Origin of the sequence: Algoriphagus sp., from assembly GCF_029254265.1 — a bacterium.
Lineage (GTDB): Bacteria > Bacteroidota > Bacteroidia > Cytophagales > Cyclobacteriaceae > Algoriphagus.
Genome location: NZ_JAQWXX010000110.1, coordinates 1 through 57,216 on the forward strand (window position 1 = coordinate 1; position 57,216 = coordinate 57,216).

At 39.6% G+C, this 57,216-nt stretch carries 60 protein-coding genes and 4 tRNA genes (1 of these 64 only partly in view); 7 read left to right on the forward strand and 57 right to left on the reverse strand.

Annotation, left to right across the window (positions count from 1 at the left end):
• Positions 1 to 112: 112 nt before the first annotated feature.
• On the reverse strand, positions 113 to 1,804 hold the full coding sequence (locus P8O16_RS16655) for a hypothetical protein (RefSeq protein WP_300316567.1): 1,692 nt from the start codon (positions 1,802 to 1,804) through the stop codon (positions 113 to 115).
• 310 nt (positions 1,805 to 2,114) lie between these two features.
• Here P8O16_RS16655 and P8O16_RS16660 point away from each other — a divergent pair, with 310 nt between their 5' ends.
• Entirely contained in the window at positions 2,115 to 3,227 is a 1,113-nt protein-coding gene (locus tag P8O16_RS16660; protein ID WP_300316568.1) for a type I restriction enzyme HsdR N-terminal domain-containing protein, read from the forward strand.
• 530 nt (positions 3,228 to 3,757) lie between these two features.
• Here the strand turns inward: P8O16_RS16660 and P8O16_RS16665 are convergent.
• The 55 genes from P8O16_RS16665 to P8O16_RS16935 all read right to left on the reverse strand — a co-directional run bounded on the left by P8O16_RS16665 (position 3,758) and on the right by P8O16_RS16935 (position 44,556).
• The gene (locus P8O16_RS16665; RefSeq protein WP_300316569.1) at positions 3,758 to 4,237 is read right to left on the reverse strand and encodes a hypothetical protein; all 480 of its coding nucleotides are present in this window, start codon (positions 4,235 to 4,237) and stop codon (positions 3,758 to 3,760) included.
• A 944-nt stretch (positions 4,238 to 5,181) separates the two neighbouring features.
• Positions 5,182 to 6,060, reverse strand: a complete 879-nt coding sequence (gene cysM / locus P8O16_RS16670) for a cysteine synthase CysM (RefSeq protein WP_300316683.1) — start codon at positions 6,058 to 6,060, stop codon at positions 5,182 to 5,184.
• Entirely contained in the window at positions 6,047 to 6,892 is an 846-nt protein-coding gene (gene epsC / locus P8O16_RS16675; RefSeq protein ID WP_300316570.1) for a serine O-acetyltransferase EpsC, read from the reverse strand. Before epsC ends, cysM begins: the two co-directional genes overlap by 14 nt.
• Positions 6,893 to 6,912: 20 nt before the next feature.
• A complete protein-coding gene (locus P8O16_RS16680) occupies positions 6,913 to 7,464 on the reverse strand; it encodes a hypothetical protein (protein WP_300316571.1) in 552 nt (183 codons plus the stop codon).
• The gene (locus P8O16_RS16685) at positions 7,445 to 7,732 is read right to left on the reverse strand and encodes a septum formation initiator family protein (RefSeq protein WP_300316572.1); all 288 of its coding nucleotides are present in this window, start codon (positions 7,730 to 7,732) and stop codon (positions 7,445 to 7,447) included. The genes P8O16_RS16680 and P8O16_RS16685 overlap by 20 nt, the downstream gene beginning before the upstream one ends.
• Positions 7,733 to 7,826: 94 nt before the next feature.
• Positions 7,827 to 9,110, reverse strand: a complete 1,284-nt coding sequence (eno, locus tag P8O16_RS16690; protein ID WP_300316573.1) for a phosphopyruvate hydratase — start codon at positions 9,108 to 9,110, stop codon at positions 7,827 to 7,829.
• A gap of 22 nt (positions 9,111 to 9,132) precedes the next feature.
• Complete coding sequence (carA, locus tag P8O16_RS16695) at positions 9,133 to 10,230, reverse strand: glutamine-hydrolyzing carbamoyl-phosphate synthase small subunit (RefSeq protein ID WP_300316574.1); 1,098 nt, start codon at positions 10,228 to 10,230, stop codon at positions 9,133 to 9,135.
• Between the two features lie 119 nt (positions 10,231 to 10,349).
• Positions 10,350 to 10,892 (reverse strand): 50S ribosomal protein L17, encoded by a 543-nt coding sequence (rplQ, locus tag P8O16_RS16700; protein WP_300316575.1) that lies wholly within the window; start codon positions 10,890 to 10,892, stop codon positions 10,350 to 10,352.
• 5 nt (positions 10,893 to 10,897) lie between these two features.
• On the reverse strand, positions 10,898 to 11,887 hold the full coding sequence (locus P8O16_RS16705) for a DNA-directed RNA polymerase subunit alpha (RefSeq protein ID WP_300316576.1): 990 nt from the start codon (positions 11,885 to 11,887) through the stop codon (positions 10,898 to 10,900).
• 37 nt (positions 11,888 to 11,924) lie between these two features.
• The gene (gene rpsD, locus P8O16_RS16710) at positions 11,925 to 12,530 is read right to left on the reverse strand and encodes a 30S ribosomal protein S4 (protein ID WP_075349345.1); all 606 of its coding nucleotides are present in this window, start codon (positions 12,528 to 12,530) and stop codon (positions 11,925 to 11,927) included.
• An 18-nt stretch (positions 12,531 to 12,548) separates the two neighbouring features.
• Positions 12,549 to 12,947: a 30S ribosomal protein S11 gene (gene rpsK / locus P8O16_RS16715; protein ID WP_075349344.1), complete on the reverse strand. Its 399-nt coding sequence runs from the start codon at positions 12,945 to 12,947 to the stop codon at positions 12,549 to 12,551.
• 14 nt (positions 12,948 to 12,961) lie between these two features.
• Entirely contained in the window at positions 12,962 to 13,339 is a 378-nt protein-coding gene (rpsM, locus tag P8O16_RS16720) for a 30S ribosomal protein S13 (protein ID WP_075349343.1), read from the reverse strand.
• A 4-nt stretch (positions 13,340 to 13,343) separates the two neighbouring features.
• Entirely contained in the window at positions 13,344 to 13,460 is a 117-nt protein-coding gene (gene rpmJ, locus P8O16_RS16725; RefSeq protein WP_082632371.1) for a 50S ribosomal protein L36, read from the reverse strand.
• A 6-nt stretch (positions 13,461 to 13,466) separates the two neighbouring features.
• A complete protein-coding gene (gene infA, locus P8O16_RS16730) occupies positions 13,467 to 13,685 on the reverse strand; it encodes a translation initiation factor IF-1 (protein WP_009034195.1) in 219 nt (72 codons plus the stop codon).
• Position 13,686: 1 nt separating this feature from the next.
• Complete coding sequence (map, locus tag P8O16_RS16735; protein ID WP_300316577.1) at positions 13,687 to 14,460, reverse strand: type I methionyl aminopeptidase; 774 nt, start codon at positions 14,458 to 14,460, stop codon at positions 13,687 to 13,689.
• Position 14,461: 1 nt separating this feature from the next.
• On the reverse strand, positions 14,462 to 15,781 hold the full coding sequence (gene secY / locus P8O16_RS16740) for a preprotein translocase subunit SecY (protein ID WP_075349340.1): 1,320 nt from the start codon (positions 15,779 to 15,781) through the stop codon (positions 14,462 to 14,464).
• Positions 15,782 to 15,785: 4 nt separating this feature from the next.
• A complete protein-coding gene (gene rplO, locus P8O16_RS16745) occupies positions 15,786 to 16,232 on the reverse strand; it encodes a 50S ribosomal protein L15 (protein ID WP_300316578.1) in 447 nt (148 codons plus the stop codon).
• Between the two features lie 2 nt (positions 16,233 to 16,234).
• Positions 16,235 to 16,414: a 50S ribosomal protein L30 gene (gene rpmD, locus P8O16_RS16750; RefSeq protein ID WP_075349338.1), complete on the reverse strand. Its 180-nt coding sequence runs from the start codon at positions 16,412 to 16,414 to the stop codon at positions 16,235 to 16,237.
• 5 nt (positions 16,415 to 16,419) lie between these two features.
• A complete protein-coding gene (rpsE, locus tag P8O16_RS16755; protein WP_075349337.1) occupies positions 16,420 to 16,938 on the reverse strand; it encodes a 30S ribosomal protein S5 in 519 nt (172 codons plus the stop codon).
• 6 nt (positions 16,939 to 16,944) lie between these two features.
• Complete coding sequence (gene rplR, locus P8O16_RS16760; RefSeq protein ID WP_075349336.1) at positions 16,945 to 17,295, reverse strand: 50S ribosomal protein L18; 351 nt, start codon at positions 17,293 to 17,295, stop codon at positions 16,945 to 16,947.
• 6 nt (positions 17,296 to 17,301) lie between these two features.
• A complete protein-coding gene (gene rplF / locus P8O16_RS16765; RefSeq protein ID WP_075349335.1) occupies positions 17,302 to 17,859 on the reverse strand; it encodes a 50S ribosomal protein L6 in 558 nt (185 codons plus the stop codon).
• Positions 17,860 to 17,868: 9 nt separating this feature from the next.
• Positions 17,869 to 18,264, reverse strand: coding sequence for a 30S ribosomal protein S8 (gene rpsH / locus P8O16_RS16770; protein ID WP_075349334.1), 396 nt, complete (start codon positions 18,262 to 18,264; stop codon positions 17,869 to 17,871).
• Between the two features lie 84 nt (positions 18,265 to 18,348).
• The gene (gene rpsN / locus P8O16_RS16775; RefSeq protein WP_300316579.1) at positions 18,349 to 18,618 is read right to left on the reverse strand and encodes a 30S ribosomal protein S14; all 270 of its coding nucleotides are present in this window, start codon (positions 18,616 to 18,618) and stop codon (positions 18,349 to 18,351) included.
• Positions 18,619 to 18,621: 3 nt separating this feature from the next.
• Positions 18,622 to 19,182 (reverse strand): 50S ribosomal protein L5, encoded by a 561-nt coding sequence (gene rplE / locus P8O16_RS16780; protein WP_300316580.1) that lies wholly within the window; start codon positions 19,180 to 19,182, stop codon positions 18,622 to 18,624.
• Entirely contained in the window at positions 19,175 to 19,519 is a 345-nt protein-coding gene (gene rplX / locus P8O16_RS16785) for a 50S ribosomal protein L24 (RefSeq protein WP_300316581.1), read from the reverse strand. Before rplX ends, rplE begins: the two co-directional genes overlap by 8 nt.
• Positions 19,520 to 19,521: 2 nt before the next feature.
• Positions 19,522 to 19,890, reverse strand: a complete 369-nt coding sequence (rplN, locus tag P8O16_RS16790; protein WP_075349330.1) for a 50S ribosomal protein L14 — start codon at positions 19,888 to 19,890, stop codon at positions 19,522 to 19,524.
• 2 nt (positions 19,891 to 19,892) lie between these two features.
• Positions 19,893 to 20,156: a 30S ribosomal protein S17 gene (gene rpsQ / locus P8O16_RS16795; protein ID WP_075349329.1), complete on the reverse strand. Its 264-nt coding sequence runs from the start codon at positions 20,154 to 20,156 to the stop codon at positions 19,893 to 19,895.
• A gap of 19 nt (positions 20,157 to 20,175) precedes the next feature.
• The gene (rpmC, locus tag P8O16_RS16800) at positions 20,176 to 20,358 is read right to left on the reverse strand and encodes a 50S ribosomal protein L29 (RefSeq protein ID WP_075349328.1); all 183 of its coding nucleotides are present in this window, start codon (positions 20,356 to 20,358) and stop codon (positions 20,176 to 20,178) included.
• Between the two features lie 9 nt (positions 20,359 to 20,367).
• Positions 20,368 to 20,787, reverse strand: coding sequence for a 50S ribosomal protein L16 (gene rplP, locus P8O16_RS16805; RefSeq protein ID WP_075349327.1), 420 nt, complete (start codon positions 20,785 to 20,787; stop codon positions 20,368 to 20,370).
• A 23-nt stretch (positions 20,788 to 20,810) separates the two neighbouring features.
• Positions 20,811 to 21,542: a 30S ribosomal protein S3 gene (rpsC, locus tag P8O16_RS16810; RefSeq protein ID WP_075349326.1), complete on the reverse strand. Its 732-nt coding sequence runs from the start codon at positions 21,540 to 21,542 to the stop codon at positions 20,811 to 20,813.
• A 9-nt stretch (positions 21,543 to 21,551) separates the two neighbouring features.
• Entirely contained in the window at positions 21,552 to 21,944 is a 393-nt protein-coding gene (rplV, locus tag P8O16_RS16815; RefSeq protein ID WP_075349325.1) for a 50S ribosomal protein L22, read from the reverse strand.
• A gap of 2 nt (positions 21,945 to 21,946) precedes the next feature.
• Positions 21,947 to 22,225 (reverse strand): 30S ribosomal protein S19, encoded by a 279-nt coding sequence (gene rpsS / locus P8O16_RS16820; protein ID WP_075349324.1) that lies wholly within the window; start codon positions 22,223 to 22,225, stop codon positions 21,947 to 21,949.
• 2 nt (positions 22,226 to 22,227) lie between these two features.
• The gene (gene rplB / locus P8O16_RS16825) at positions 22,228 to 23,052 is read right to left on the reverse strand and encodes a 50S ribosomal protein L2 (RefSeq protein ID WP_075349323.1); all 825 of its coding nucleotides are present in this window, start codon (positions 23,050 to 23,052) and stop codon (positions 22,228 to 22,230) included.
• Positions 23,053 to 23,065: 13 nt separating this feature from the next.
• Positions 23,066 to 23,353 (reverse strand): 50S ribosomal protein L23, encoded by a 288-nt coding sequence (gene rplW, locus P8O16_RS16830; RefSeq protein WP_300316582.1) that lies wholly within the window; start codon positions 23,351 to 23,353, stop codon positions 23,066 to 23,068.
• A 4-nt stretch (positions 23,354 to 23,357) separates the two neighbouring features.
• Positions 23,358 to 23,987, reverse strand: a complete 630-nt coding sequence (gene rplD / locus P8O16_RS16835) for a 50S ribosomal protein L4 (protein WP_300316583.1) — start codon at positions 23,985 to 23,987, stop codon at positions 23,358 to 23,360.
• 3 nt (positions 23,988 to 23,990) lie between these two features.
• Positions 23,991 to 24,623: a 50S ribosomal protein L3 gene (rplC, locus tag P8O16_RS16840; protein ID WP_075349320.1), complete on the reverse strand. Its 633-nt coding sequence runs from the start codon at positions 24,621 to 24,623 to the stop codon at positions 23,991 to 23,993.
• A gap of 244 nt (positions 24,624 to 24,867) precedes the next feature.
• Positions 24,868 to 25,173, reverse strand: coding sequence for a 30S ribosomal protein S10 (rpsJ, locus tag P8O16_RS16845; protein ID WP_024284766.1), 306 nt, complete (start codon positions 25,171 to 25,173; stop codon positions 24,868 to 24,870).
• A 12-nt stretch (positions 25,174 to 25,185) separates the two neighbouring features.
• Positions 25,186 to 27,306 carry an elongation factor G gene (gene fusA / locus P8O16_RS16850; RefSeq protein WP_300316584.1) on the reverse strand — a complete coding sequence of 707 codons (2,121 nt, stop codon included), beginning with the start codon at positions 27,304 to 27,306 and terminating at the stop codon, positions 25,186 to 25,188.
• Positions 27,307 to 27,311: 5 nt separating this feature from the next.
• On the reverse strand, positions 27,312 to 27,779 hold the full coding sequence (rpsG, locus tag P8O16_RS16855; RefSeq protein ID WP_075349318.1) for a 30S ribosomal protein S7: 468 nt from the start codon (positions 27,777 to 27,779) through the stop codon (positions 27,312 to 27,314).
• A gap of 18 nt (positions 27,780 to 27,797) precedes the next feature.
• On the reverse strand, positions 27,798 to 28,208 hold the full coding sequence (gene rpsL / locus P8O16_RS16860; RefSeq protein WP_075349317.1) for a 30S ribosomal protein S12: 411 nt from the start codon (positions 28,206 to 28,208) through the stop codon (positions 27,798 to 27,800).
• Positions 28,209 to 28,306: 98 nt separating this feature from the next.
• Entirely contained in the window at positions 28,307 to 28,630 is a 324-nt protein-coding gene (locus P8O16_RS16865; protein WP_300316585.1) for a DUF3467 domain-containing protein, read from the reverse strand.
• Between the two features lie 60 nt (positions 28,631 to 28,690).
• Positions 28,691 to 33,004 (reverse strand): DNA-directed RNA polymerase subunit beta', encoded by a 4,314-nt coding sequence (rpoC, locus tag P8O16_RS16870; RefSeq protein WP_300316586.1) that lies wholly within the window; start codon positions 33,002 to 33,004, stop codon positions 28,691 to 28,693.
• Between the two features lie 49 nt (positions 33,005 to 33,053).
• The gene (gene rpoB, locus P8O16_RS16875; protein ID WP_300316587.1) at positions 33,054 to 36,929 is read right to left on the reverse strand and encodes a DNA-directed RNA polymerase subunit beta; all 3,876 of its coding nucleotides are present in this window, start codon (positions 36,927 to 36,929) and stop codon (positions 33,054 to 33,056) included.
• Between the two features lie 156 nt (positions 36,930 to 37,085).
• Positions 37,086 to 37,469: a 50S ribosomal protein L7/L12 gene (gene rplL / locus P8O16_RS16880; protein WP_300316588.1), complete on the reverse strand. Its 384-nt coding sequence runs from the start codon at positions 37,467 to 37,469 to the stop codon at positions 37,086 to 37,088.
• A 43-nt stretch (positions 37,470 to 37,512) separates the two neighbouring features.
• Positions 37,513 to 38,055 (reverse strand): 50S ribosomal protein L10, encoded by a 543-nt coding sequence (rplJ, locus tag P8O16_RS16885; protein ID WP_300316589.1) that lies wholly within the window; start codon positions 38,053 to 38,055, stop codon positions 37,513 to 37,515.
• Between the two features lie 2 nt (positions 38,056 to 38,057).
• The gene (gene rplA / locus P8O16_RS16890; RefSeq protein WP_075349311.1) at positions 38,058 to 38,756 is read right to left on the reverse strand and encodes a 50S ribosomal protein L1; all 699 of its coding nucleotides are present in this window, start codon (positions 38,754 to 38,756) and stop codon (positions 38,058 to 38,060) included.
• A gap of 10 nt (positions 38,757 to 38,766) precedes the next feature.
• Positions 38,767 to 39,210, reverse strand: coding sequence for a 50S ribosomal protein L11 (gene rplK / locus P8O16_RS16895; RefSeq protein WP_075349310.1), 444 nt, complete (start codon positions 39,208 to 39,210; stop codon positions 38,767 to 38,769).
• A gap of 3 nt (positions 39,211 to 39,213) precedes the next feature.
• Positions 39,214 to 39,771 carry a transcription termination/antitermination protein NusG gene (nusG, locus tag P8O16_RS16900; RefSeq protein ID WP_075349309.1) on the reverse strand — a complete coding sequence of 186 codons (558 nt, stop codon included), beginning with the start codon at positions 39,769 to 39,771 and terminating at the stop codon, positions 39,214 to 39,216.
• 18 nt (positions 39,772 to 39,789) lie between these two features.
• Positions 39,790 to 39,978 carry a preprotein translocase subunit SecE gene (gene secE / locus P8O16_RS16905; protein WP_075349308.1) on the reverse strand — a complete coding sequence of 63 codons (189 nt, stop codon included), beginning with the start codon at positions 39,976 to 39,978 and terminating at the stop codon, positions 39,790 to 39,792.
• Positions 39,979 to 39,993: 15 nt separating this feature from the next.
• Positions 39,994 to 40,067, reverse strand: a tRNA-Trp gene (locus tag P8O16_RS16910).
• Between the two features lie 112 nt (positions 40,068 to 40,179).
• The gene (gene tuf, locus P8O16_RS16915; RefSeq protein ID WP_075349307.1) at positions 40,180 to 41,367 is read right to left on the reverse strand and encodes an elongation factor Tu; all 1,188 of its coding nucleotides are present in this window, start codon (positions 41,365 to 41,367) and stop codon (positions 40,180 to 40,182) included.
• A 60-nt stretch (positions 41,368 to 41,427) separates the two neighbouring features.
• Positions 41,428 to 41,499, reverse strand: a tRNA-Thr gene (locus P8O16_RS16920).
• 40 nt (positions 41,500 to 41,539) lie between these two features.
• A tRNA-Gly gene (locus P8O16_RS16925) sits at positions 41,540 to 41,612 on the reverse strand.
• 71 nt (positions 41,613 to 41,683) lie between these two features.
• A tRNA-Tyr gene (locus tag P8O16_RS16930) sits at positions 41,684 to 41,766 on the reverse strand.
• 150 nt (positions 41,767 to 41,916) lie between these two features.
• Positions 41,917 to 44,556 (reverse strand): M1 family metallopeptidase, encoded by a 2,640-nt coding sequence (locus P8O16_RS16935; RefSeq protein ID WP_300316590.1) that lies wholly within the window; start codon positions 44,554 to 44,556, stop codon positions 41,917 to 41,919.
• 190 nt (positions 44,557 to 44,746) lie between these two features.
• Here P8O16_RS16935 and P8O16_RS16940 point away from each other — a divergent pair, with 190 nt between their 5' ends.
• The 3 genes from P8O16_RS16940 to frr all read left to right on the forward strand — a co-directional run bounded on the left by P8O16_RS16940 (position 44,747) and on the right by frr (position 46,761).
• Positions 44,747 to 45,241, forward strand: a complete 495-nt coding sequence (locus P8O16_RS16940) for a biotin/lipoyl-containing protein (protein WP_300316591.1) — start codon at positions 44,747 to 44,749, stop codon at positions 45,239 to 45,241.
• Positions 45,242 to 45,482: 241 nt separating this feature from the next.
• On the forward strand, positions 45,483 to 46,190 hold the full coding sequence (gene pyrH, locus P8O16_RS16945; RefSeq protein ID WP_300316592.1) for a UMP kinase: 708 nt from the start codon (positions 45,483 to 45,485) through the stop codon (positions 46,188 to 46,190).
• Positions 46,191 to 46,200: 10 nt separating this feature from the next.
• The gene (frr, locus tag P8O16_RS16950; RefSeq protein ID WP_300316593.1) at positions 46,201 to 46,761 is read left to right on the forward strand and encodes a ribosome recycling factor; all 561 of its coding nucleotides are present in this window, start codon (positions 46,201 to 46,203) and stop codon (positions 46,759 to 46,761) included.
• A 53-nt stretch (positions 46,762 to 46,814) separates the two neighbouring features.
• Here frr and P8O16_RS16955 read toward each other — a convergent pair whose 3' ends face one another.
• On the reverse strand, positions 46,815 to 49,469 hold the full coding sequence (locus P8O16_RS16955; protein ID WP_300316594.1) for a DUF5686 and carboxypeptidase regulatory-like domain-containing protein: 2,655 nt from the start codon (positions 49,467 to 49,469) through the stop codon (positions 46,815 to 46,817).
• Between the two features lie 505 nt (positions 49,470 to 49,974).
• On the opposite strand from P8O16_RS16955, the gene P8O16_RS16960 reads away from it, so the two are divergent.
• The 3 genes from P8O16_RS16960 to P8O16_RS16970 form a co-directional block, all read left to right on the forward strand.
• Positions 49,975 to 52,968 (forward strand): SusC/RagA family TonB-linked outer membrane protein, encoded by a 2,994-nt coding sequence (locus P8O16_RS16960; RefSeq protein WP_300316595.1) that lies wholly within the window; start codon positions 49,975 to 49,977, stop codon positions 52,966 to 52,968.
• A gap of 19 nt (positions 52,969 to 52,987) precedes the next feature.
• Entirely contained in the window at positions 52,988 to 54,475 is a 1,488-nt protein-coding gene (locus tag P8O16_RS16965) for a RagB/SusD family nutrient uptake outer membrane protein (RefSeq protein ID WP_300316596.1), read from the forward strand.
• Between the two features lie 66 nt (positions 54,476 to 54,541).
• Positions 54,542 to 57,216, forward strand: partial view of a VCBS repeat-containing protein gene (locus P8O16_RS16970; protein WP_300316597.1) — the 5' portion only. It continues 613 nt past the right edge of the window; only the first 2,675 of its 3,288 coding nucleotides appear in the window; its start codon is at positions 54,542 to 54,544; its stop codon lies beyond the right edge, outside the window.

The following is a 57,216-nucleotide window of genomic DNA, read 5'->3' on the forward strand; positions in this document are numbered from 1 at the left end:
CAGTCAAGTTCAGTTTGGAAGCTTTTACTGAACTCTATGACTCCTTGACCTTTAAATATATCCATTTTGAGCGTTTGAAAAGCTATAAATATATGCAATTAAAAGGACACCTCTAAAAAGTTAAATCATGAAGTTTTATTTCATTTCTCCTATTTGGAGAAAAATTATACTGCCAAATGGTGAATGCTAATGGCCATTTACCATCTAGCTTAAAAAACTCATTACTTGTTATCAGGTAACCAGATTTAAACTCAAAATTTTTATCCCAAGTTTTCCTGAAATTAACAAAGTTTTTCCTAGGTATTAACCATGAAGTTGGAGTGAAAATCAAAACTAATGGACTGAAATCAATATTTTTATCTGCCTGTAATTTTGAAATATTTATTATTTGACCCAGAAATGCTAAATACCTTTCCTTAGATGCTTCTTTACCCGTTACATCAAGAATGGATCTCTCAATTTCATAATTATTATCTTTTTCATCTCTTTTCCCTTTATTTTCTTTCGTGTTTTTATAGGGAGGATTGAGTAGAAAAGCTAAGGGCTTATTCAATTCAAGATTTTTCGAATTCAGCTCTTTTTCTAACCTATTTAGATAATCCTCAGCGGATATATCCAAAAAATTCAATCCCTTATTGTCAGAGGTTTTGGGGATTATTGTAAACCCAGTATCAAGGTGATAAGGATCTATTTTCATTCTTTTCTCGATGGTTCTAAGTAAATCTGGCTGAAGCTCGGAAACGATCTTATGTTTTAATTTACCTCTCCAGCTAGTCACTAAGTTCCCAGAGCCCCCTGCAGGGTCAAATACTATGTAATTCTCTCCAAGGTCTTCTTTGAAATAGTTTTGAACAAACCACATGGCAAACTTGCTGAGATTCCCATCCGTGAAGAAAATCCCGTGTTGCTTGGCATATTCAGGATCAAGTGCTGACAAAACCTCATCAAATCGAGAAAAGTAATAATCGGCTGTTAGGCCAGAACCTTCATTGGTAAAGACATAATGATTTTCAATCAAATTTTTGAATTCCTTTTTATGTTTTGGGTGAATGTGTACTGGTTCACTATTTTTCTGATTTTTGAAACCTACCACTTGTACGTCATCTGAATAATCATTTTCCGTCACTACAGAGGTTATATCCCAATAATTTACCACAGTATAAAAGGCATGTATAGCATCTATGGGATGCTCAAACATTTTTTTCATCAATTCTATTGTATGGATGAAGTTGTGGGTGTTGATTAGGATTCGAGAAGAATCTAGGTTTTTAAGGACTTTAAGAATCTCATAAGTCTCCGTAGTAAGATTTTTGGCCCCCTTAAAGATATCACCTTGCAAAGATTTTGGATCAAGCCAATAAATCGCTGATTCTTTAATCAGATTGAGTTGAGCCTTTTGGGTTTTCCGGTCATTTATCTCTCCCATTTTACTAGGAGAGATAGTGGCATCAGCGGTATTTATTAGAATAGCAGCAAATTCTGGAATTTTGTTTGTCTTCCAAATGCCCACAAATTCTTGCGCAATAACCATAACAGTATTAAAAGCAAGACCTTTGGCTTTGCTGTAATGAAAGGCTTGGTAAAACCCTTTTGACCAATCTGAGAATATGGATTTGGACTCTACAATTATTTGCCCAGGAATATAGATGTCAGCGCCAAAAGCTCCAGATTCCGCGCGGAAATTATCTTTGAAAAGTTTCTTAAAAAGAGGAAAAAGTAATTGACGCTTTGCATCTTCATTTTCATTACTTTTTAAATATCTCTTGAGATCCTCAAGCTCTAAACCGTATGATGTTGTTGCCACAAATGAAAAATTAAAATTCTTAAAGCTCTAAGATATTTAGTTTTGTTATAATACAGGTAGTTAAAAAAAACTTTTTTAACAGCAGTACTCCACCTAGATAAAGAGTGATTCTTTAATCGGAGTCTCGTTTGACTCCGTAGAATTTCAACCCACCTCGGCGTGGTTTATTTCCTTTAAGTTTTGAGGTTCGCTTGACGCTGGGTGTAATTTGCAATTCCGCTTGAATCGAAAGATATTGATGATGTCATCAGCCTTCTAAAACAAGCATTGCCAAGAAAGATTAGATTTTTGGACTTAAATCATCCCTAGTATGAACATGGAAAAATGGAATAAACTCTGCTACCACCTCTCTGAGAAGATAGTTGGTGATATCTCCGAAAGGGAATTTGAAGTATTGGTTGACAGGGCATTGGGCATATTGGGCTGGGAGGAGTATTCAGGAGATTTTGAAATCCGACCAAGTTTTCAACTTGGGTCCACTAAAAACAGCCTAAAACCTGACTTTCTGATCAAATCAAATTCGACGGGGCAAAAACTGTTTGTAGTAGAGATTAAAAGGCCAAAAGTTCCCTTGTCGGCACAGAATCAAATCCAACTTTCCACCTATATGCGCCAATTCAAGTTGCCTTTTGGTATTTTGATTGGTCCAGAAATCCAAGTATTCTACGATGGGTCATCGAATGAGCAAGAAAACGCTATTCTGATTGGGAGAATTAAATTTGAAAAAGATTCAAAAGACGGTGAAGAATTTGTCTCCTTATTTTCAAAGGATAGCTTTAGTCATGAAGCACTTCACGGACTCGCGGCAGAATTCCTCAAAAAAACCAAACAGAAAACCAAAATAGAAGAACTTGTCAAAAGAATAACATCGGATGATTTCCAAGATCCGACTAAAGAACTTATCAAACAGTATTTGACTCAGGAATACGAAAGTGAAATTTTAGATGCGGTTCTGAATAAGGTGAAGATTGAGATACGTAGTCTGGACATTTTGCCAGAGGTAATTTCAAGTTCCAAAAATGAAAAATCATCCAGTAACTTTTTGAAAACAAGAAATCCAGGTGAAAAGGATAAAACAAAAATCATCATTAATGGAAATGGAGTAAAGCTTCCTAAAAACAGGTTTGTATTGGAATTTATCAGGCTATTCAATAATAAAAGGCAGAGAACTTTTAGTCAGCTCAAGAATATTTTTCGAGATGAATTGCAAGGTTCGACGGGTGTGATTAATGAACTTGAATTCGTGCTTCAAAAGTATGGTCACACGGACAGAAAAAGGCATTTTGTCCGAGAGGATGAGATATTAAAAAGTTCAGATAATATCCAATTTGTAGTCTCTACTGAATGGTCAATTGACAATGTTCAAGAAATTGTAAAAATAGCGGAGAAAGAGGGATACAAAATAGATCAAGTAAATGGGTGATAGGTTTCGTTTCCAAATGAGTTAGAAGGTCAAACTGGCCGTTTTGAAGACCCTTGACTAAGCTTAGATTGCATCTACGCTTTCATATCCTTAGGAATTTGAAATTCCATTTCTCAAAATGGCTAAAGCCATTCTCTAGAACTTTCCCCCTTCTTATCCAGCGTTCATTTGATAGCTCAGGATTCAAGGTAATGTGTTCAACACCCAACCCTGACTGGTAAACACCTTAATTCAAGTCCTAAAGACTCAAATTTGAGTGTTCAACACCTTAATTCAAGTCCTAAAGACTCAAATTTGAGTGTTCAATACCTTAATTCGAGTGGTAAAGACTCAAACTTAAGTGGTAATCACTTAAAATCGAGTGGTAAAGACTCAAAATTGAGTGGTAAACACTTTAATTTGAGTGGTAAACACCTTATCTCGAATCATCATAACTCAAGCTTGAGTCTTCATGACTTACCGGAAGGATTCCGGACTGCACATAAAAAAACCCGAAGCGATTGCCTCGGGCTTTAGGATGATTATTCAACTTATACTCCTGCAGGATCTCCTCCTCTACGCTTGGATCGGCGCTCGTAGCGCACGGCGAGATCCTCATACACTTTTTTGGAATTAGGCATTCCGTCTTTGGCTGCGATCTGTACCGAGCCATAGTACTTGTTGGCTTGATCGAGTACCTCTGCACCAGCTTCCAACAGGGTATCATCCAGATTGGAACAAATCTGATTGAGAATGTTGAAGACGGATCCTAATTGGTTGATCAATGTCCAATCCTTGTTCATCTCTTCTACATTGTTGTAGGGAGATTTGAATTCGGGATTGATCTCTACATACTCCATGACCTTCTCTACAAAAGGTCTGGATACCTCTCCCATCTTGTTGAGGTTCTTGCGCTCCTCTACGATAAGGGAAATCAAATTAGGCTCTAATTTGGCCTGTAACACTGCGATCGCTTCTTTGATCTGCTTCAGATCCCCTGCTGGGATCATGTAGGAAATTTTATTCTCCATCGTAAAAATTGGTTAAGTGAAGATTGTTTAAAAACTTACGATTAAGTTAAATCCTTTTATTATAAAACCAAACACCTAGGTTAAATTATTTTTTCAGTTCGATAAGGGGGTTCTAGGGAACCAGAATATCGCATGGACACAGCCTAAGCAGTTTTGTAACACCTCCTTGCGTTTGGTGGAGACAGGCCCCTTGGGAAAAGCGCAGAAACTTTAGGAACTGCATACTATTGCTGGGAATGGCTAAAAAAATCCGTATCCATCCTCCCGCATATTCTTTTGTTTTCCAGAAGGAGATCCTGCGCGGGAGTGGGAATGATTGTTATTTCTTTTGCCATGGGTTCCGCAAGCTCCACCCATGGTCATGAATGGTTTTGTGCCTACGGCACTAGCGCAAGACTAGGTGAATTTCTTGCGTTTCGTGGAGATAAGAACCGCGGCAAGAGATGGCAGGGTTAACCTTTGAGGTTTTTTTCTAACCTCGAAGGTTTGGATTAAAATAGTTGTTAGAAGCAGTAGCAGATGGCAGTAGACAGCCGGCAGTCGGCAGTTGGCAGTAGACAGTTGGCAGTCGGCAGTTGGCAGTCGGCAGTCGGCAGTAGGCAGGATTAATTTTTGCAAACTTGGTGTACTTTGCCGTAAAATAAAATCTCCTCTGTTAAAACCTCTGAGTTCTTCGTGGTTAAAAAAAACCTTAGTGGCTGAAAAGTAAAATGCCAACTCAATTGCGTTTCGTGAAGACACGAACCGCGGTGAAGGTAGCAGATGGCAGTAGACAGTCGGCAGTTGGCAGGATTAATTTTTGCGAACTTGGCGTCCTTAGCGGTAAAATAAAATCTCCTCTGTGAATACCTCTGTGTCCTTCGTGGTTAAAATACCCTTTGCGTCCTTCGTGAATACCTCTGCGTCCTTCGTGGTTAAAAAAACCTTAGTGGTTAAAAAAACCACTACCCAAACAGATCCGAACTTAAATAGCGATCACCCCGATCACAGGTGATGCAAACTATGAGTCCGGAGTCCAGTGTTTTTGCAAGTTCGAGCGCAGCAAATAATGCTCCCCCACTGCTCATTCCGGCGAGGATTCCCTCCTCTTTGGCCATGCGTCGAGTCATCGCTGTCGCTTGCTCCTGACTCACGTCAATCACCTGATCAACGCGAGAAGGGTCAAAAATCTTGGGTAAAAACTCTTTGGACCACCTTCGGATTCCCGGAATACTGGATCCATCGGTAGGTTGGGTGCCGACGATTTGAATAGCAGGATTTTTCTCTTTGAGAAATTTGGAAACACCCATAATGGTACCTGTTGTTCCCATGGCAGAAACGAAGTGAGTTACTTTTCCGGCCGTATCATTCCAGATTTCAGGACCTGTCGTCTTATAATGCGCCAGGTAATTATCCGGATTGGCAAACTGATTAAGCATGAAAAAACCTTCTTTTTCATTCATCTCTTCGGCAAGCGTTCGGGAATATTCAATGGTTTTGGCAGCTGGAGTGAGGATGACTTTTGCTCCATAGGCTTCCATAGAATGGACACGCTCCTTGGTAGAATTATCAGGCATAATCAGGGTCATTTCCAACCCAAGGACTTTGGCCACCATCGCTAAAGCGATTCCGGTATTTCCACTCGTAGCTTCGACTAGTTTATCTCCTCTTTTGATTTCGCCCCGATCCAATGCTGCTCGAAGCATATTATAGGCTGCACGATCTTTGACGCTACCCCCGGGATTTTGACCTTCCAGCTTACAAAGAATTTTTACATTCGGATTGGTAGGAATATGTTCCAATTCGATCAAAGGTGTATTTCCTATTAATTCAACTAGTCGCATCTTCTTCATTTTTAAAAATATATAAATCTGTCATAGTGGAATCCGCATGGTGCATTTGAGCTTGATAGTATACTTTACTACCTGCTGGAATACTTTTGGTCAACCAGACATTTCCACCGATCACGCTGTTTTTACCAATCGTAGTTTTTCCTCCCAAAATCGTAGCCCCAGCATAAATAACCACATGATCTTCGATGGTAGGATGCCTCTTTAAGTTAGCTGCTGCTTTGTCCACACTAAGTGCCCCAAGCGTGACCCCTTGATAGATTTTCACATGATCACCAATCACCGTAGTCTCGCCGATTACCACTCCTGTACCATGATCAATACAAAAATATTGCCCGATGGTTGCTCCCGGATGAATGTCAATTCCTGTACGGCTATGTGCCAATTCAGTAATCATTCGTGGGATCAGCTGAATTCCTTGGCGATGCATTTGATTGGCAATTCGGTAGGCTGCAATCGCGTAAAAACCGGGATAACTCCGAAGAATCTCTGTTTTGGATTTTGCAGCAGGATCCCCGGCATACATGGCATCAATATCCTGATGTACCCAGTCGTAAATACGTTCTAGATTTTGGAAAAATTCCTGTGCAATCAATTCTGACTTACCTTCGTACAAATGCTTATTTCTACTCAGAATTGAAGTAAACCTATTTTGAAGTTGATCCAGTTTAGAGGACAACTCTTCCATTTCACTGATTTTTTCTACCCTATACTCGGGGAAAAGCAATCCCAATAATTCTTCAAAAAACTGCTTAATTACTTTTGGGGAAGGACAATCCGAGCATTCTTGGTGGGCAAGAAAGAGTTTTGAAATAAATGAATCCATGAAGGTTTGACTAGGTTTGATTACAGTACAAAACCCACTCGAATCACATAAGGTTCACCATAAGGTGAACGAAGATTGTCATGTAGGACATTATACAAAAAAGTAAAATTAGCCCCGCCTCTAGGGCCGAAAGGGGCAAAATATCCACCTCCTAAAAAAAGTGCATTAGACCAGATGCGTTCAAAGCGCTCCGATAGGAAATTATAATTATCAAAATTGATGGATTCGTATTCTGCGTGAAGGAAGATATTCGGCAGGACGTTGTATCTGCTAAACAGCCTTCCACCGTAAGAAGAGGTCTCTCCACCAATATATCTTTGATCATTGAAGTACTGATAGGTGATCCCGACTCCAGAGGAGAATTTTGGGGTAATCATCACTCCTACTAAAGGTGAAAAATCGATTAGGGTCACTGTACCAAACTGCATTCCGAAATTTCCTCCAAAATAAAGTCTGTCTTTGAATGGAATACTATCGCCGGGATAATATTCCCGCTGGGCCATGGAAGCAGCGCTCAAGCCAAAAAAAAGAATAAAAAATAAGAATAGTGATTTACTTTTTGACAATAACATAGAGATCCTCAGTCGGTTTTTTCATTAGGTATCTTTCACGGGCAAACTTTTCCAAAAGTTCAGGATTGCTCATTAATTCCTCTTTTTCAGCCTTTATTCTAGTTTTTCGCTCCAAATAAAATTCTCTTTGATCCTCCAGCGTATTCAGCTTGCTACTTAGTTTGATTTGATTGATCACACTATTAGAATCAATAAAAATCATCCAAGCGAGAAAAAATGCCAATCCTAAAAAGTAAAAGTTCTTGGTGTATTTTAGGTACTTACTCATAAGGCGTTCGATTTCCTGATCAAGTTACAAAAATGATGCAAAAAAAAGACAGCCCCGAAAGACTGTCTTCATTTTCATTAAATTATAGGAATGATTAGGCAAATTTTCCATTGAATATAGCTGAATCACCTAGCTGCTCTTCGATTCTGAGCAATTGATTGTATTTGGCCATACGGTCAGAACGAGATGCTGAACCAGTCTTGATTTGCCCACAGTTCAATGCAACCGCTAAGTCGGCAATGGTAGAGTCTTCAGTTTCTCCAGATCTGTGTGACATCACTGCTGTAAAACCGGCCTTATGTGCAAGATTAACTGCGTTGATTGTTTCAGTAAGTGTTCCGATTTGGTTTACTTTGATCAAGATCGAATTTGCTGATTTCTCTTCGATTCCTCTCTTCAGGAATTTCACATTGGTCACGAAAAGATCATCACCTACCAATTGTACACGATCTCCGATTTTGGCAGTAAGCATAGCCCAACCTTCCCAATCTTCTTCCGCACAACCATCTTCAATAGAATCGATTGGATATTTTTCAGAAAGCTCAGCCAAATAAGCAACTTGCTCTTCACGACTTCTGGTTTTTCCAGTTTCGCCTTCAAATTTCTTGTAATCATACTTTCCATCCTTGAAAAACTCGGAAGCCGCACAATCCAATGCAATCGTGACGTCTTTTCCAGCTTCATAACCAGCCTTAGAAATTGCATCAAGAATACAAGCAAGAGCTTCTTCTGTTCCACCGGAGAAATTTGGAGCAAAACCTCCTTCATCACCTACGGCAGTACTAAGTCCTTTATCATGAAGGATTTTCTTCAGATTGTGGAAAATCTCAGTTCCCATTCTCATAGCTTCAGAAAAAGTAGGAGCACCTACCGGACGGATCATAAACTCTTGGAATGCAATCGGAGCATCAGAATGAGAACCTCCATTGATGATGTTCATCATTGGAACTGGAAGCGTGTTCGCATTAACACCTCCAACATATCTGTAAAGCGGCTGATTTGACTCCATCGCTGCTGCTTTGGCCACTGCCAAAGAAACACCCAAAATCGCATTAGCACCCAACTTGCTTTTATTTGGAGTGCCGTCTAATTCGATCATGATTTGATCGATTAGGTTTTGCTCAAATACATCAAAGCCTACTAGTTCGGAAGCAATAATATCATTTACATTAGAAACGGCTTTCATCACGCCTTTGCCCATGTAGGCTTTTTTGTCGCCATCGCGAAGCTCTACCGCTTCGTTGATACCAGTCGAGGCACCACTTGGAACAGCGGCTCTACCGAAAGCACCATTTTCAGTATATACATCCACCTCAACGGTTGGATTTCCTCTAGAGTCTAGAATTTGTCTTGCATGAATTGATTGAATCAACGTCATAGTTTTAAAAGGTTTAAGAGAATTAGTTTTGGTTAATTAAAGTAATAAAATCGTCGAAAAGATATCTCGAGTCATGTGGCCCCGGAGAAGACTCGGGGTGATATTGAACCGAAAATGCAGGTTTATTCTTCAAGCGAATTCCGGCAACGGTATTGTCATTTAGGTGGACGTGAGTAATTTCTACCTCTGGATTGTTCTCAGCATCTTCTCTTGAAATATTGAAACCGTGATTTTGTGAGGTAATTTCACTTGTTCCAGTTTTCAAATTTTTAATGGGATGATTCAATCCTCTATGGCCATGATGCATCTTGTAGGTTGAAATCCCACAAGATTCGGCTAGAATTTGATGTCCAAGACAAATTCCAAAAACAGGTTTTCCGGTATTTAAAATATCTTTGGTCGTAGCCACTGCATATTCCATTACGGCAGGATCACCAGGCCCATTGGAGAGAAAATATGCATCAGGTGACCAAGCTTCCATTTCAGCAAGTTTGGTTTTGGCAGGGAAGACTTTACAGTAAACGCCTCTGCTTGCAAGGTTTCTAAGAATATTCCTTTTAATCCCAAAATCAAGACAGGCAACCTTTATGGAGGCATTTTCATCCCCGTAGAAATAAGGTTCCTGAGTACAGACTGCAGAAGAAAGTTCAAGACCATTCATATCAGGAACCTTTTCAAGTTCAGCATAAAGACCTTCAAGATTATCTTCAAATTCTGAACTGATGATCGCATTCATAGCTCCCATGGATCTTATATGACGAACAAGCTTTCGTGTATCGATATCAGCAATACCTGTAATTCCATTTTTAACCAAGTAATCCTGTAGAGATCCATCAGCATCTAATCTGGAATAGACATCTGAGAAGCTATTGACCACAATTCCCCCAATTGTAGGGTGATCTGATTCTACTTCTTCATCAATCACACCGTAATTACCGATATGAGAAGTAGTAGTAACAATTATCTGACCGGTGTAAGAAGGATCAGTATAGATCTCTTGATAACCGGTCATCCCCGTGTTGAAGCAAATTTCGCCACCATTTGTTCCTGGGATTCCAATCAATGAACCGTGAAAAACAGTTCCATCCGCTAAGAGTAAAGTTGCTTTTTGTTTAATCATCGTTCTTTTTGAGTTGTCCAAAGTTAAATATTTATTGGGAAGGATTAGGATAGAAAAGGGTATAAAAAAAGGATTGAACGAATGTCCAATCCTTTGATATAGTCAGCGAGGGCTTCAACTTATTTTTCTTCAGTTTCGCCTTCAGATGAATTTTCAGTTGCTTCAGGAGCACTTGACTCATCAGCTTTAGCTTCAACAGTAGGAGTCTCAACTTTTGCCTCAGGAGCTGAAGCAGTTGTAGAAGCACCTCTTCTTGATCTTCTAGTAGTCTTTTTCGCAGGCTTAGCATCCTTAAGCATCAATTCGTTAAAGTCTACCAATTCGATGATACACATTTCTGCATTATCACCTAATCTAAAACCAGTCTTGATGATTCGAGTATATCCTCCTGGACGATTTGCCACTTTTTCGATTACTCCTCCAAACAATTCGATGATTGCCTCCTTATTTTTCAAATAAGAGAAAGCCATCCTTCTATTGTGTGTGGTATCCTCTTTTGCTCTAGTCACAAGAGGTTCCAAATATTTCTTCAATTCTTTTGCCTTGGCAAGCGTGGTGGAGATACGCTTGTGAAGAATCAGCGAAGTCGCCATATTAGAAAGCATTGCCTTCCGGTGAGCAGCCTTCCTTCCAAGGTGGTTAAATTTCTTACCGTGTCTCATATTAATTATTCTTCATCAAGTTTATACTTTGAAATATCCATTCCAAAAGTCAATCCTTTATCCTGGATAAGCTGCTCTAATTCTGCGAGCGATTTCTTACCAAAGTTTCTGAATTTCATCATATCAGAAATTTCAAGTCTGGCAAGATCTCCTAAAGTCTTCACATCAGCTGCTTTAAGACAGTTGAATGCTCTAACCGAAAGGTCAAGATCACTCAATGAAGTCTTCAACAACTTTCTCATGTGTAAGAACTCTTCGTCGATAGGCTCTGGCTCAGCAATTCCAGTTGAATCAAGGACCATAGTTTGGTCAGAAAACAACATAAAGTGTTGAATCAGAATTTTAGCAGACTCTTGAAGTGCTTTCTCAGGATGGATAGAACCATCTGTGGAAACTTCAAGGATCAATTTTTCGAAGTCAGTCTTCTGCTCCACTCGCGTGTTTTCTACGCTATATTTCACATTCTTTATAGGAGTGAAAATAGCATCGATTGCAATGGTTCCGAAGATTTGTTCTTTTGGCTTGGACTCCTCAGCTGGTAAGTATCCTCTTCCTTTTTCCACTACCAATTCCATCTCAAAGTTCTTAGCATCGTCGATATGACAAATCACTAAATCTGGATTTAGAATTTCGAAGGAAGATGTGAACTTGGCGATGTCCCCTGCAGTCAAAACAGATTGGTTTTTGATCTCCACAGTGATTTTTCCGTCAAATGCTTCGTGCACTTTCTTGAATCTCACTTGTTTCAAGTTCAAAATAATATCTGTCACGTCTTCAACTACACCTTCGATGGTAGAAAATTCATGCACTACACCAGGGATCTTAACCGAAGTGATTGCATAACCTTCCAAGGAAGAAAGCAAAATTCTTCTTAGGGCGTTACCAATAGTAACTCCATAGCCTTTTTCGAGTGGTTTGAAAGTGAATAAGCCATGAAAGTCATCGGCCTTTTCCATAACCACTTTCTCGGGCATTTGAAATGCTAGAATGGACATATATCTCGTTCTTTTTTAAAAGCTGAAAATATTAAAATTACTTAGAGTAAAGTTCGACAATGAGTTGTTCCTTGATATTCTCAGGAATATCATCTCTACCTGGTACACTGACGAATTTGCCGGTTAACGATGTGCCATCCCACTCTAACCAAGGATATTTGTTTGCACCTCTACCAGCTAAGCTACTAGTGATTGCTTCAAGAGACTTTGATCGCTCTCTAACTGAAACAACATCACCAGGCTTAAGTGTGTAAGATGGAATATTTACCACATCACCATTCACAAGAATATGCTTGTGAGAAACGAGCTGTCTAGCACCTCGTCTAGTTGGGGAGATACCCATTCTGTACACCGTATTGTCTAATCTTCCTTCTAGTAGCTGAAGTAGGTTTTCACCTGTGATTCCAGACTTTCTAGAAGCAATACCAAACATTTTTGCGAATTGTCTTTCCAATACACCATAGATGTATTTTGCTTTTTGCTTTTCAGCGAGCTGGATAGCATATTCTGATTGCTTTTTTCTTCTACCTCTACCATGCTGTCCTGGAGGGTAATTCTTTTTCTGTAGCGCTTTGCTATGCCCTTCGATAGGCTCACCAAATTTTCTGGCGATCTTTGCTTTAGGACCTGTATATCTAGCCATTCTGTTACAATTTTATAATTAAACTCTTCTACGCTTAGGAGGACGACAGCCATTGTGTGGCATAGGAGTCACGTCTATAATAGTCGTCACGTCTAATCCTACGTTTTGCAACGTTCTGATCGCTGATTCACGACCAGCACCTGGACCTTTTACGAATACTTCGATTTTTCTCAAACCTAAGTCGTATGCTACTTGACCGCAATTTTGTGCTGCCATTTGTGCTGCGTAAGGAGTGTTTTTCTTCGAACCTCTGAAACCCATTTTACCGGCAGAGGCCCAAGATATCACTTGTCCTGCATTATTGGTAATTGAGATAATGATATTGTTGAAGGAGGCTTTGATATGTACCTGCCCTACAGCTTCTACCTTTACTACTCTCTTTTTACCCTTTGCTTTATCGTTTCTTTTCTGAGCCATAATCTATTCAGGTTTTATTTAGTTGCTTTCTTTTTGTTAGCAACTGTTTTTCTCTTACCCTTCCTTGTTCTGGCATTGTTCTTAGTCTTCTGACCACGAACAGGAAGTCCTTTTCTGTGTCTCAAGCCTCTGTAACAACCGATATCAAGCAGTCGTTTGATGTTCAATTGGACTTCTGACTTCAGAACACCTTCTGTTCTGAATTCTTCAGCAATAATGTTACGAATGGCGGTTGATTCATCATCATCCCACTCACCTGCCTTTTTATCGAAAGAGATACCGGCTTTGCTAAGGATAGCTTTAGCAGAACTTCTTCCGATTCCGAAGATATAGGTAAGTCCGATTTCGCCTCGCTTATTGTCTGGTATGTCTACACCTGCAATTCTAGCCATAATCTTAACCTTGTCTTTGTTTAAACTTTGGATTCTTCTTATTGATGACATAAAGGACCCCTTTTCTACGGATCAACTTACAGTCAGCACTTCTCTTTTTGATAGATGTCTTTACTTTCATATCAGTTTATTTATATCGATATACTATTCTACCTTTTGATAAATCATAGGGAGACAATTCCAATTTAACTTTATCTCCAGGAAGGATTTTAATATAATTCATCCTCATTTTCCCAGAAATATGAGCGATCAATTGATGTCCATTTTCTAGTTCTACCTTAAACATTGCATTAGATAATGCTTCTACGATAGTCCCGTCTTGCTCTATTGATGTCTGTTTAGCCATTTTAGAATTTAAAATTCTCTTCTATGTATTTATGGGTTGTCAAAACCTCTGTTCTATCTTCAAATATCGCAACTGTATGCTCATAGTGTGCAGATGCTTTTCTATCCGCAGTACGAATAGTCCATCCATCTCTTTCCTGAACAATATTTCTACTGCCCAGATTTACCATCGGCTCAATTGCGATTACCATTCCACTTTTTAATAATGGTCCGCTACCTTTTTTACCATAATTCGGAACTTCAGGAGATTCATGAAGGCTTTTCCCTAAACCATGTCCAACTAATTCACGGACAACCGTGTAACCTTTAGCTTCAACATACTTTTGAATAGCATTACCAATATCTCCAACTCGATTACCAAATGTGGCTTGCTCAATACCTAGATAAAGAGAATCTTTTGTAGCTTTTAAGAGCTCAATAATGGAAGGAGACACTTCACCAATAGGATACGTATAAGCGGAATCGCTATGAAAACCTTGGTGAAAGACTCCACAATCAATTGAGATTATATCGCCATCTTTCAATTCATAATCGCTGGGAAAACCGTGGACAACCACTTCGTTAACAGAAATACATAAAGATGATGGGAATCCATTGTATCCTTTAAAGGATGGGACAGCCTTATTATCTCTAATGTACTCCTCAGCAATCTTATCTAGAAAAGAGGTCTTTACCCCTTCTTTGACATATTTAGCAACTTCTCCATGAGCTTTCGCTAGTATATCGGCACTCTCTTTTATTAACTTAACTTCCTCTGAAGTCTTATAATGAATCATCTTAAGCTACTTGGTAATTAGAAGGATTATTCTTCATATTACCACTCTTCATCATTCCTTCGTAATGCCTCATCAATAAATAACTCTCAATTTGTCTAAGCGTATCCATGATAACGCCAACCATTATAAGCAATGAAGTTCCTCCATAGAACTGTGCGAATTCAGCGCCAACTCCGGAAATTATCGCTAATGCCGGCAAGATCGCTACAGCAGCAAGGAGAATTGAACCTGGCAAAGTAATCTTAGAAATAATTCCATCTATAAACTCGGAAGTCGGTGCACCAGGTTTAATGCCTGGAACAAATCCACCATTACGTTTCATATCCTCAGCAATTTGCTCAGGATTGACGGTTATAGCCGTGTAAAAGAAGGTGAAAATGATAATCATTGCTGCAAACAACAAATTATACTGCCAAGAAGTGAAATCACTAAATGTGGTACCAATATAGTTTGCTATGTCGTTATCCTGAGCCCAAATCTGAGCGATCAAAGCAGGTACAAACATTAAAGATTGAGCAAAAATGATCGGCATTACGCCTGAAGCATTGACTTTGATTGGTATGTACTGACGTTGACCACCATATACTTTACCTCCTACTACTTGCTTAGCATATTGAACTGGAATCCTTCTTGTAGCCTCTGTAAGAGCAATTACCCCTACAACTACAAAGAATAAAACACCCGCTTCTATGAGTAACAATAGCATTCCAGAACCACCTTTTTCAACACCTTCGGCGATTAGCGCTCCAGGGAATCTAGATATAATTCCTATCATGATGAGCATAGAGATACCGTTACCAATACCTTTTTCCGTGATTTTCTCACCAAGCCACATACAAAACATGGTACCTGCTGATAATAACACTAGAGAACTCACCATAAACAGTGAAGTACTAATCATTACAGCTCCTGTAGGGATAATCGTGGCACTCACGTAACCAATACCCTGAGCGATGGTAATCAAAATAGTCAATACCCGAGTAATCTGGTTGATTCTTTTTCTTCCAGATTCACCCTCTTTCTGCATCTTCTGAAAGTAGGGAACTCCGACAGTAAGCAACTGCAAAACGATGGATGCAGAGATATATGGCATGATACCCAATCCAAAGATAGATGCATTACTAAATGCACCACCAAGGAATGTATCTATCAATCCAAAGATACCTTCTTGAGGACCTCCTAATTTGGAAGGATCCACTCCAGGAAGTACTACATAAGAACCTAATCTAAATATGATCAGAAAACCGATCGTATTCATGATTCTCACTCGTAGGTCTTCGATGGAGAAAATATTCTTAACTGTCGAAATAAACTTTTTCATTAATTCAAATCTGGTTTACCGATCCACCAACGTTCTCGATAGCAGCTACAGCTGAAGCAGAGAATTTGTGAGCAGACACGTCTAATTTGGACTTCAACTCTCCTCCACCGAGGATTTTGATTTTGTCATTTTTTGAAGCGATACCATGAGCAACTAAAGCTTCCATGTTGATCACATCGAGACTAAATTGTTCAGATAGGCCTTGCAAGGTATCCAAATTTACTGGCTTATATTCAACTCTATTAAAGCTTTTAAAGCCGAACTTAGGAACTCTTCTTTGAAGAGGCATTTGACCACCTTCAAAACCAAGTTTGGACTTATATCCAGATCTTGATTTAGCTCCTTTATGACCTCTTGTAGAAGTCCCTCCTCTACCTGAACCTGTACCTCTACCAATTCTCTTACGATTTTTGGTGGATCCTTCAGCTGGGGTTAATGTATGCAATTTCATAATTAAGCTTCCTCCACTTTTACAAGGTGATTAACTTTATTTACCATACCAGCAATTTGAGGTGTATTTTCTACAACCACAGATTTGCTGATTCTACCAAGGCCTAAAGCAGTAATAGTAGCTTTTTGATCCTTTGGTCTGTCAATGATACTTTTCGTCTGAGTGATTTTGATCTTAGCCATGATAATTATCCGTTAAATACTTTAGACATTTTCACACCTCTCTGCTGTGACACAGAAATCGCATCCCTAAGTTGAACAAGTGCATCAATTGTAGCTTTCACCACGTTGTGTGGATTTGAAGATCCTTTAGATTTAGCAAGAACGTCTGTAACGCCTGCACTCTCCAATACCGCACGCATCGCACCACCGGCAATTACACCTGTACCTGCTGCTGCTGGTTTGATCAATACAAATCCTCCACCGAATTTACCTAGTTGTTCGTGTGGGATAGTTCCTTTCAAAACTGGCACTTTTACTAAGTTTTTCTTAGCATCTTCGATGCCTTTAGTGATAGCATCAGTTACCTCATTGGCTTTACCCAATCCATAACCTACCACACCTTGACCATCTCCTACTACAACTATTGCTGAAAAAGAGAATCTTCTACCACCTTTAACCACTTTGGCAACTCGGTTGATCGCTACTACTTTTTCTTTTAAGTCTGTATCTGTAGCCCTAATAGGCTTTCTTCTTAATTGAGACATAACGGATTAAAATTTAAGGCCTCCCTCTCTAGCACCATCTGCCAAAGCTTTCACGTTTCCGTGATATAGGTAACCATTTCTGTCAAAAACGACTTCGTTTACTCCATTTGCTACAGCTCTTTCCGCAAGTTTTTTACCTACTTCCTTAGATACTGAAACATTTGTGTTGGCTTTAGCTCCCAATTCTTTGGAAGAAGCATGTGCCAAAGTATGACCTTTAAGATCATCAACAAGCTGCGCATAGATGCCTGTATTGCTTTTAAATACTGACAAACGAGGTCTGGAATCTGTACCAGAAATTTTTCTTCTGATACCTTGCTTGATTCTAAGTCTTCTGGAACTCTTATTAAATGCCATAACTTATTATTTTTTACCGGCAGTCTTACCAGCCTTACGTCTAACTTGTTCACCAACGAAGCGCACACCTTTTCCTTTGTAAGGTTCAACCTTACGAAGAGATTTGATTTTTGCAGCTATCTGTCCTATCAATTCCTTATCGATAGATTCCAAAGTAATAATTGGATTTTTACCTTTTGCAGTCTCAGTCTTCAAAGACACTTCGTTTGGAAGAGCGAAGAAAATACTGTGGGAATAACCAAGATTAAGCTCTAAAACTTGTCCTTGATTTGACGCTTTAAAACCTACACCAACAAGTTCCAAATCTTTTTTGTAACCTTCAGAAACTCCAATTACCATGTTATTGATAAGAGATCTGTAAAGTCCATGAAATGATTTGTGTCTTTTGGAATCAGTAGGTCTAGCAACAACGATTTCGTTGTTTTCTACTTTTACCTTAATGTCAGGATTAACCTCCTGAACAAGGGTACCCTTTGGACCTTTAACAGTGACAACTCCATGAGCCGACACGTCTACAGTAACACCGCTGGGTACATTTATTGATTTTTTACCTATTCTAGACATGATAGTAAATTAATATACGTAGCAAAGAACTTCTCCACCTACACCCTCAGTACGGGCCTCTTTATCAGTCATTACACCTTTGGAGGTGGATACGATTGCTATTCCCAAGCCGTTAATTACTCTTGGAAGCTCCGTATGTTTCACATATTTTCTGAGACCTGGCGTACTAACACGCTTAAGGCTTACGATTGCGTTTTGCTTAGTCGTAGGATTAAATTTCAGAGCAATTTTGATCGTTCCCTGAGGACCGTTTTCTTCAAATTTATAATTCTGAATATATCCTTTGTCATGCAATACTTTCGTAATCTCCTTCTTGATATTAGAGGCAGGTATCTCAACGATTCGGTGAGATGCCTTGATGGCATTTCTCAACCTTGTCAGATAATCAGCTATTGGATCAGTCATGATATTTTATAAGTCTAGCTACACCCGTTTTGGGCGTGCAAAGTTACGAATTGATTTTTATAATAAAAACTACTGTCGTTTTATTTACCAGCTGGACTTTGTCACTCCAGGAATTTTGCCTGATGCGGCCATTTCCCTGAAGGTTACCCTGTTGATACCGAATTTTCTCATGTAGCCTTTTGGACGACCAGTAAGCTTACATCTATTATGAAGTCTTACAGGTGATGCGTTTTTTGGCAGTTTATCAAGTGCTTCATAATCACCAGCCGCTTTAAGGGCTGCTCTTTTATCAGCATACTTGGCTACTAAACGCTCTCTTTTTCTCTCGCGAGCTTTGATGGACTCTCTTGCCATGATTTAGTCTTCTTTAGTGTTTTTAACGAAAGGCATTCCGAAAGCTTTCATTAATTCTAAGCTTTCCTCATCTGAATTTGCAGAGGTGACAAAAGTTATGTCCATTCCTGAAATTCTATTTACTTTCTCGATACTAATCTCAGGGAAAATAATCTGCTCCTGTACCCCTAGGGTATAGTTACCTCTTCCGTCAAAACCTTTATCAGAAATACCTTTGAAATCTCTTACTCTAGGAAGTGCAACAGTCATAAGACGATCAAGGAATTCATACATCATGTCTCCTCTCAAGGTAACTTTAGCACCGATAGGCATGCCTTCTCTCAACTTAAAGTTGGATACAGAAGTCTTAGCTTTAGTAGAAACAGCTCTTTGACCAGTGATCAACGAAAGCTCTTCAACCCCCTGATCTACTAGTTTCTTGTCTGCTACTGCAGCACCAATACCTTTATTGATAACGATTTTAGTCAACTTAGGAACCTGCATTACTGAGGAATATTGAAATTTCTCTTTCAATGCTGGAACGATATCGTTCAAATATTTTTGCTTGATTCTAGGATTAGCCATTGATCACCTCCCCGGTTTTCTTAGAGTATCTTACTAATTTACCATTCTCACCTGCTTTACGACCAGTTCTGGTAGTCTCACCAGTCTTTGGATCTACAAGCATAAGGTTACTAATATGCATTGAGGCTTCCTTTTTATCGATTCCACCTTGAGGCTTAGCCGCAGTTGGCTTAACATGTTTTGTAATCATGTTTAGTCCTTCTACAATAGCTCTGCTCTTCTGCTTATCAACTGAAAGTACTTTGCCTGTTTTGCCTTTGTCATCGCCTGCGATTACCTTAACAGTATCACCGGTTTTGATGTGAAGCTTTGGTTGCTTGTTCATTTTTCTTTCCATGATTACAATACTTCAGGGGCTAATGAAACGATTTTCATAAACTGCTTCTCTCTCAACTCTCTAGCCACTGGACCGAAAATACGGGTTCCTCTTGGTTCGTCATTGTTGTTCAATAAAACAGCTGCATTGTCCTCAAATCGAATATAAGAACCATCTTTTCTTCTTATTTCTTTTCTAGTTCTGACAATAACCGCCTTTGAAACGGTACCTTTTTTCATATTGCTGGACGAAAGAGCTGACTTCACAGTCACTACAACTTTGTCACCAATGGAAGCATAACGCTTCTTGGTTCCACCCAACACACGGATTACTAATACCTCTTTGGCACCTGAGTTATCCGCTACGCTTAGTCTGGATTCTTGCTGTATCATAATTATTTAGCTCTCTCAATAATTTCAACTACTCTCCAACGCTTATTCTTACTCAGCGGACGAGTTTCGCTGATTTTAACCGTGTCACCAGGGTTACATTCATTTTTCTCGTCATGAGCCATCAATTTGGTAGTTTTGGAAATAAACTTACCGTACATAGCGTGCTTTACGCGACGTTCTACTGCTACGGTGATGGACTTGTCCATCTTGTTACTTACCACTTTACCAATTCTTTCTTTTCGAAGATTTCTCTCTATCGTAGCCATTTGTTTTTCTGTTAGCTAGTTATTTGGCAGCCAATGCAGTCTTTAATCTTGCGATAAAGCGCTTGGTCTCGCGGATTCTATTAGGATTCTCTATTGGAGAAATTGAGTGAGCAAACCGAAGTTTGGTCAGGTTCTCTTTCTCTGCGACTACTCGCTCTGCAATTTCACTTGCGGAAAGTGAATTGATTTCGGTATTTTTCATAGTGCTTTATTATTCAGCGTAATCTCTACGAACAACAAATCGGGTACTTACCGGTAGCTTCTGCTGGGCAAGTCTCAACGCTTCCTGAGCGGTTTCCAAGCTTACGCCTGTTGCCTCGAAAAGAATCGTTCCTGGTTTGATAACTGCAACCCAATACTCTGGAGCACCTTTACCTTTACCCATACGAACTTCTGCGGGCTTCTTAGTGATCGGTTTGTCAGGGAAAATTCTGATCCAAACTTGACCTTCTCTTTTCATCGCTCTCGTCATTGCGATACGAGCTGCCTCGATCTGACGGGAGGTGATCCATCCTGGCTCAAGGGATTTTATGCCAAAGTTGCCAAAAGAAAGCGAATGCCCTCTTTGTGCAAGACCTTTGACACGGCCCTTGTGCATTTTCCTATATTTAGTTCTTTTTGGCTGTAACATGAGTTCTCACTTAAGGGTGAAAATTAGTTATTTCTTTTTCTTCGTCTAGGACCATTATCTCTCTTAGGACCTGCATTACGTGGGCCTTTAGGCTCATTAGCAGCACCTTGGTTTGGAGAAAGATCTCTCTTTCCATAAACCTCACCTTTAAAGATCCAAACTTTGATTCCTATAATCCCATAGACTGTTTTAGCCTCTGAAAGTGCGTAATCAATATCTGCTCTTAAAGTATGAAGAGGAATTCTTCCTTCTTTGTACATTTCAGATCGAGCCATTTCAGCTCCACCTAGACGTCCTGAAAGTTTAACTTTAATTCCTTCTGCACCCACTCTCATGGTCGCCGCAATGGATTGCTTCATTGCTCTTCTGAAAGAAATTCTTGCTTGAAGTTGCTGAGCGATTGACTCACCTACTAATTTAGCATCCATTTCTGGTCGCTTAATTTCAAAGATATTTATCTGAATATCCTTGTTGGTGATTTTTTTCAATTCTTCCTTCAGCTTATCTACTTCGGCTCCACCTTTACCAATTACGACTCCTGGACGGGCAGTATGAATTGTCAAGGTAATTCTCTTAAGCGTTCGCTCAATGATTACCTTGGAAATTCCTCCCTTAGGGATTCTGGCAAGGACGTACTTACGGATTTGCTGATCTTCGTATAGTTTTTCAGCGAAGTCTTTCCCACCATACCAGTTGGAATCCCAGCCTTTGACTACACCAAGTCTAAATCCTATTGGGTTGATCTTTTGTCCCATAGTCTGTTCTTAATTTGCCTTTTCGTTTGTTTCTACTACATCAGCGGTAACGTCCTGGTCGATGAATGCATCTACTACCAAGGTTACATGATTTGATCTTTTGCGGATTCTATGTCCTCTACCTTGAGGGGCAGGTCTTAATCTCTTAAGAGATCTACCCTCATCTACCATTACAGTTTTGATGAAGAGGTCAGCTTCTTCCAACTTAGCATCCGGGTTTTTTGCTTGCCAGTTAGCTACTGCTGAAAGCAGCAATTTCTCTAGTCTAAGGGCACCGTGATTTGGAGTAAACTTCAAAATGCTAAGTGCTAATCCTACTCTCTTGCCTCTGACAAGGTCAGCCACAAGGCGCATTTTACGCGGAGAAGTAGGAACGTTATTTAATCTTGCTATTGCTTCCATGATTATCTCTTTCCTTTATCTTTTTTGGCGATGTGGCCTCTGAAATTTCTGGTAGGAGCAAATTCACCTAGCTTATGACCTACCATGTTGTCTGTTACAAATACTGGAATGAACTTATTCCCATTATGCACAGCGAAGGTATGTCCTACGAAATCTGGAGAAATCATTGATTTTCTTGACCAAGTCTTGATTACCGACTTCTTTCCTGATTCGTTCAATGCATCCACCTTTTTTACTAAATGGTGCTCGATATAAGGACCTTTTTTTAATGAACGTGCCATAATTATTTAGATCTTTTGCTAATGATGAACTTGTTTGAATACTTCTTTGGAGATCTGGTTTTCTTACCTTTAGACAATAGACCTTTTCTTGATCTTGGATGTCCTCCAGAAGAACGACCTTCACCACCACCCATAGGGTGATCGACTGGGTTCATAGCCACACCTCTTGTCCGAGGTCTAACTCCAAGCCATCTCTTACGACCTGCTTTTCCCAATACTACGTTCATATGATCGCCATTTGATACAGTACCAACTGTAGCCATACAAACTCCTAGAACCATTCTCATCTCGCCTGAAGGAAGTTTTACAGTCACGTATTTCCCTTCACGGGCCACGATCTGCGCATATCCACCAGCACTTCTTACCATAGCTGCACCCTTATTAGGCTTCAATTCCACACAGTGTACAATTGTACCCATTGGAATGTTCTCTAGATGCATAGCGTTGCCCACTTCTGGTGCAACTTTCTCACCGGAAATCACTGTTTGTCCTACTGACAAACCTTCCGGAGCGATAATGTAGGTTTTAGCACCGTCAGCGTAATAAAGTAGGGCTAGACGAGCCGTTCTATTTGGATCGTACTCTATGCTCTTTACAGTAGCTGGTACACCAAACTTGTTTCTTTTGAAGTCTACAATTCTGAGTCTTCTCTTATGACCTCCGCCGATATAGCGAGCAGTCATCTTACCTTCATTATTTCTACCTCCTGATTTCTTCAATGGAGCAAGAAGAGATTTCTCTGGCTTAGCCGAGGTAATCTCGGTGAAAGCTGGAGCCACTCTAAATCTCGTTCCAGGAGTAACAGGGTTTAACTTTTTAATTGCCATGATATTGATTCAATTAAACTTCTCCGTAAAAATCAATTACCTCTCCGTCAGCTACTTCTACAATTGCCTTTTTAAAGGAATTTGTAAAACCTGACACAACTTTAGCTTTGGTATATCTCGATTTATGCTTTGCAGCATATCTCATGGTTCTGATAGACACCACTTTTACACCAAACGTTTTCTCTACAGCATTTTTGATTTCAGGTTTCTTCGCAGTTTTTTCTACGATGAACCCATAAACGCCTCTTTCGTTCATGGCGGAAATCTTTTCTGTAATTAGGGGCTGCTTTAGAATATCCATTGTCTTATTTCGATAAAATGGTTTCCAATTTACTTACAGATCCTTCACAGATAACCAAATGGTCAGCATTCAAGAGTTGGTAAGTATTTACATCATTTACAGTCACAACTTTTGACTTAGGAAGATTTCTGCTAGACAGATAAACATTCTTGTTTTCCTCAGGAAGTACCAAGATTGTTTTCTTATCTGTAAGAGATAATCCATTAAGTAGTGCTAAAAAGCTCTTAGTCTTTGGAGAATCGAAAGATAAATCTTCCAATACCATCAGACTATTGTCCTTTACCTTATAAGATAAAGCAGATTTTCTAGCTAGTTGCTTTACTTTCTTATTCAATTTGAAGGAATAATCTCTTGGCTGTGGGCCAAATACTCTTCCTCCTCCTCGGAAAAGCGGCGACTTGATAGATCCAGCTCTAGCACCACCGGTACCTTTTTGCTTTTTAATCTTCTTAGTAGAACCCGCTATTTCGTTTCTTTCTTTTGACTTGTGCGTCCCCTGTCTTTGGTTGGCCAAGTACTGCTTAACATCAAGGTAGATTGCGTGATCGTTAGGATCAATTGCGAAAATCTCATCAGACAAGCTGATTTTTCTACCTGTGTCTTCTCCTTTATGATTAATTACTGCTAATTCCATGGCTTACTTCTCTAGAATAACGAAAGAATTTTTAGGACCCGGTACTGAACCAGAAACTAACAAGAGATTTTGCTCAGCATAAATTTTCAACACTCGAAGGTTGATCACTTTTACTCTGTCTCCGCCAGTTCTTCCAGCCATTCTCATTCCTTTGAATACTCTGGATGGCCATGAACATGCACCAATTGAACCTGGGTGTCTCGCTCTGTTATGCTGACCGTGGGTTTGTCCACCTACACCAGCAAATCCATGACGTTTAACCACACCTTGGAATCCTTTACCTTTTGAAGTTCCAATTGCATCGATGAAGTCACCTTCAACAAACACTTCTGAACTCTTCACAGTAGCTCCTAAATCAACCTGGCCTTCAAATTCGACCCGGAAATCTCTGAACTCAACAACTTTCTGCTTTGGCGTTGTGCCGGCCTTTTTGAAATGACCGACTAATGGTTTTGGCGTATTTTTCTCTTTACGCTCACCATAAGCCAACTGCACTGCGTTGTACCCGTCTGTTTCGACGTTTTTTACTTGCGTCACTACGCAAGGACCAGCCTCTATTAGCGTGCATGCGACATTACGTCCATCGGCACTGAAAATGCTAGTCATACCTACTTTTCTTCCTATAATACCAGACATCTATACTAAGATATTTTGATAATCCACAAACAATTATTTGCTTGGGCCCTTTTAAAGGACTGCAAAGTTACTGAAATAAAATTCTGCAACAAACCGGAACTCCTATATTTTCAAAGTATTAGAAAATAATTAGCTCGTTTTCCTTAAAATTTGATTCAAAACCTAATTGAAGTATTTTAAAAGGGCTTTCAATAAAAAGGCCTGCTTCGAAAAACAGGCCTTTTACTTTATTTTGAAAGTCCGATCAAACTTTGATCTCTACATCTACACCTGATGGAAGCTCGATTTTCATCAAGGCATCTACAGTTTTAGAAGAGTTTGAATAGATATCAACTAGCCTTTTGTAAGTACAAAGTTGATACTGATCTCTAGCTTTCTTATTTACGTGTGGAGATTTCAATACTGTGAACTTCTCCTTCTTAGTAGGCAATGGAATTGGGCCTACTACGACTGCGCCAGTGGCTTTCACTGCCTTCACGATCTTCTCTGATGACTTATCCACCAGGCTATGATCGTATGATTTTAGTTTTATTCTAATTTTCTGATTCATCGCAATTTTTGATTAGTCTTTCTGACCTTTAACTTTAGCAATTACAGTTTCTGCAATGTTATTTGGAACTGGCTCGTAGTGAGAGAACGTCAATGATGCCGTTGCTCTACCTGAAGTAATTGTTCTCAAATCGGTAATGTAACCGAATAACTCTGACAAAGGAACTGCAGCTCTTACTACTGAGGATGTACCTTTTGTATCCATACCTTTCATAAGCCCTCTTCTTCTGTTCAAATCACCGGTAATTGGACCAGTGTATTCGTCAGGAGTCACTACATCAACAGACATAATTGGCTCAAGCAGTTGAGGCTTACATTTCTTAGCTGCATCTTTAAAACCAATTCTTGCCGCAAGTTCAAAAGAAAGCGCATCAGAATCGACGTCGTGGAAAGAGCCATGGAACAATCTCACCTTCATAGATTCAATTGGGTATCCTGCAAGAGGTCCGTTTTTCATACTCTCGGCAAATCCCTTTTGAATAGAAGGAATGAATTCTTTTGGAATTACACCACCTACGATACCATTGACGAAGTCAAGACCTGGCTTGATTTCTCCAGTCTCAGGATCAGGATCTTTAGGACCAAGTTCGAATACGATATCAGCAAATTTACCTTTACCACCTGTCTGCTTCTTGTAAACCTCTTTGTGCTCTACTGAGCCAAATAAAGCCTCTTTGTAAGCAACCTGAGGAGCACCTTGGTTGATCTCAACTTTAAACTCTCGCTTCAATCGGTCAATGATGATATCAAGGTGAAGTTCTCCCATACCTCTCAAGATAGTCTGACCAGTCTCGTGATCAGTATTTACTTGAAGTGTAGGATCTTCTTCTACTAGCTTGGCGATAGCCATACCTAGTTTATCTACATCTGCTTGAGTCTTAGGCTCAATAGCATAACCGATAACAGGCTCTGGGAAAACCATTGATTCCAATACTACTTTACGCTTTTCGTCACAAAGTGTATCACCTGTCTTAATGTCTTTGAAACCAACAACGGCTCCAATATCACCTGCTACTAGTCTCTCGATCTGATTTTGCTTATTCGCATGCATTTGGAATACACGAGAGATACGCTCTTTATTTCCTGATCGGCTATTGAATACATAAGAACCAGATTCCAGAATTCCAGAATATGCTCTTACGAAGCAAAGACGACCAACGAAAGGATCGGTAGCAATTTTAAATGCCAAACCAGTAAATGGCTCTTTTTCGTCAGGAGAGATTCTAACTTCCAACTCTTCGTCCTCACGGTCATGAGCGATGATATCATCCTTGTCCAGTGGTGAAGGAAGAAGTTCCATCACTAGGTCAAGCATAGTTTGTACACCTTTATTTTTGAAAGAAGAACCGCAAACCATAGGGACAATTTTCATGTCGATAGTTGCTTTTCTCAATGCGCTTAGAATTTCTTCTTCAGTAATTGAGTTTGGATCTTCGAAAAATTTCTCCATCAAAGACTCGTCGTAGTCAGCAACTGCTTCTAGCAAATGCTCTCTCCACTCTTCTACTTCCTCAATCATGTCTTCTGGAATCGGGACTTCGTTGAAAGTCATTCCAAAGTCATCTTCGTTCCAAACAATAGCCCGGTTGTTGATCAAATCAACTACTCCACGGAATTTATCTTCTGCCCCTATCGGGATTTGCAAAGGAACAGCATAGCTTCCAAGCATTTCCTTTACTTGCTTACACACCTCAAGGAAGTTAGCTCCTGCACGGTCCATTTTGTTAACGAATCCGATCCGAGCTACTTTATAATTATCAGCTAATCGCCAGTTGGTCTCAGACTGTGGTTCAACACCATCCACAGCACTGAACAGGAAAACCAGACCATCCAATACTCGAAGAGAGCGGTTCACCTCTACAGTGAAATCCACGTGACCTGGAGTATCGATGATGTTTATTTGATATTTTTGATCTCTGTAGTTCCAAAAAACTGTTGTTGCTGCAGAAGTGATCGTGATTCCACGCTCTTGCTCCTGTGCCATCCAGTCCATTGTAGCCGCTCCATCGTGAACCTCACCAATTTTGTGAGATACACCGGAGTAAAAAAGGATACGCTCAGTGGTAGTGGTTTTACCAGCATCAATGTGCGCAGCAATGCCTATGTTTCTTGTATATTTTAAGTCTCTTGCCATCCTAATTAAAATCTAAAGTGTGAGAATGCTTTGTTAGCCTCAGCCATTCTGTGTGTATCATCTTTTTTCTTCACTGCAGCACCTTCGCCTTTTGCACCGGCAATGATTTCTCCAGCAAGACGATCCATCATAGTCTTCTCACCTCTTTTTCGAGCATAGTTGATCATCCACTTGATTCCAAGGGCCATCTTTCTTTCAGGTCGGACTTCCATTGGAACTTGGAATGTAGCACCACCAACTCTACGACTCTTCACCTCTACGGATGGAGCAATATTGTTAAGCGCTTTTTTCCAAACTTCAAGACCATTCTCACCTACTTTGGATTCTACCTTCTCTACTGCATCGTAGAAAATGTTGTAAGCAATACTCTTCTTCCCATCTACCATTAGACAGTTCACAAACTTGGTTACCAAGGTATCATTGAACTTTGGATCAGGAAGAATATATCTCTTCTTTGGTTTCGCTTTTCTCATTTCTTTTGAATGTTTTGATTATTTCTTTTTTGCCGGAGCAGCTGGAGCACCCTTACCTGCTTTCGGTCTTTTAGCACCATACTTAGAGCGACCTTGCTTACGGTCTTTTACTCCTGCAGTATCAAGTGCACCTCGGATGATGTGATATCTCACACCTGGTAGATCCTTCACACGACCACCTCTGATCAATACGATCGAGTGCTCTTGTAGATTGTGACCTTCTCCAGGAATATAAGCATTCACTTCTTTTCCGTTTGTCAATCTCACCCTAGCCACTTTACGCATCGCGGAGTTAGGCTTCTTAGGGGTTGTAGTATATACTCTGGTACAAACTCCTCTTCGCTGTGGACATGAATCCAGAGCTCTTGATTTAGATTTGGTTTCCAGTGTAGTTCTACCTTTTCTTACTAATTGTTGAATAGTAGGCATTAACTGATAAAATTTAGTTTTCCTGTAAACTGTTAAATTTTGGACTGCAAAGGTAATGAACTTAATAAAAGGAACAAACTTAGGAAGTTATATTTTTATCAAGCCTCTCCTGGAGTCCCAAAACTTATTGGGAATTGAGGGGCTCCACCGGATTGGTTAATCTTCCTGAACGCGGCCTCATACTTTTCTATGTTATCCTTTAATGCTGCCAAAAGTCGCTTTGCATGCTCAGGAGTTACAATTACTCGTGATTTCACTTTAGCTTTGGGAACACCCGGCATAAGTCGGATAAAATCTATAACAAACTCAGAATTGGAATGAGCGATCATAGCCAAATTAGAATAAACACCTTCAGCAACTTCTTCAGATAGCTCAATATTGATTTGTTGATTTGCTCTGTTTTTTTCTTTCTCGTCTTCCATAGTATTTGATTAAAAAAGGCCTGTACGAATACAGGCCTTTCCATTCATATTTAAACCCTATTAAAGGATAGCTTCACTGGTTCTCTTAGAGTTACTTCTCTCGATACTATCAGATAGCTTATCGTATTCCTCCTGAGATCCTACAATAATGGACTGAAGTCTTCTTTGACCAGTACCAGCAGGGATCAAGTGACCTACAATTACGTTTTCTTTCAAGCCTTTAAGCTCATCTCGCTTACCTCTGATGGCTGCCTCAGAAAGCACCTTGGTGGTTTCCTGGAAAGAAGCTGCTGAGATAAAGCTTTCAGTACCCAAAGAAGCTGCAGTGATACCTTGCAAGGTTGGCTTAGAAACTGCTGTCTCTGCATCTCTTACTGTCACCAGTTTAAGATCCTTACGCTTCAAGCTCGAATTCTCATCTCTTAGTCTTCTTGCAGAAATGATCATTCCTGGCTTCAATGTAGAAGATTCACCAGCGTCCATTACTACTTTCTTATCCAAGATATTGTCATTTTCCTCACGGAAAGCCCACTTATCAACTACTTGATTTTGAAGGAATCCGGTATCACCAGCATCAAGAATTTCAACTTTCTGCATCATTTGGGATACAATTACCTCAATATGCTTATCGTTAATTTTCACACCCTGAAGGCGGTAAACTTCCTGAATCTCATTCACCAAATACTCCTGTACAGCAGTTGGTCCTTTGATCGATAGAATATCATTTGGAGTGATTGCACCATCTGACAATGGCTCACCAGCTCTGATAAAGTCATTCTCCTGAACCAAAATATGCTTCGAAAGAGATACCATGTATTTCTTTATAACACCATCTTTAGATTCAATGATAATTTCTCTATTACCTCTTTTGATTCCTCCGTAAGTTACTACACCATCGATTTCAGATACCACAGCCGGATTGGATGGATTTCTTGCTTCGAAAAGCTCTGTTACTCTAGGAAGACCTCCAGTAATATCTCTGGTCTTACCGACTGATCTTGGGATTTTCACCAAAATCTGTCCAGCTTTTACTTTTTCACCAGCTTCAACAGCTAAGTGAGCTCCAACTGGAATGTTATATCCTTTTGATTCATCACCATAATTGACAAGAATCGCAGGGTTTTTGGTTCTATCTTTTGTATCAATGATTACCTTCTCACGGAATCCAGTCTGATCATCAGCAACTTCTTTGAAAGTTACTCCTTCCACGATTGCATCAAATTCGATTTTACCATCGAATTCAGATAGGATTACCGCGTTATAAGGATCCCACTTACAAAGTGACTCACCTTTAGCGATTTTTTGACCATCCTTAACATTAAGGATAGCTCCATAAGGAACGTGATTTGAAACTAAAGTTTTTCCAGTTTTGGAATCATTAATTTTGATTTCACCAGATCTACCCATAACAACAGAAAGGGGTTCACCTTCTTTGTTGGTTGTTTCTAACCATCTCAATTCTTCGTCAAACTCAACCACACCTTCAAACTTTGCAAGAACAGAAGCTTCAACAGCCATGTTCGAAGCAGTACCACCTACGTGGAATGTTCTAAGTGTAAGCTGAGTACCTGGCTCACCAATAGATTGAGCTGCAATAACACCTACAGACTCTCCTTCTTGAACCATGTTACCAGTAGAAAGATTTCGACCATAACACTTAGCACATACTCCTCTACGAGTTTCGCAAGTCAATACTGATCTGATCTCTACTTCTTCGATTGTTGACTCATCTACGATACGAGCTACTTCATCATCGATTTCAGAACCAGCTTCAACGATCAATTGATCAGTAACTGGATCATACAAATCATGTACAGAAACTCTTCCCAAGATTCGCTCAGAAAGTGGCTCAACAATCTCGTCGTTGTCTCTTAATGGCTGAACGATCAATCCTCTCAATGTTCCACAATCATCTTCAGTGATAATCATATCTTGTGCAACATCCACCAATCTTCTGGTTAAGTATCCAGCATCGGCAGTTTTCAATGCAGTATCAGCAAGACCTTTACGTGCACCGTGTGTTGAGATGAAATATTCCAATACATCCAGTCCTTCTTTGAAATTAGAAAGAATTGGGTTTTCGATGATTTCACCAACAGAACCTTGAAGGTTTTTCTGTGGCTTAGCCATCAATCCTCTCATACCTCCCAGCTGACGAATCTGTTCTCTAGAACCTCTAGCTCCAGAGTGCATCATCATGTAGATCGCATTGAAACCTTGCTTATCCTCTTCCATCTGCTTCATAAGATTGTTAGTCAAATGAGAGTTGGTTCGAGTCCAGATATCAATTACCTGGTTATATCTTTCATTGTCTGTAATCAGACCCATCAAGTAGTTATTCCAAACCTGATCAACCTCTTCTTTTGCTTTCGCAATCATTGGTTCTTTCTCAGCTGGAATAATTACGTCGTTCAATCCCATTGACAAGCCACCCTTATATGCCATTTGGAATCCAAGGTTCTTGATGTCATCAAGGAATTGAGCCGTACGGGCCATTCCGCAAACTTTAACTACTGTTGCAATAATTTGCTGAAGTTTTTTCTTAGTCAATAGCTCATTTACATAACCTACCTCATCCGGTACAAACTGATTGAAAATCAATCGGCCTGCTACCGTATCAATGATTTGACTAGTAATAGTACCCTCAGCATCTCTGACGTTTACTTTACACTTGATATTTGCATGCTTGGAGATTTTCTCCTCATTCATTGCAATTATCACTTCTTCAGTGCTGTAGAATGTCATTCCTTCACCAGCCACAGGCTCCTCAGGAGTAGATTTCTTTCCTTTGGTCACATAATAAAGTCCCAAAACCATGTCCTGAGATGGTACCGTGATCGGAGCACCATTGGCAGGGTTAAGGATATTATGCGAGGAAAGCATTAAAGTAGAAGCTTCCAATATTGCTTCATGTCCAAGCGGTACGTGAACTGCCATTTGATCACCGTCAAAATCGGCGTTAAATGCAGTACACACCAATGGATGAAGCTGGATTGCTTTTCCTTCGATCAATTTTGGTTGGAAAGCTTGGATACCCAATCTGTGAAGAGTTGGAGCACGGTTTAGAAGAACTGGATGTCCTTTCAACACATTTTCCAAAATATCCCAAACTACCGGATCCTTACGATCAACAATTTTCTTGGCTGATTTTACGGTCTTAACAATTCCTCTTTCAATCAGTTTCCGGATGATAAAAGGCTTGAAAAGCTCAGCTGCCATATTTTTAGGAAGACCACACTCGTGAAGCTTCAATTCAGGACCTACTACGATCACCGAACGTCCGGAATAATCCACACGCTTTCCGAGCAAGTTTTGACGGAATCGACCTTGCTTACCTTTCAACATATCAGAAAGAGACTTCAAGGCACGGTTTCCATCGGATCTTACCGCATTTACTTTTCTAGAGTTATCAAAAAGTGAATCTACAGCTTCCTGAAGCATTCGCTTTTCGTTTCTCAAAATCACCTCTGGCGCTTTGATATCAATCAATCGCTTCAAACGGTTATTTCTAATGATTACTCTTCTATAAAGGTCATTTAAATCAGACGTCGCAAAACGACCTCCATCCAAAGGAACTAATGGACGCAATTCTGGTGGAATCACTGGAACCATACGAACAACCATCCACTCAGGGCGGTTTTCAATTCTGGTTCTTGCATCACGGAAAGCTTCTACTACTTTAAGTCGCTTTAAAGCTTCCGCCTTACGCTGCTGAGAAGTATCTGTGGCCGCTTGGTGTCTTAATGAATAAGACAAATCATCCAGGTCAATTCTAGCTAAAAGCATCTCTAGAGCCTCAGCCCCCATTTTAGCAATAAATTTATTTGGATCCTCATCATCGAGCATATGGTTTTCCTTAGGGAGCTTGTCCATAATGTCCAAATACTCGTCTTCAGTCAAGAAGTCTAGATATTGCACTCCCTCTTCTGCTTTGATACCCGCCTGAACTACTGCGTAACGCTCGTAGTAAACAATCTGATCAAGCTTCTTAGTAGGCAATCCTAATAGGTAGCCAATTTTATTTGGAAGTGATTTGAAATACCAGATGTGAGCAACTGGAACAACCAATTCGATATGGCCCATTCGCTCTCTTCTTACTTTCTTTTCAGTAACCTCTACACCACAACGGTCGCAGATAATACCTTTATACCTGATGCGCTTGTACTTTCCGCAATGACATTCCCAGTCTTTGACTGGACCAAAGATTCGCTCACAGAACAAACCACCCATTTCAGGTTTGTAGGTTCTGTAGTTGATTGTCTCTGGCTGGGTCACCTCACCATTTGAGCTATCCAGAATTGATTCTGGAGAAGCTAGGCTGACAGTGACTCTTGAAAAATCATTGTTAAGTTTTTTATTTTTTCTGAACGCCATAGTTTTTTGAAGATATGTAAAGGGCTCTTGCGAGCCCTAATTCGCTTAATTAATCTAGAGTAATTTCAAGAGCCAAACCTCTCAACTCATGAACCAATACATTGAATGATTCAGGAATATTAGGCTTAGGAAGGTTTTCACCCTTCACAATAGCTTCATAAGCTTTTGCTCTACCGATTACGTCATCAGACTTCACAGTCAAGATCTCTTGCAGTACGTGAGAAGCACCGAATGCTTCCAACGCCCAAACTTCCATTTCACCGAATCGCTGTCCACCAAATTGAGCTTTACCACCCAACGGTTGCTGCGTAATCAATGAATATGGCCCGATAGATCTTGCGTGCATCTTATCATCAACTAGGTGACCAAGTTTCAACATGTAGGCTACCCCAACTGTAATTGGCTGATCGAATTTCACTCCAGAAAGACCATCATAAAGATAGGTTCTTCCGTAAGCTGGCAATCCTGCCAATTCCAATTCTGCTGACACTTCTTCTAAGGTAGCTCCATCGAAAATAGGTGTAGCATACTTCTTACCTAGCTTCTGACCCGCCCAAGCGAGTACTGTTTCGAAGATCTGTCCGATGTTCATTCGAGAAGGTACACCAAGCGGATTCAATACGATATCCATAGGAGTTCCATCCTCTAAGAATGGCATATCTTCGTCTCTTACGATACGGGCTACAATTCCCTTATTACCGTGACGACCAGCCATTTTATCACCTACTTTAAGTTTACGCTTCTTAGCGATATAAACTTTAGCAAGTTGTACAATTCCGGCAGGAAGCTCATCTCCAACTTCAAGCGTAAATCGCTCTCTTTTAAAGTTACCGCTGATCTCATTTCTGGAATTGACAAAATTCTTTACAAGTTGAGAAACCAAAGTATTGGTGTAATCATCTTTAGTCCAGTCATCAAGAATGATATCTGCAATGAGGTTAGCCTCTTCAGGAACGTTGTAGTTACTCTCATCTCTATAAGGATTTTTAGCAGGGAACAAGTTATTTTCAATGTTTTTAGCATTGAACTTTGTTCCTTTAGAGATGATCTCATCTCCAAATTTGTGCTTCACTCCCTGAGAAGTTTTACCATCCAGAATAGCTACAAGCTTATTTATCATTTTAGCCCTAATAGACAAAAGATCTCTAGAGTACTTTGCTTTCAGTTTTTCAACTTCAGCTTTAGCTTTAACCCGAACATCTTTATCCTTTTTAGGTCTTGAGAATAGTTTGGTCTCTATCACTACACCATTCAAGGATGGAGAAGCTTTCAAAGAAGCATCTTTCACATCACCAGCCTTATCTCCAAAGATTGCTCTTAGTAGTTTTTCTTCCGGTGTAGGATCAGTTTCACCTTTAGGAGTGATTTTACCAATTATGATATCACCTTCCTTCACCTCGGCTCCGATGCTGATTACACCATTTTCATCAAGGTTTTTGACAGCCTCCTCAGAAACGTTAGGGATTTCAGAAGTTAATTCCTCCTCACCTCTTTTTGTATCTCTTACCTCAAGCTGAAATTCTTCTACGTGGATAGAAGTGAAGACATCTTCACGCACAACTCGCTCGGAGATCACAATCGCATCCTCAAAGTTGTAACCCTGCCAAGGCATGTATGCTACTTTTAGGTTTTTACCTAAAGCAAGTTCACCTTCATTGGTAGAATAACCTTCAACCAAAACTTGACCCTTCTTGATCTTATCGCCCTTTAATACTAAAGGAGTTAAGTTGATGGTTGTATCTTGGTTTGTTCTTCTAAACTTAATCAAATCATAAGATTTGTATTCGTCAGTGAAATTCACCAATAACTCATCTTCAGTAAGATCATATTTGATGACGATTTTACGAGCATCTACATAATCTACGACACCATCAGCTTCCGCAATTATCAAAGATCTTGAGTCAACCGCAGCTTTAGCTTCCAGACCAGTTCCTACAATAGGAGCCTCGGCTTTAAGAAGTGGAACTGCCTGACGCTGCATGTTTGATCCCATCAAAGCTCTGTTCGCATCATCATGCTCCAAGAATGGAATAAGTGAAGCTGCTACAGATACAATTTGGTTAGGAGCTACGTCCATATAAGTAATCTCAGAAGGTTCCAATACAGGGAAATCACCTTCAAATCTTGCTTTTACTTTCTCATTTATGAACTTTCCAGACTCATTCAGAGGAGCGTTTGCCTGAGCAATGTTATGATCATCTTCCTCTTCTGCAGTTAGGAAAACTATATCCTCAGCCTTCATTCCAGCTTTTCCATCTTTCACTTTTCGATAAGGAGTCTCAAGGAATCCCATGGAATTCACTTTTGCGTGAACACAAAGCGAAGAGATCAATCCAATATTTGGTCCTTCAGGAGTTTCAATAGTACAAAGACGTCCGTAGTGCGTATAGTGAACATCTCGTACCTCAAATCCTGCTCTTTCTCTTGAAAGTCCACCTGGACCCAAAGCTGAAAGTCTTCTCTTATGGGTTAATTCAGCCAATGGGTTGGTCTGATCCATAAATTGAGAAAGCTGATTTGTTCCGAAGAATGAGTTGATCACTGAAGAAAGTGTTCTTGCATTAATCAAATCTACAGGCTTGAAATCTTCGTTATCTCTAACGTTCATTCGCTCACGAATCGTCCTTGCCATTCTAGCCAAACCAACTCCGAACTGACTGTAAAGTTGCTCACCAACTGTCCGCACTCTTCTATTGCTAAGGTGATCAATATCATCGACTACCGCTTTAGAATTGATCAAACCGATCAAGTACTTTACGATGTAAATAATATCTTCTTTGGTCAATACAATTTTTTCTGGATCAATATCAAGACCAAGCTTTTTATTGATTCTATATCGACCAACTTCACCAAGATCATATCTCTTATCCGAGAAAAATAAACTGTGAATCACCTCTCGAGCTGTAGATTCATCAGGAGCCTCAGTATTTCTTAACTGACGGTAAATTACTTCTACAGCTTCTTTTTCGGAGTTGGAGTTATCTTTTTGTAGTGTATTATAAACGATTGAGAATTCAGCTACATTGACATCTTCTCTATTAAGAATAATGCTTTTAGCACCTGAGTCCAAAATCATTTCAATATCTTCTTCAGTAAGGACAGTATCCCGCTCAAGTAAGACTTCATTTCTATCGATTGAAACTACCTCCCCAGTATCCTCATCAACAAAATCCTCTACCCATGTTCTAAGAACACGTGCAGCAAGCTTTCTACCAGCTACTTTTTTCAAAGCTGCTTTTGTAGTAGCTACTTCCTCAGATAAACCGAATAGATCAAGGATATCCTTGTCAGTTCCATATCCAATTGACCTTAGTAAGGTAGTTACAGGGAATTTTTTCTTACGATCAATATATGCGTACATGACATTATTAATGTCTGTAGCAAATTCAATCCAAGATCCTTTGAAAGGAATAATTCTTGCAGAATATAATTTCGTACCATTGGTATGCTTACTCTGTGCAAAGAACACACCCGGAGAACGGTGAAGTTGAGATACAATAACTCTTTCTGCGCCATTGATTACAAATGAACCTTTTTCCGTCATATACGGAAGATTACCCAAGAATACTTCTTGTTCTATTGTCTCGAAATCCTCATTATCCTCATCATGACAAAGCAATCTGAGTTTTGCTTTCAATGGAACGGAGTAGGTCAAGCCACGGTCTATGCATTCGCCAACACTATATTTTGGAGGGTCTACTGCATAATCAATAAATTCTAGAGTAAAATTCTCTCTGGAATCACTTATTGGGAAGTTTTCTGCGAATACTTTAAATAAGCCGTCTGCCCGGCGTTTTTCGGCAGGAGTATCCAACTGAAAAAAGTCTTTGAACGACTGCAGCTGAATATCTAGAAAATCCGGATAGTCTTTGACCACCTTAATGGAGGAGAAACTTTTCCTTTCGGTTTGATTCTTGATAGCCAAGGTAGTATATGTTTATGGTGAAATTAATTAGCGAAATAAGTCAATTTTCGCTTGGAATAATGCAATTTAGTACCTGTGCATAAACAGGAAAAGACCTGACTAAAATAGTCAGGTCTTAGGTGCTGAGCCTCGACCTAGAAGTCTCGGCTTAGCAAATTATTTAATCTCTACTTCAGCACCAGCTTCTTCCAAAGACTTCTTCAAGCCTTCAGCTTCGTCTTTTGCTACGCCTTCTTTAAGTGCCTTTGGAGCTGAATCTACTAGATCCTTTGCTTCCTTAAGACCAAGACCAGTTAATTCCTTAACAAGTTTAACAACTGCCAGCTTAGATGCACCAGCTGCTTTCAAGATTACATCAAAAGATGTCTTCTCTTCTTCAGCTGCAGCTTCTCCAGCACCAGCTCCGCCACCTGCAACTACTACTGCACCAGCAGCAGCAGGCTCGATGCCATACTGATCCTTAAGAATATCTGTCAATTCTTTAACTTCTTTTACAGTCAAGTTTACCAACTGATCTGCAAGTTGTGTAAGATCTGCCATTGTATTTGAAATTTAATTTTTTGTTTGAATGATTTTTTAAGTATTATTTTTCTTCTCTTTCTGCAAGCGTTTTAAGCACTCCGGTCAAATTGTTTTGACCACTTTGCAATGCAGAAAGAAGGTTCATTGCTGGAGATTGTAGCAATCCAATTAGATCGCCAAGCAATTCCTGCTTTGACTTTAGCTTAGACAGCATTTCAAGGTTAGCGTCACCAATGAAAACATCAGTATCAATAGCAGCACCCTTAAAAACTGGTCTAGTCTCTTTTTTGCCTATTTTTTTTCTGTAATCCAACAACAAATTTGCTGGTAAATTACTTGTCTCTTTTGAGAATAAAATTCCAGAGAATCCTTTCAATGCCTCTGATGATAACTTTGAATAGTCAGCATCCAAGTTTTCCAAAGCTTTTGCGATAAGAGTATTTTTGTACACTTTGTACTCAATACCTTTTTCGAAACATGCTCTACGGAATGAATTGGTCTGTGCAACAGAAAAACCTGAAGCATCAGTAATGTAGAAGAAAGGGGTTTCTTTGAACTTCTCAGTAAGACCGTCGATTATTACTTTCTTTTCGTCTCTAGTCATGATTAAATACCTTGAATGCTACCCTTGTCTACTGCAATTCCAGGAGACATTGTACTGGATAAATATATACTCTTGAAATACGTTCCTTTAGATGAAGAAGGCTTCAGCTTAGAAATAGTAAGGATCAATTCTTTCACGTTTTCCTGAATTTGCTCAGGTGAGAAAGAAACTTTACCAATACCGGCATGGATAATTCCAAATTTATCAACTTTGAAGTCGATCTTACCAGCTTTTACTTCTTTTACAGCTTTAGCTACATCTAGAGTAACTGTTCCTGATTTAGGGTTAGGCATAAGACCGCGTGGTCCCAATACTCTACCCAATCTACCTACCTTCGCCATAACGTTGGGCATAGTGATAATGACATCAATGTCAGTCCATCCGCCTTCGATTTTCGCGATGTAGTCGTCCAAGCCTGCGTAATCTGCACCTGCTTCGGTTGCTTCAGCTACTTTATCAGGAGTACAAAGCACCAATACTTTGATGTCTTTGCCTGTACCATGAGGAAGGGCTACTACACCTCTTACCATTTGATCAGCCTTACGTGGATCTACGCCCAAACGAACGTTGACATCTACCGAAGCGTCAAATTTTGCCAATGATATTTCCTTCAAAATAGAAGAAGCTGCCTCAAGGGAGTACACTTGGCTTGGGTCGTACTTAGAAAGAGCTTCTTTTTGCTTTTTTGTTAACTTAGCCATTGTTTTTTGTTTATACTTCCCAAGGGGCTTTACCAGATACTGTGATACCCATGCTTCGTGCTGTCCCTGCTACCATTTTCATGGCAGACTCGACTTTGAAAGCATTAAGGTCAGGCATTTTTACCTCTGCTATCTCTCTTACCTGATCCCAGGATACAGAGCCTACTTTCTTACGGTTTGGCTCAGCAGATCCGCCTTTGATCTTTGCAGCCTCAAGCAGCAAATTAGCTGCGGGAGGTGTTTTTACTACAAAGTCAAAAGACTTATCAGAGTAGATGGTAATCAATACCGGAAGCACTTGACCCATTTTATCCTGGGTACGTGCATTGTATTGCTTACAAAACTCCATGATGTTCAGACCCTTGGAACCAAGAGCCGGACCAACTGGAGGCGACGGGTTTGCCTGGCCACCTTTCACCTGTAGTTTTAAATAACCAGTGATTTCCTTAGCCATTGCTTAGTCTTGTTTTTCTACTTGTATAAAGTTTAATTCTACAGGAGTATTTCTTCCGAAGATTTTGACCATAACATTCAATTTCTTCTTCTCTTCAAATATCTCCTCTATTGTCCCGGTAAACCCACTGAATGGACCGTCCATTACTTTAACGGTTTCTCCAACTATAAATGGTGTATCCAGTTTCTCAGCAAACTCATCAATTTCTTCAACCTTACCTAAAATACGATTGATTTCTGACTGACGTAATGGCTCAGGGGTTTTGGAAGCTCCCCCGGAGTTTGAACCTAAGAAACCGATTACTCCCGGAATACTTGTTATTACGTGATTGGCTTCACCATTCGAAAGATCTGCATGGACTAATACGTAACCAGGAAAGAAGTTTCTCTCCCTAACACGCTTTTTACCATTCCGCATCTCATATACCTTCTCAGAAGGAATTAACACGTCAGGAATAAATTCCTCAATCTTCTCTCTGTAGATTTCATTCTCCAGATAGGTTTTAGTCTTTTTTTCCTGTCCCGCTACTACTCTGAGTACGTACCACTTATGTTCAGCCATTCTGTAATGTCAATTCAATTAGAATAAATCATAAAACCATTTCATGATATTCTCAAATCCCAAGTCAATAACACCTATAAAAAGTGCAAAAATTAGGGAAGCTACCAATACCAATACTGCGCTATTTTGAAGAAATGAATATTTAGGCCATGTGACCTTATTTTTCATTTCATCATAAGACTCCAGAACAAAGTTTTTCAGATTCATAGTGTACTTACTTATTGGCACGGGCAGAGAGATTCGAACTCCCATCAACGGTTTTGGAGACCGCTATTCTGCCGTTGAACTATGCCCGTGTGAATGAAAGCTCCGCTAATGGGAACGCAAAATTAGGGAAAGATCTCTTAAGAAACAAATGCGACCCCAAAATAATTAGGGTCGCATTGTTTATCTTATAATCAATTTTGATTAATCAAGAATCTCAGTAACCTGACCAGCACCTACTGTTCTACCACCTTCACGGATCGCAAAACGAAGTCCTTTCTCAAGCGCTACTGCTGAAAGAAGATTTACTTCAATCGTTACGTTGTCACCTGGCATTACCATTTCAACGTTTTCTGGAAGAGTGATCTCACCAGTTACGTCAGTTGTTCTTAGGTAAAACTGAGGTCTGTATCTGTTGAAGAATGGAGTGTGACGTCCACCTTCTTCTTTTGAAAGAACGTAAACTTCAGCTTTGAAGTGTGAGTGAGGCTTCACAGACCCTGGCTTACAGATAATCATACCACGCTTAATTTGTGATTTTTCAATACCTCTAAGCAATAGACCTACGTTATCACCCGCTTCACCTCTGTCAAGAATCTTACGGAACATTTCAACACCAGTTACTGTAGACTTCAAGCCTTCAGCTCCCATACCGATGATGTCTACCGCCTCACCAGAGTTGATTACACCTCTTTCAATTCTACCGGTTGCTACAGTACCACGACCTGTGATCGAGAATACGTCTTCAACTGGCATCAAGAAATCTTTGTCGATTGCTCTTTCTGGAAGTGGAATGAAGCTATCTACAGCGTCCATAAGTTCCATTACAGTGTTAACCCACTTTTCTTCACCATTCAATGCACCAAGTGCAGAACCAGCGATTACAGGGATGTTATCACCATCAAATTCATAGAATGAAAGAAGTTCTCTGATCTCCATCTCCACAAGCTCAAGAAGCTCAGGATCATCAACCATATCAACTTTATTCATGAATACCACTAGTTGAGGTACACCAACCTGGCGAGCCAGAAGGATGTGCTCTCTAGTTTGAGGCATTGGTCCGTCAGTTGCGGCTACCACTAGGATAGCGCCATCCATTTGAGCGGCACCAGTTACCATGTTTTTTACGTAATCAGCGTGTCCAGGGCAATCTACGTGAGCGTAGTGTCTCTTTTCAGTTTGATATTCCACGTGAGAGGTGTTAATGGTGATACCTCTTTCTTTTTCTTCCGGAGCGTTGTCGATAGAAGAGAAATCTCTTAATTCAGACAGACCCTTTGAAGCCAATACCGTAGTAATGGCAGCAGTCAAAGTAGTTTTGCCATGGTCTACGTGTCCAATCGTACCGATGTTAACGTGCGGCTTGGAACGGTCGAATTGTGCTTTTGCCATGCGTGAAAATCCTCAGTTTAAGTTTAAAGATATATTTAGTTAATTATTAAAGCCGATTTGAGCCAACGACGGGAATTGAACCCGTGACCCCTTCCTTACCAAGGAAGTACTCTACCCCTGAGCTACGTCGGCTTAGACCCTCATGCTTTCCTCATTACTAAGAAAAACACAGAGCGGGAGACGAGGCTCGAACCCGCGACCTGCAGCTTGGAAGGCTGCCGCTCTACCAACTGAGCTACTCCCGCTTGTATCCGGCTAAGCCGAATTTTTTTTGCAATGCAAAATTAGAAAAAAATTTCGCATTAAAGCAATGGTGTGGGGGAAACAGGATTCGAACCTGTGAAGACATAAGTCAACGGATTTACAGTCCGTCCCAGTTGGCCGCTTTGGTATTCCCCCTTTTTTAATGTCAAATTCCCTGCGATTAAACAGGCGTACCTTTCGTAACGGATGGCAAAATTATAGGCTTTTCCCAAAGATTCAAAACATGGTTTTCAAATTTGATGATATTTTACATTAATAATTTACAAGCTATTAGAAATCAACGGCTTAATTTTCAGATTTTATGGCTTCTAAAAAATACTGGTAATACATTTTTAATTCTGAGTCAGTTTCTAAGGCTGCTAGCCTAGACAATTCCTTTACAACAGCCTCTTCATCTGTGAAAGCAAGTAGTGCCTGAAAGGCTCCCAATCGAATAAATGATTTGGAATTTCTTTCCATTATTTCAAAAAGCTTTACAATAGCTTCTGATTTCCCTTCTTCTGGAAAACGGCTAAAATACTCCCCATAATAGCCAAGAAAAAAATATAGTCCTTCTCCTGACAAGCTACTTAGTTGGAATTGAAACCATTCCCCTTTTCCTTTTACAGGATTTATGATGTAAAAATCCGCCATTGGAATTACAATCCTGAAATTTGTTTCTGAAGCAAACCGCTCTAAAAATTCCTCTTCCAAATCAATCCCTTCCGCCATTAATCCCATTAAGGCTGATCCTGCGACTAAATAAGAACTGTCATTGGACAGCATCTTAAATAAACTTTGGTATTTCACTGGATTATATTCTGCTAAAACATCGATAGCACCTGCTCTTACTGAGTTTTTCAGATCCTTTTCAGCCATTGAGTAAATCAAATCTTCCAAGTCAGCATTTTGATCTAACCAAGATGTATTTCCTTGCAAGATTCTCAATCCGGACTCTCTGATAGCCCAGAAATCATCTGAAATGGCTTGACTAATAATGATTCCCAATTCCTCAAGTGCTTCTTTGGCCATCAGGCTATCCAAAGCTTCATAGCGGGCAATCCCAACCTTTGAAATTTGAAATTGCTGACGGTATTCTTCTGCACTTTTTTCAATAACTACTGCTGCCAAAAGATTTTTTTTCTCGTCGAAAAATACCTGATCTACCGATTCTCCAACTTCTAGAACAAATTCCTGATTGGCTTTATTTAAAAAAAACTTTTTGGAAAATCTATTTTCATTGGCATACCAACTAATCTCGATTGGCAGCTGAAATAATGGAAATCTTTCCAAATCCTGAGTTTGAGAAACCGAAATCAAAATATTTTTTGGCTCTGAATAATCGACCTTCACAGTAAGTTCAGGATGGCCTTTATCCAAAAACCATTGATTGAAAAACCAATTTAAATCCAGCCCACTGACTTTTTCCATAGCCAATCTTAGGTCATGAACTTCTACACTTTGAAAGGCATGAGTGGTCAAATAGATATTCAAACCTTCATAAAAAACTTCCTTTCCGAGAAACTCACGAAGCATATGCAAAATGAACCCTCCTTTTGAATAGCTATGGGAATCAAACATATCCTCATCATCAGCATATTGAAACCGAATTAAATCCACTTTTTTTAATTCCGCCTCAGCAAAATAGTTTTCTGTTTCGGCAATCAATTTGAGTTTAGCCTGATCTTCTCCGTACTTAAATTCATTCCAAAGAAATTCGCTGTAATTCGCAAATGCTTCATTTAAAGTGAGGTTTGACCAGGATTCCGCAGTGACATAATCGCCAAACCATTGATGAAATAACTCATGTGCAATGATATAATCCCACTCCGAATCAATTGCTTCGCGCTCTGTCAATCGTAATTCTTCCATGAAAATAGAAGCAGTAGTGTTTTCCATCGCTCCAGAAACGAAATCCCGAACTACTACTTGATCATATTTTGGCCAAGGAAATCTTACACCCGTTAAATCAGAAAAGAAACCGATCATTTCCGGAGTGTTTTCAAAGACTTTTTCAGCCCCTTTTTCAAAACCTTTTTCTACAAAATACCCTAAATCAATACCTTCCCAACTGTCTTTTACTTTACCAAAATCTCCTATTGCAAAGGCAGCTAAATACGGGGCATGAGGCAGCTTCATTTCCCAAGAATCTACTCGTAATCCATTTCCTAATTTCTGTTGATGGACCAATTCGCCATTGCTAATGGTGATCAAAGAATCAGGTACCACCAAGTTAATTTTCTGAGTAAAACGTTCATTCGGGTGGTCAATTGTGGGAAACCATTTGGAATTATGCATGGTTTCTCCCTGAGTCCATATCATTGTTGGTTTACCTGGAATGGTGTCCAAGGGATCAATAAAATAAAGTCCTTTTGTGTCAGTGATCGCTTCACTCCCTGTTCCGGGATTTCGGTTGGGGAAAGCGATGTATTTTAAGACTATTTCAAATGTGTCTTTCTCAGTCAATTCTTCGGGTAAATTGATGGTTAATTCCTGTCCATCATAGCTAGAATCAAGTGACTTCTTCTCTTTTCCTCTGGTATATATTATTTCATCGACTTCAAAATCTTGAGCATTTAAGAAAAGTGTTTTTTGAGGATATTTAAACGGCTTGATCAGCAGTTCTGCCTTCCCGATGACTGTTTGATTTTGATAGTCAAACGCCAAGTCTAGCGTGGTATGTATTATATCGAAGGCCCTTGGCTGAGAGGCTCTGTAGGATTCAATCTCAAATTCCTTTTTCAATTGAATTTGCTCTATCTCTTTCAGATTATTCTCAGAGGATGTCCAGTTAACTGGTACATTAACAGTCTCTTCTTGAATATCTTGTGGGTTTTGAATGATAGAATTTGATTTACAGGAAAAAAAACCCGCTCCCATTAAAATGATAAATAAAAAAGGGGAGAATTTCGATGGAGATTGAGGCATTAAGTCGATTTGTTTCATATGATTATAATTTTTCTTTAAGGCCACATAGCCTGTCCGGTTCCGATTTTTATCGGGATCGGGAGAATCTCGCATTTCAGATATTTTTCCCTGTATGTGAAGTTCTCGTTATGCTCGATTTCATATTGATAGCTAAAGAAAACAGCCTCCTTTGAAAGGAAATTGTATATTCGACTTCAAATTAACAGGAATGTTTACAGTTATTAATCAAAACACCAGCTATTCGGTGGAAAAAACCGATGAGCAGCTTGCCGTGAATGGTAAGCCCATCCTTTGGGACTTAAGATGGATTTCAGATCGCAGAGTACATCTAATATTTCAAAACAAATCAATCGAAGCTGAACTTCTGGATTTTGACAAAGAATCCAAAACAGTGCAGATTAGAATAGGAACGAAGATGGCGACACTCCAACTGAAAGACAAGAACGATTTGTTGCTTGAAAAATTAGGAATGAACATAGCCTCCTCCTCAGCCTTGAAAGATATCAAAGCGCCAATGCCAGGCTTGATTTTGGATCTGAAAGTTAAAGAAGGCGATGAGGTGAAAAAGGGCGATATCGTCTTAATTCTTGAGGCAATGAAAATGGAAAATATCATCAAAGCTCCTGGAGATGGGAAGGTGAAATCGGTAAAAGTAAATTTGAAGGACAGCGTGGAAAAGAATCAGGTTTTGATTCAATTTTAATTTTTGCCTAGCATAATGAATTGAAGAAATTATATTTGGTGGATTATTTGATTCCAATCGGTTATCTGATTTGTCTTTTTAGATCGATGACTTTTTCAATTAATCGACAAAAACAGCCTGAATTCAACAAATAAACAAATGAAATCGAGCATGACTACAAAGTCACACACTGGATTGCCCCGATATTTACAGGGGAAGCCATGCGAGATTCAATGTGACCAAAAAAAACAATTATAAACAAATGAAATACAAGCGAATATTGCTCAAACTCAGTGGCGAAGCTCTAATGGGAGAAAAGAACTACGGTATCGATCCCAATAGGCTTCAACAATACACCCAAGAAATCAAAAAGGTGAAAGAAATGGGAGTGGAGATTGCAATCGTCATTGGAGGAGGCAATATTTTCAGAGGCGTGCAAGCTGAAAAATCAGGAATAGACCGTGTACAAGGCGACTATATGGGTATGCTTGCAACTTTGATCAATGCGATGGCACTCCAAAGTGCACTTGAGCAAGGTGGAATGTACACCAGATTGATGTCTGGAATCAAGATCGAAAGTGTCTGCGAACCTTTCATCCGCAGGAGAGCAATTCGGCACTTGGAGAAAGGTCGAATCGTGATCTTCGGCGCCGGAATAGGCAACCCTTACTTTACTACAGATTCAACAGCAAGCTTAAGAGCAATTGAAGTAGAAGCTGAAGTTGTCCTGAAAGGTACCCGTGTTGATGGAGTTTATACTGCAGATCCAGAAAAAGATCCCACCGCTACGAAATATGACACCATCTCTTTTCATGATGTGTATGAAAAGAACCTAAACGTAATGGATATGACAGCTTTTACACTTTGTCAGGAGAACAATCTTCCTATTATCGTTTTTGATATGAATAAAGATGGAAACTTAAGTGAATTAATAAAAGGAGAAAAAATAGGAACGTTGATCACTTCATAAGAATAAAATCATGGAAGAAATCGAACTATATCTTGACGAAGCACAAGAATTGATGCAAAAAGCGGTTGATCACACCGCTGCAGAATTAGTAAAAATCAGAGCAGGAAAGGCAATGCCAAATATGCTAGACGGCATAATGGTACAGTACTATGGAGCACCAACTCCTTTGAATCAGGTATCTTCTGTCAATACACCGGATGCAAGAACTTTGGCTATTAAGCCATTTGAGCGGACGATGATTTCAGAAATAGAGAAGGCCATTATCAATTCAGATTTAGGCTTAGCTCCTCAAAATAATGGAGAGATTATTATCCTGACTATCCCTGCGTTGACAGAAGAGCGAAGAATTTCCCTTGTGAAGCAGGCAAAGCATGAATGCGAAGAAGGAAAAATATCTTTGCGTACCGTCCGCAAAAACACCAACGATGAATTAAAAAAGCTTCAAAAAGATGGCGCATCGGAAGATGACATCAAGCGGGCTGAAGAGAAAGTTCAAAAATTCACAGACAGCTATTCAGTGAAAATTGACGAGCTCCTGGCGAAAAAAGAAATCGATATTATGAAAGTCTAATCTTTCACATAAAACTTGAAAGAGGCAAACAATCACTTGTTTGCCTCTTTTTTTTAATTTACCTGAATGAAAGTGGCTACTCCGAACCTCGCTCCTCCTCGGAGGTAATTCCCATTTTCAAAACCAGCCCCGAATTCAACTCGGAAAATCCGAAAGAGATTATCCAAGGAATAGCCAATTTCCCAATAGTGTGGGGAGTTTTCAGTTTTGAGATAGTTGAAAAAGATATTTTCTCTTACCCCGGAAAATCGAAGCATAGGAAGTTGTGTGAGCAGGAATTTTCTAAACTGATAATGGACTATACCGGAAAAATAACTTGAATTGGTACTGTACTTATAATAATCCATAAACCGGTAATTGGAAGCAGGTCCGAAGTTAGAGAAGACTGTCCGATTACCCCCAAAGTGCTGAAAATCAGGAAAAAACACCTGGTTATTATTTAAGAATGTTCCAGCAGTAACATTGAAGTCGAGCTTTCCACTTACTCCGAAATTATAATCATGTTTAAAACTCATGGAAACATGATCAAAATCTGAGGCATTCCCATCTCTTCCAAAAACATTTCCAAATGCCTTTCGATAGGTAAATTCTACCAAAGGAGAACGATCCGTTAAAGCGTATTTTCTACCGTTCCGAATTCCATACCGAATGCCAGGTCTCCATTCGATCGATGCTACTAATTTTAGACTTTCATGATTCACAAAGGAATTATCAGTTGTTTCTACATTTTCTGGTTGATTAGGCGTGTATTCCCGCTCTGGTTTATTGTAAAAACTATAATCTGAAGCATTAAATAATTGTCTTCGGTTTGCATAAGTTAACGTAGCTCGATAGGTGAAACCATAATTCACCCGATGGGCCCAATATGTCCCGGCAAAGTCCTGCTCAAAAAGCTTCATGTAATTTTGCCTAAAAAGCAAGGAGTAAAATGCATTCACTTGCTCATTAATGGGTTCTTCGGCATTAAATTGATAAATATAACGTCCGCCTCTAAAGCCAAAAGTAGTTCCAGACAGAGGTAAGGTATTTGACCAGCGGAAATCTACTTTTCCATAAAATCGATTACTTGAAAAACCATAGCGAAGCTCAGGCTCTATGTTGAAACTTTTACGAAGGACAGTGACACTATCCGCCTGCTTAATACTTTGACTTTTTCGGTAATAAAGTCCCATTCCTACTTTCCATCCTTCCACAGTATTAAAAGACATTTTGGTCCAGTTTTGATTAAAACCAATGGACACTCCCTTTCCAAAACTATAAGAACCACCATTCATGAAATCCAATGGCTTTAATTTCCTCCTGGCTTTTTTGGCCACAGAATCTACCTCGCTCACCTTAGCGGCTTCAATGGTTGCCAAACTGTCATCTCGGGAATAACCTTCGATTTCCTTTTCTGTAAGAGGAACTGGACGAATACTGTCCCAATAAGCCTGATTGTATTTCTTGGCCATGGAATCTACTTCATAATAACTTTCTACAACTACATCACTGTTTTCACGCTCTTTTAGAGACTCTTTTTCATACTCATTCAACAGCTTTCGATATTCCTTTCGGGTCATGGGTTCTTCCGTAGAAAGCTGCTCCAAGGCAGAGACTGACTTTTTAAAATCAGCTGCTTCTGCAGGTACTTCTTGAACCTTTTCATCGATGATTTCAGGCACTTGCTCAAGATCCGGATTAAGTTCAATCTCATACTCCCTTGTCGAAGCCAAGTATTTGAAATCTCCTTCAAATCCAAAAATCTTTCCTCCGAATTTATATTGGTGAGTGAGGGGCATCCATACATTTTCGGCCACCGGGGCATATTGCTGCGTAGCTTGAATCTGAAATCCGAGGTATGAGGTCTGAAGGTTTAAGCTATGAATCGCCCATAAGTCTTCAATAATGTAGATATAGCCCTCAAAGACCTGCTCTCCAGGTGACCTTGGAGTGACTTTGATTTTACTAACCAAAACATCTTGATCAAAGAAACTCCCTTCATACTTGAATCTATAATATTGGAAAGCTGCCCTAGAAAGTGGTGAGATAATATCATTGATTTTCTCCTGATAGAAACTGGTCTGGATGTAAGGTGCAGGCGATGTACTTTGATTATCTCCATTAGTACGAATTGAGATCACTTTTTCCTCTACTTTATTCGGTTGGGTAAAAGTGATCCTGGACACTGATTCTGAGGTATAGGATTCATTCAGGTTTAAACCTTCTTTTTCCAAAGTCTTTTTCAAGAAAAAAGGCGCGTCCGTGAGCTGACCAGTTCCCTTAAGGTAAACGGTCATGGAATATTTCTGAATTTGTAGCCTATGATACTTTGCCTTTGCAATTGCCTTTCGCATGATGGTCAAGGCGGGATCTTCAGCACCAGCGTTGACTTCAACTGTCCCTAGGGTATAAATCTGCGGATCTAATTCAAAATTCAGTTCTTTCCAGCTTTCATCAGTAATGATGACTGTTTCCACTTTTGACTTGTACCCGAGGTATTGAACCAAGACATCATAAACCCCCTTTTTCAACCTAAACTCATACTTCCCTTCTTCATTGGTTGGCACACCATCCCCTAGATTTCGGATATAAACCGAGGCATAAGGAAGCGGTTCACCTTCATTTGTTATGACTTGACCTCTTATGCCCTGTGACATGGCAGAGTTAAAAAATGAGATAAAAAGAAAAAAACCAAATAGTAGAAAAACCTGATTATATAGTTTGGTCATTATGAGTTTACTTGTTTTATATAAAGATGCAGATAGTAACGATTGAGTTGCACGAGCGGTTTTGAAGAATTTTATGAATGCAGGAAACAAGGTTTGAATGATAGATGAAAATATTAATGACAATCCCGAGCAAAAACGAAATTCACTAAAACTAAATTATCTAAAATAATTACCCTTCTGTAATGGACTTTGTTAAATTTTTTAAAAATGTTTAAATCAAGAGTTTATGAGACTTTTTCAAAAAGGGGAAAATTTTCATATAATTAAAAAAAACTTGATTTTTTAATTATTCACAAATGGAAATCGATTTCCGTTATCATTTCAGCCATATTATTAATGAATTGTTAATTTTTCATTAAAATATATATAATTCTTTTAAATCGCTGTTTTTTAAGATCATAGTAGACCAACTGTTAAGAATTGCAAATTCGAAATATATGCCTGACTTTAGATTTGAAAATAAGTACTCATACCTATTTCACTTTTCAATCAAACAAAAAACCCTATGAGAAATCATTTACAAAAACTAAAGACATTGCTGCTTGCTTTGACTCTGATTTTCAGTGTCAGCATAGTATCCAATGCCCAAAACAGGACTGTTACAGGAACTGTATTGGATGCTACTCTTGGAGATGGAGTTCCAGGAGCAACTGTATTGATCAAAGGCACAACGCGGGGTGTTGCGACAGACCTTGACGGTAAGTTCACAATCGAGGTGCAGCCAGGAGATCAAATTCTGGTTATCTCTTTTATTGGTTACACCACACAGGAGGTAGAGATCGGAAACCAAAGTAACATCACTGTAAACCTAGAGGAGGACATTCAGAGCCTTCAGGAAGCTGTTGTGATTGGTTACGGTTCTCAGGATAAGAAGGAAATTACTTCAGCAGTAGTCGGTGTAAAACCAGAAGACTTCAACAGAGGAAACGTTTCCAATCCAGCCCAATTACTCCAAGGAAAAGTAGCTGGACTATCTATCACTAGACCAGGAGGTAGCCCTAACGGAGCAACCAATATAAGACTTAGAGGTCTTTCTACTTTCGGTGCAAACTCTTCTCCACTAATTGTATTAGATGGGGTCATCGGAGCATCTATTGAAAACGTCGATCCAAATGATATTCAGTCAATCGATGTGTTGAAAGATGGATCCGCTGCAGCAATCTATGGTGCAAGAGGTTCATCAGGTGTGATTTTGATTACTACAACCAAGAAAGCAAATAAAGACGGTAGAACAGCAGTATCAATCAACACTTTTGGTACGATGGATCAAGCTACTAACTTAATCCCAACACTTTCAGCAGAAGAATTTGTAGCTAGAGGAGGTACAGATTTCGGAAGCAATACAGATTGGAGAGAAGAGTTAATTTCTGATGCTTTCTCTTATACTACAAATGCTAGCGTATCGGGTGGTTTTAATAATACCAACTACATGGCTTCTGTAAACTGGAGAGATAATCAAGGTATTGTTAACGGTGTAAAAAATGAGCGTTTAAACACTCGATTAAACATCTCACAAGGTGCTCTAGACAACAAACTTAGATTCAATATCAACCTTTCATTTTCTAATGTAGACTCAGAGGATATTAACGACGGTGCGTTCCGATATGCAACACTTTATAATCCAACTGCTCCAATCTTCGAAAACACTGAAGATGCGAACAATAGATTTGGAGGTTATTTCCAGAGAGATCTTTTTGATTTCTATAATCCAGTGGCTTTGGCCAACCAGCAGAAATTCATAGGTGAGACTAAAACTTCTCTTGCATCTTATAGAGTTGAGTACGATATCAGGCCAAACTTGACAGTTTCTGCTCAGTATTCTCAAGATAGAAGAAATACACTTTCTGGAGCTTTCTGGTCTAGACAAGATTTTCAAGTTGGATTTGGAGCTGGTGGATCTGCTCAACGAAATACTTTTGACAGACAACAAAAAATCTTCGAATCTACAATCAGATATGAGCAGGATATTACTGACGGTTTGAATATGACTCTATTGGGTGGTGTTGCAATGCAGTCCACAAAAAATCAAGGATTCAATGCCAGAGTTAGACAATATCTTTTCGATCTAGGATGGGATAACCTTGGAGCTGGTTCAATCAGATTAGGTAACAATACTGATGTATCTTCCTTTGCAAATGAGGATCAGTTGAACTCTCTTTTTGGAAGAGCAAATTTCAACTATAACAACACGTATTTCTTCTCTGCTTCAGTAAGAGCTGAAACTTATTCTGGATTCGGAGCCAACAACCAAACTGGTGTATTTCCAGCTTTGAGTGCAGGTGCTGACTTTACCCAAATCTTCGATATGGGTATCTTCAATCAGTTCAAGCCAAGAGTTTCTTATGGTGTAACAGGTAACCTTCCTCCATCACCAACTTTATCCTTGGGTGTTTTTGGAAACGGAAACAGAATTGATATTGACGGTGATCCACTTACTCAAAATGACGTATTCGTAGGTATCGTTCAAAACTCCAATCCAAACCAGGATTTGAAGTGGGAAACCAAAAAAGAATTTAACATTGGTATCGATTTCGGGTTATGGAATGACAAGGTGACTGGTAGCATGGATTATTACACTAGAAACATTTCAGATCTACTCTTCAACGTACCGGTAGCAACTGGTGCTCCTAACCCTTTTGATCCAGGAAGATTCAACACTGCATCATCTACTTGGGTGAACCTTGCAGACTTAAGAGCAGCTGGTTTTGAATTTGCTTTGGGAGTAAATGGAATCGATTTGGGTGCTGTGAAATGGACTCCAAATATCAACTTCACCATTTATGACAAAACTCAAATCCAAAGTCTTTCTGCAGGTGAGTTAGGATTTGACGAATTGAGATTTGCTACTCCAGGTTCTCCTGGACAAAATAACAATCCAATAATCTACAATCGAGTTGGTCAGACTTTGGGTGACATCTATGGTCCAAGATTATTAGGATTAACCGACGGTGGTGAGTATATCCTTTCTACAACTGATCCAGATGAGTTTGAGAAGCTTGGTAACGGTCTTCCAAAAGGTGAGTTTGGTTTTGCAAACAACTTTGTTTACGGTCAGTGGAATTTGAGTTTCTTCTTCAGAGGTGCATGGGGTCATGACTTGTATAACTCTTACAGAGGTTTCTATGAAAACGGAGATCCTGCTTCAAACACTTGGAACTCTGTTATCACTGATAAAACACCAACAAATCCTTTGGTAACTTCTACCCCTACATTCAACAGTTCATACGTTGAGGATGCATCTTTTGTAAGATTGGACAACATGGAGTTAGGATATAACTTCAAAACCAATTCTCCTAATTTGAATTCCTTTAGAGTGTACTTCGCTGCACAGAACCTATTTACAATAACGGGTTACACAGGTATTGATCCTGAAATCAGAGTAACTGACCTTGAAAACGGAAACGGTTTTACTTCTTCTCTTTCTCCGGGAATTGAAAGAAGAAATACTTATTTCCAAACCAGATCATTCACTTTGGGTGTAACTGTAAACTTTAAGTAATCAATCAAATCACAGAGATATGTTAAAATATATAAGTAAAATCTGTCTAGTGATCCCCGCAGTATTTCTACTGGGATCATGCTGGGAGCTCGATCAGGAGGTACTCGATGGAGTTACTGCTGAGGACATCGCCAATAGCACAAACCCCCAATTGATTGACGTTTTGAAAGCATCTGCTTATTCAAGAATCGTTGGTAGCTGGGGTGGTCACAATAGTATTTGGTCTATTCATGAAGTAGCATCTGATGAGATGGCAATCCCTCAAAAAGGAGCTGACTGGGAAGATGGTGGGCTTTGGTTGAGAATGCATAGACATACTTGGCAGCCATCTGACGAGGCTTTCAACAACTCTTGGAATTATTGTTACACAGCTGTAGGTGAAATTAACAACTTGATCATTTCTTATCCAGATGTAGTAGCATTGAATGCTGAATTGAAGGTACTAAGAGCTTTGGTTTACCTTTGGTTGATTGATAGTTTTGGAAATGTACCTATCATTACAGAAGCATCTTCAGGGGGTAATCCAACGAACAATAGCCGTCAGGAAGTCTTCAACTTTATTGAGTCTTCAATCAAAGAGAATATTGACCTTCTTCCTAAGGCAGATACCAAGACGACCCTGAACTATTACAGTGCTCAGGCAATTCTTGCTAAGTTGTATTTGAATGCTGAAATCTATACCGGAACAGCAAAGTGGGCTGAAGCTGAAGCTGCTGCTGACGAAGTTATAGCTGGTCCTTATTCATTGACCACAAACTTCTTCTCTAACTTCTCGACAAGAAATGGTGGTTCTACTGAAAACATTCTGACCCTTCCTTATGATCAGGATAATGCTGGTGGATTCAACTTGGTACAAATGACGCTTCATTATCTAAGCCAAAACACATACAACCTACAAGAGCAACCATGGAATGGATATGCTTCTTTGGAAGAGTTTTACAATTCTTTTGATGATTCAGATATCAGAAAAAGCTCATTCTTAGAAGGTCCTCAGTTTGCCGCTGACGGGTCTAGATTAAATGACATCTCTGCCGAAGCAAATGATCCTGACGGACAGCCGTTGACTTTCACTCCAGAGATTAATCAACTAGCACCAAATGCATACAGACAAGCCGGTGTGCGTGTTGGAAAATTTGAATTTGCCACCGGTGCAGCGTCAAGTTTGAGTAATGATTATCCACTCTTCAGACTAGCTGATATTATTTTGGTAAAAGCTGAAGCAGCTTTCCGTCAAGGAAAAACTGCAGCAGCGCTTACTGCAGTTAATCAGGTAAGAAGCAGAGCAGGTGTTGCACCTTTGGCAGCAGTTACTTTAGATGATTTGTATAATGAGCGTGGTTTTGAAATGTTTGCTGAAGCTTCTAGAAGAACTGATCAAATCAGATTCGGAAAATTCAACCAGCCATGGTGGGAAAAAGGTCAATCAGAGCCATTCAGAGCTTTATTCCCAATTCCATTACAGCAGATCAATGCTAACCCAAGCTTAGTACAGAATCCAGGTTATTAATTTAAATTAAATCACCCAATTAAAAGGAAGTGTACATTTGTGCACTTCCTTTTTTTTCAAATACTCATGAAGAAGCATCGAAATCCGATTACACTGATTTTAATCCTTCTTTTTTCCTGCAATCAGGAAAAACAAACTAACCCTACACTTTTCAAACTCCTCTCTTCCGAATCAACAGGAATCGAATTCAGAAATGATCTGCATTATACAGAATCGGTAAACCCATACACTTTCCGCAACTTTTATAATGGAGCCGGAGTAGCATTGGGAGACATAAATAATGATGGCTTCCTTGATGTTTTTTTCGCAGGAAATCAAACCTCAAATAAACTATACCTCAATCAAGGCAACCTTAAATTCAAAGATATTACAGTGGATGCTGGATTAGCATCTGATGGCATTTGGTCCACCGGAGTAAGTATGGTAGACATCAACAACGATGGGCTTCTTGATATTTTTGTATGCAAATCCGGCCCTCCCGGTGGAGAAAAACGACATAATGAGCTCTTTATCAATCAAGGCAACCTGACTTTTTCGGAACAATCTCAAACTTATGGAATCGCTGATTCGGGCCTTTCTCAGCATGCTGTCTTTTTTGATTTTGACAAAGACGGCGATTTGGATATGTATCTGCTTTCTAATTCTGGACGATCTGTGGGAATATTCGACCTCAGAAAAGGTCAAAGAGAAGAGCGCGATCCGGAGGGTGGAAATAAACTCTATAGAAACGATGGGTCTAAATTCACTGATGTAAGTGTTGCTGCTGGAATTTACGGAAGCGTCATTGGCTACGGACTTGGAGTAACTGTAGCAGATTTAAACGATGATTCTTGGCCGGATTTATATGTCTCCAATGATTTTTTTGAACGCGATTACCTTTACCTAAATAATCAGGATGGGACTTTCAAAGAATCACTTCCAGAACTTCTTCCTGAAATCAGCCTTGGATCCATGGGTGCTGATATTGCCGATCTTGACAATGATACCCACCCTGATATTTTTGTAACAGAAATGCTTCCTGAGGACATGACCCGGGTTAAAACCAAAACTCCATTTGAGGATTGGGACAAATCGCAAGCAAATTTCCAGGCAGGATACCACCATCAATTTACCCGAAATACGCTCCAACGGAATCTAGGCTTTCGGCCAGGAAGTAATCTTCCTGTCTTTACTGAAGTGTCGCGCCAAGCAGGCGTGCACGCGACGGATTGGAGCTGGGGAGCCCTGATCTTTGATGCTGACAATGATGGACTCAAAGATATTTTCGTTGCCAATGGAATTGTCAAAGATTTGACTGATTTCGACTTTGTGGATTTCTACCTCAACAATCAAGAAAATATCAATGAGTTCCGAGCCGATTCTGTTTTGTTAACCAAGATGATTGACGAATTTCCTTCCGTACCTCAGCAAAATTACTGGTATAAAAACAAGGGGAATTGGGAATTTGAAAATCTTGCCAATTCGGTTGGTTTGGATCAACTCACTTTTAGCTCGGGGGCAGTTTATGGGGATTTAGATAATGACGGTGATTTGGAATTGATCGTCAACAACCTCAACGAACGCGCCTTTATTTTTCAAAATCTTACTGTTGAAAATAAGAATGGCAATTTTCTAAAAGTAGATCTTGGAAATTCTTTTGGAGCAAAAGTGATTTGCTATGCGGAAGGAAAATCATTTTACCAAGAATTTCAACCAGTCAAAGGATACATGTCATCTGTAGATCAGAAACTCCATTTCGGACTGGGGAATATCTTGACTCTCGATTCTGTAAAAATTATTTGGCCGGACAATCAGGTAACCTTATTGGAAGGGATTTCAACAAACCAAGAGCTTAAACCTGAAAAGAAAAATGGAAATTTTTTGAAGGAAAGAAGCTTACCTACAAAGTTGCCACTTCAGCAAGCAGATCTTAACTTACCTTTCAGCCAAATTCAAAATGATTTTATTGATTTTGATCGTGACCGGCTTCGATTTTGGATGATCAGCGATGAAGGCCCTAAGGTTACAAAAGCAGATATCAACGGTGATGGAATGGAGGATATTTTCATCCCAGGTTCAAAAGCAATCTCTTCCACACTATTAATTCAAGCTCCAGACGGCACTTTCAAGAAGTCTAACCAACCAGCTTTTGAAGCTGACAAGGACTCTGAAGATGTGACTGCCTATTTCAATGATTTAAATGGGGACCAATTTCCAGACCTGGTCTTGGCCAGCGGAAGTTTAGAATTTCCAATGAATGACTCTCGCTATTCGGATCGTGTTTATCTGAATGATGGAAAAGGGAATTTCACAAAAATTGAGACCAACTTTCCGGCTACTCCGACTTCATTTGTCCTTGCCAATGACTGGGATCAGGACGGAGATCTGGATTTAGCTATTGGTGAACGGACGGTTCCATTCGCCTATGGGATACCGGTTGGGATTACTTTCTGGGAAAATAATGGGAAAGCAATTTTCAGAAATATTTCGTCAGAAATAGCTCCAGATTTAAAGACTTTGGGCATGCTGACAGCTGGAGCATTCGAGGACTTGGATGGAGATGGAAATACAGAATTAATTGTAACTGGGGAATGGATGCAAATCCGAATATTCAGTTTGGTCGATAGCAAGTTCATCGAAAAAACCGCTGATTTTGGTTTTGAAAATACTTTTGGGCTCTGGAATTCCCTTTTGATAGATGATTTAAATGGAGATGGAAAACCAGATATTTTCGCAGGAAACCGGGGATTGAATACCAGATT

What these genes read in the sequence shown, in the direction of transcription:
- rpsH (WP_075349334.1), bottom strand. Translation starts at nt 18,264, where the DNA reads ATGACTGATCCAATAGCTGATTATCTGACAAGGTTGAGAAATGCCATC.
- fusA (WP_300316584.1), bottom strand. Translation starts at nt 27,306, where the DNA reads ATGGCAAGAGACTTAAAATATACAAGAAACATAGGCATTGCTGCGCAC.
- carA (WP_300316574.1), bottom strand. Translation starts at nt 10,230, where the DNA reads ATGATTAAACAAAAAGCAACTTTACTCTTAGCGGATGGAACTGTTTTT.
- P8O16_RS16665 (WP_300316569.1), bottom strand. Translation starts at nt 4,237, where the DNA reads ATGGAGAATAAAATTTCCTACATGATCCCAGCAGGGGATCTGAAGCAG.
- eno (WP_300316573.1), bottom strand. Translation starts at nt 9,110, where the DNA reads ATGACGTTGATTCAATCAATTCATGCAAGACAAATTCTAGACTCTAGA.
- rplW (WP_300316582.1), bottom strand. Translation starts at nt 23,353, where the DNA reads ATGGATATTCTAAAGCAGCCCCTAATTACAGAAAAGATTTCCGCCATG.
- P8O16_RS16680 (WP_300316571.1), bottom strand. Translation starts at nt 7,464, where the DNA reads ATGTTATTGTCAAAAAGTAAATCACTATTCTTATTTTTTATTCTTTTT.
- rpmJ (WP_082632371.1), bottom strand. Translation starts at nt 13,460, where the DNA reads ATGAAAGTAAAGACATCTATCAAAAAGAGAAGTGCTGACTGTAAGTTG.
- rpmD (WP_075349338.1), bottom strand. Translation starts at nt 16,414, where the DNA reads ATGGCTAAGATCAAAATCACTCAGACGAAAAGTATCATTGACAGACCA.
- rplR (WP_075349336.1), bottom strand. Translation starts at nt 17,295, where the DNA reads ATGGCATTTAATAAGAGTTCCAGAAGACTTAGAATCAAGCAAGGTATC.
- rplE (WP_300316580.1), bottom strand. Translation starts at nt 19,182, where the DNA reads ATGGCTAATCCTAGAATCAAGCAAAAATATTTGAACGATATCGTTCCA.
- secY (WP_075349340.1), bottom strand. Translation starts at nt 15,781, where the DNA reads ATGAAAAAGTTTATTTCGACAGTTAAGAATATTTTCTCCATCGAAGAC.
- rpsD (WP_075349345.1), bottom strand. Translation starts at nt 12,530, where the DNA reads ATGGCTAGATATACAGGTCCTAAAGCAAAGATCGCCAGAAAATTTGGT.
- epsC (WP_300316570.1), bottom strand. Translation starts at nt 6,892, where the DNA reads ATGGATTCATTTATTTCAAAACTCTTTCTTGCCCACCAAGAATGCTCG.
- infA (WP_009034195.1), bottom strand. Translation starts at nt 13,685, where the DNA reads ATGGCTAAACAGACATCAATAGAGCAAGACGGGACTATCGTAGAAGCA.
- rpsQ (WP_075349329.1), bottom strand. Translation starts at nt 20,156, where the DNA reads ATGGCTACGATAGAGAGAAATCTTCGAAAAGAAAGAATTGGTAAAGTG.
- rpsN (WP_300316579.1), bottom strand. Translation starts at nt 18,618, where the DNA reads ATGGCAAGAGAGTCCATCAAAGCTCGCGAGAGAAAAAGAGAGCGTTTA.
- rpoC (WP_300316586.1), bottom strand. Translation starts at nt 33,004, where the DNA reads ATGGCGTTCAGAAAAAATAAAAAACTTAACAATGATTTTTCAAGAGTC.
- P8O16_RS16865 (WP_300316585.1), bottom strand. Translation starts at nt 28,630, where the DNA reads ATGGAAGACGAGAAAGAAAAAAACAGAGCAAATCAACAAATCAATATT.
- rplP (WP_075349327.1), bottom strand. Translation starts at nt 20,787, where the DNA reads ATGTTACAGCCAAAAAGAACTAAATATAGGAAAATGCACAAGGGCCGT.
- rplL (WP_300316588.1), bottom strand. Translation starts at nt 37,469, where the DNA reads ATGGCAGATCTTACACAACTTGCAGATCAGTTGGTAAACTTGACTGTA.
- rpsG (WP_075349318.1), bottom strand. Translation starts at nt 27,779, where the DNA reads ATGAGAAAAGCGAAACCAAAGAAGAGATATATTCTTCCTGATCCAAAG.
- rpsM (WP_075349343.1), bottom strand. Translation starts at nt 13,339, where the DNA reads ATGGCTAGAATTGCAGGTGTAGACATACCAGACAATAAGCGAGGCGAA.
- rplD (WP_300316583.1), bottom strand. Translation starts at nt 23,987, where the DNA reads ATGGAATTAGCAGTAATTAATCATAAAGGAGAAGACACAGGTAGAAAA.
- rplK (WP_075349310.1), bottom strand. Translation starts at nt 39,210, where the DNA reads ATGGCTAAGGAAATCACTGGTTATTTAAAACTACAGGTGAAAGGTGGC.
- pyrH (WP_300316592.1), top strand. Translation starts at nt 45,483, where the DNA reads ATGAAATACAAGCGAATATTGCTCAAACTCAGTGGCGAAGCTCTAATG.
- rplO (WP_300316578.1), bottom strand. Translation starts at nt 16,232, where the DNA reads ATGAAATTGCATACATTAACCCCAGCTGAAGGATCCACCAAAAATCGT.
- tuf (WP_075349307.1), bottom strand. Translation starts at nt 41,367, where the DNA reads ATGGCAAAAGCACAATTCGACCGTTCCAAGCCGCACGTTAACATCGGT.
- nusG (WP_075349309.1), bottom strand. Translation starts at nt 39,771, where the DNA reads ATGGCTGAACATAAGTGGTACGTACTCAGAGTAGTAGCGGGACAGGAA.
- rpsE (WP_075349337.1), bottom strand. Translation starts at nt 16,938, where the DNA reads ATGTCTCAATTAAGAAGAAAGCCTATTAGGGCTACAGATACAGACTTA.
- map (WP_300316577.1), bottom strand. Translation starts at nt 14,460, where the DNA reads ATGATTCATTATAAGACTTCAGAGGAAGTTAAGTTAATAAAAGAGAGT.
- rpmC (WP_075349328.1), bottom strand. Translation starts at nt 20,358, where the DNA reads ATGAAAAATACCGAAATCAATTCACTTTCCGCAAGTGAAATTGCAGAG.
- rpsJ (WP_024284766.1), bottom strand. Translation starts at nt 25,173, where the DNA reads ATGAATCAGAAAATTAGAATAAAACTAAAATCATACGATCATAGCCTG.
- rplV (WP_075349325.1), bottom strand. Translation starts at nt 21,944, where the DNA reads ATGGAAGCAATAGCAAGATTAAATAACGTTCCTACTTCTCCGCGTAAA.
- P8O16_RS16955 (WP_300316594.1), bottom strand. Translation starts at nt 49,469, where the DNA reads ATGACCAAACTATATAATCAGGTTTTTCTACTATTTGGTTTTTTTCTT.
- secE (WP_075349308.1), bottom strand. Translation starts at nt 39,978, where the DNA reads ATGAATCTGAAAAACTTTGTTCTGGAGTCTTATGATGAAATGAAAAAT.
- cysM (WP_300316683.1), bottom strand. Translation starts at nt 6,060, where the DNA reads ATGCGACTAGTTGAATTAATAGGAAATACACCTTTGATCGAATTGGAA.
- rplX (WP_300316581.1), bottom strand. Translation starts at nt 19,519, where the DNA reads ATGGAAAGAAAAATGAACAAGCAACCAAAGCTTCACATCAAAACCGGT.
- P8O16_RS16660 (WP_300316568.1), top strand. Translation starts at nt 2,115, where the DNA reads ATGAACATGGAAAAATGGAATAAACTCTGCTACCACCTCTCTGAGAAG.
- rplA (WP_075349311.1), bottom strand. Translation starts at nt 38,756, where the DNA reads ATGGCTAAGTTAACAAAAAAGCAAAAAGAAGCTCTTTCTAAGTACGAC.
- rplN (WP_075349330.1), bottom strand. Translation starts at nt 19,890, where the DNA reads ATGATACAGCAAGAATCCAGACTAAGCGTAGCGGATAACTCAGGTGCC.
- P8O16_RS16965 (WP_300316596.1), top strand. Translation starts at nt 52,988, where the DNA reads ATGTTAAAATATATAAGTAAAATCTGTCTAGTGATCCCCGCAGTATTT.
- rplQ (WP_300316575.1), bottom strand. Translation starts at nt 10,892, where the DNA reads ATGAGACACGGTAAGAAATTTAACCACCTTGGAAGGAAGGCTGCTCAC.
- P8O16_RS16940 (WP_300316591.1), top strand. Translation starts at nt 44,747, where the DNA reads ATGTTTACAGTTATTAATCAAAACACCAGCTATTCGGTGGAAAAAACC.
- rpsL (WP_075349317.1), bottom strand. Translation starts at nt 28,208, where the DNA reads ATGCCTACTATTCAACAATTAGTAAGAAAAGGTAGAACTACACTGGAA.
- P8O16_RS16705 (WP_300316576.1), bottom strand. Translation starts at nt 11,887, where the DNA reads ATGTCCATTCTAGCATTTCAAATGCCCGAGAAAGTGGTTATGGAAAAG.
- P8O16_RS16935 (WP_300316590.1), bottom strand. Translation starts at nt 44,556, where the DNA reads ATGAAACAAATCGACTTAATGCCTCAATCTCCATCGAAATTCTCCCCT.
- rplB (WP_075349323.1), bottom strand. Translation starts at nt 23,052, where the DNA reads ATGGCAATTAAAAAGTTAAACCCTGTTACTCCTGGAACGAGATTTAGA.
- rplC (WP_075349320.1), bottom strand. Translation starts at nt 24,623, where the DNA reads ATGTCTGGTATTATAGGAAGAAAAGTAGGTATGACTAGCATTTTCAGT.
- P8O16_RS16960 (WP_300316595.1), top strand. Translation starts at nt 49,975, where the DNA reads ATGAGAAATCATTTACAAAAACTAAAGACATTGCTGCTTGCTTTGACT.
- rpsC (WP_075349326.1), bottom strand. Translation starts at nt 21,542, where the DNA reads ATGGGACAAAAGATCAACCCAATAGGATTTAGACTTGGTGTAGTCAAA.
- rplF (WP_075349335.1), bottom strand. Translation starts at nt 17,859, where the DNA reads ATGTCTAGAATAGGTAAAAAATCAATAAATGTACCCAGCGGTGTTACT.
- P8O16_RS16685 (WP_300316572.1), bottom strand. Translation starts at nt 7,732, where the DNA reads ATGAGTAAGTACCTAAAATACACCAAGAACTTTTACTTTTTAGGATTG.
- frr (WP_300316593.1), top strand. Translation starts at nt 46,201, where the DNA reads ATGGAAGAAATCGAACTATATCTTGACGAAGCACAAGAATTGATGCAA.
- rplJ (WP_300316589.1), bottom strand. Translation starts at nt 38,055, where the DNA reads ATGACTAGAGACGAAAAGAAAGTAATAATCGACGGTCTTACTGAGAAG.
- rpsS (WP_075349324.1), bottom strand. Translation starts at nt 22,225, where the DNA reads ATGGCACGTTCATTAAAAAAAGGTCCTTATATCGAGCACCATTTAGTA.
- rpsK (WP_075349344.1), bottom strand. Translation starts at nt 12,947, where the DNA reads ATGGCTCAGAAAAGAAACGATAAAGCAAAGGGTAAAAAGAGAGTAGTA.